At 70.9% G+C, this 57,671-nt stretch carries 39 protein-coding genes (1 of these 39 running past the window's edge); 28 read left to right on the top strand and 11 right to left on the bottom strand.

Annotated features, from left to right (window positions below):
* The 6 genes from G6O54_RS02565 to G6O54_RS02540 form a co-directional block, all read left to right on the top strand.
* A protein-coding gene (locus tag G6O54_RS02565) for a hypothetical protein (RefSeq protein WP_165219869.1) crosses the window boundary here: on the top strand, positions 1 to 3,193 show its 3' portion. The gene continues 92 nt to the left of window position 1, outside the view; 3,193 of the gene's 3,285 nt are visible here — the last part of the coding sequence; the start codon falls outside the window, past its left edge; the stop codon is at positions 3,191 to 3,193.
* Positions 3,194 to 3,227: 34 nt separating this feature from the next.
* Positions 3,228 to 4,259 (top strand): hypothetical protein, encoded by a 1,032-nt coding sequence (locus G6O54_RS02560; RefSeq protein ID WP_165219867.1) that lies wholly within the window; start codon positions 3,228 to 3,230, stop codon positions 4,257 to 4,259.
* 32 nt (positions 4,260 to 4,291) lie between these two features.
* The gene (locus G6O54_RS02555; protein ID WP_165219865.1) at positions 4,292 to 5,296 is read left to right on the top strand and encodes a hypothetical protein; all 1,005 of its coding nucleotides are present in this window, start codon (positions 4,292 to 4,294) and stop codon (positions 5,294 to 5,296) included.
* Between the two features lie 14 nt (positions 5,297 to 5,310).
* Positions 5,311 to 6,381, top strand: a complete 1,071-nt coding sequence (locus G6O54_RS02550) for a prenyltransferase/squalene oxidase repeat-containing protein (RefSeq protein WP_205678654.1) — start codon at positions 5,311 to 5,313, stop codon at positions 6,379 to 6,381.
* A 3-nt stretch (positions 6,382 to 6,384) separates the two neighbouring features.
* Positions 6,385 to 9,222, top strand: coding sequence for a TlpA family protein disulfide reductase (locus G6O54_RS02545; protein ID WP_165219863.1), 2,838 nt, complete (start codon positions 6,385 to 6,387; stop codon positions 9,220 to 9,222).
* 243 nt (positions 9,223 to 9,465) lie between these two features.
* The gene (locus G6O54_RS02540) at positions 9,466 to 9,885 is read left to right on the top strand and encodes a hypothetical protein (RefSeq protein ID WP_165219861.1); all 420 of its coding nucleotides are present in this window, start codon (positions 9,466 to 9,468) and stop codon (positions 9,883 to 9,885) included.
* A gap of 181 nt (positions 9,886 to 10,066) precedes the next feature.
* Here G6O54_RS02540 and G6O54_RS02535 read toward each other — a convergent pair whose 3' ends face one another.
* Positions 10,067 to 11,368: an RNA polymerase sigma factor gene (locus G6O54_RS02535; RefSeq protein WP_250846696.1), complete on the bottom strand. Its 1,302-nt coding sequence runs from the start codon at positions 11,366 to 11,368 to the stop codon at positions 10,067 to 10,069.
* A gap of 21 nt (positions 11,369 to 11,389) precedes the next feature.
* Positions 11,390 to 11,749: a YciI family protein gene (locus tag G6O54_RS02530; protein WP_165219857.1), complete on the bottom strand. Its 360-nt coding sequence runs from the start codon at positions 11,747 to 11,749 to the stop codon at positions 11,390 to 11,392.
* A gap of 243 nt (positions 11,750 to 11,992) precedes the next feature.
* On the opposite strand from G6O54_RS02530, the gene G6O54_RS02525 reads away from it, so the two are divergent.
* From G6O54_RS02525 to G6O54_RS02510, 4 genes are read left to right on the top strand one after another with little or no spacing between them, the layout of a single operon-like run.
* A complete protein-coding gene (locus G6O54_RS02525; RefSeq protein ID WP_165219855.1) occupies positions 11,993 to 12,793 on the top strand; it encodes an AraC family transcriptional regulator in 801 nt (266 codons plus the stop codon).
* Between the two features lie 57 nt (positions 12,794 to 12,850).
* Complete coding sequence (locus G6O54_RS02520) at positions 12,851 to 14,194, top strand: ThuA domain-containing protein (protein ID WP_165219853.1); 1,344 nt, start codon at positions 12,851 to 12,853, stop codon at positions 14,192 to 14,194.
* A 43-nt stretch (positions 14,195 to 14,237) separates the two neighbouring features.
* The gene (locus tag G6O54_RS02515) at positions 14,238 to 15,179 is read left to right on the top strand and encodes a sugar phosphate isomerase/epimerase family protein (RefSeq protein WP_165219851.1); all 942 of its coding nucleotides are present in this window, start codon (positions 14,238 to 14,240) and stop codon (positions 15,177 to 15,179) included.
* 38 nt (positions 15,180 to 15,217) lie between these two features.
* Positions 15,218 to 16,012: a ThuA domain-containing protein gene (locus G6O54_RS02510; protein ID WP_165219849.1), complete on the top strand. Its 795-nt coding sequence runs from the start codon at positions 15,218 to 15,220 to the stop codon at positions 16,010 to 16,012.
* A gap of 69 nt (positions 16,013 to 16,081) precedes the next feature.
* On the opposite strand, the gene G6O54_RS02505 is transcribed toward G6O54_RS02510, so the two are convergent.
* The 3 genes from G6O54_RS02505 to G6O54_RS02495 all read right to left on the bottom strand — a co-directional run bounded on the left by G6O54_RS02505 (position 16,082) and on the right by G6O54_RS02495 (position 20,165).
* Entirely contained in the window at positions 16,082 to 17,089 is a 1,008-nt protein-coding gene (locus G6O54_RS02505; RefSeq protein WP_165219847.1) for an NAD-dependent epimerase/dehydratase family protein, read from the bottom strand.
* On the bottom strand, positions 17,086 to 18,198 hold the full coding sequence (gene sppA / locus G6O54_RS02500) for a signal peptide peptidase SppA (protein ID WP_165219845.1): 1,113 nt from the start codon (positions 18,196 to 18,198) through the stop codon (positions 17,086 to 17,088). Before sppA ends, G6O54_RS02505 begins: the two co-directional genes overlap by 4 nt.
* Before the next feature lie 905 nt (positions 18,199 to 19,103).
* Positions 19,104 to 20,165 carry a hypothetical protein gene (locus G6O54_RS02495; protein WP_165219843.1) on the bottom strand — a complete coding sequence of 354 codons (1,062 nt, stop codon included), beginning with the start codon at positions 20,163 to 20,165 and terminating at the stop codon, positions 19,104 to 19,106.
* Between the two features lie 255 nt (positions 20,166 to 20,420).
* Here G6O54_RS02495 and G6O54_RS02490 point away from each other — a divergent pair, with 255 nt between their 5' ends.
* From G6O54_RS02490 to G6O54_RS02445, 10 genes are all read left to right on the top strand, one after another.
* Positions 20,421 to 27,848, top strand: a complete 7,428-nt coding sequence (locus G6O54_RS02490; RefSeq protein ID WP_165219841.1) for a type I polyketide synthase — start codon at positions 20,421 to 20,423, stop codon at positions 27,846 to 27,848.
* Positions 27,845 to 32,611 carry a type I polyketide synthase gene (locus tag G6O54_RS02485; RefSeq protein WP_165219839.1) on the top strand — a complete coding sequence of 1,589 codons (4,767 nt, stop codon included), beginning with the start codon at positions 27,845 to 27,847 and terminating at the stop codon, positions 32,609 to 32,611. Before G6O54_RS02490 ends, G6O54_RS02485 begins: the two co-directional genes overlap by 4 nt.
* 5 nt (positions 32,612 to 32,616) lie before the next feature.
* The gene (locus tag G6O54_RS02480) at positions 32,617 to 32,895 is read left to right on the top strand and encodes an acyl carrier protein (protein WP_165219837.1); all 279 of its coding nucleotides are present in this window, start codon (positions 32,617 to 32,619) and stop codon (positions 32,893 to 32,895) included.
* Positions 32,896 to 32,943: 48 nt separating this feature from the next.
* Positions 32,944 to 33,816, top strand: a complete 873-nt coding sequence (locus G6O54_RS02475; RefSeq protein WP_165219835.1) for an alpha/beta fold hydrolase — start codon at positions 32,944 to 32,946, stop codon at positions 33,814 to 33,816.
* A complete protein-coding gene (locus tag G6O54_RS02470) occupies positions 33,813 to 34,595 on the top strand; it encodes an SDR family NAD(P)-dependent oxidoreductase (RefSeq protein WP_165219833.1) in 783 nt (260 codons plus the stop codon). Before G6O54_RS02475 ends, G6O54_RS02470 begins: the two co-directional genes overlap by 4 nt.
* A 28-nt stretch (positions 34,596 to 34,623) precedes the next feature.
* Positions 34,624 to 35,436, top strand: a complete 813-nt coding sequence (locus G6O54_RS02465; RefSeq protein WP_165219831.1) for a class I SAM-dependent methyltransferase — start codon at positions 34,624 to 34,626, stop codon at positions 35,434 to 35,436.
* 25 nt (positions 35,437 to 35,461) lie between these two features.
* Entirely contained in the window at positions 35,462 to 36,316 is an 855-nt protein-coding gene (locus G6O54_RS02460) for a methyltransferase domain-containing protein (protein WP_165219829.1), read from the top strand.
* 24 nt (positions 36,317 to 36,340) lie between these two features.
* A complete protein-coding gene (locus G6O54_RS02455) occupies positions 36,341 to 37,465 on the top strand; it encodes an ABC transporter permease (protein ID WP_165219827.1) in 1,125 nt (374 codons plus the stop codon).
* Positions 37,458 to 38,147, top strand: coding sequence for an ABC transporter ATP-binding protein (locus G6O54_RS02450; RefSeq protein ID WP_165219825.1), 690 nt, complete (start codon positions 37,458 to 37,460; stop codon positions 38,145 to 38,147). Before G6O54_RS02455 ends, G6O54_RS02450 begins: the two co-directional genes overlap by 8 nt.
* Before the next feature lie 104 nt (positions 38,148 to 38,251).
* Positions 38,252 to 39,535 carry a citrate/2-methylcitrate synthase gene (locus tag G6O54_RS02445; protein ID WP_165219823.1) on the top strand — a complete coding sequence of 428 codons (1,284 nt, stop codon included), beginning with the start codon at positions 38,252 to 38,254 and terminating at the stop codon, positions 39,533 to 39,535.
* A gap of 63 nt (positions 39,536 to 39,598) precedes the next feature.
* On the opposite strand, the gene G6O54_RS02440 is transcribed toward G6O54_RS02445, so the two are convergent.
* The gene (locus G6O54_RS02440; protein ID WP_165219821.1) at positions 39,599 to 40,465 is read right to left on the bottom strand and encodes a sulfurtransferase; all 867 of its coding nucleotides are present in this window, start codon (positions 40,463 to 40,465) and stop codon (positions 39,599 to 39,601) included.
* A gap of 133 nt (positions 40,466 to 40,598) precedes the next feature.
* On the opposite strand from G6O54_RS02440, the gene G6O54_RS02435 reads away from it, so the two are divergent.
* The gene (locus G6O54_RS02435; RefSeq protein WP_165219819.1) at positions 40,599 to 41,597 is read left to right on the top strand and encodes a zinc-dependent alcohol dehydrogenase family protein; all 999 of its coding nucleotides are present in this window, start codon (positions 40,599 to 40,601) and stop codon (positions 41,595 to 41,597) included.
* A 551-nt stretch (positions 41,598 to 42,148) separates the two neighbouring features.
* Complete coding sequence (locus tag G6O54_RS02430; RefSeq protein ID WP_250846684.1) at positions 42,149 to 42,493, top strand: hypothetical protein; 345 nt, start codon at positions 42,149 to 42,151, stop codon at positions 42,491 to 42,493.
* A 116-nt stretch (positions 42,494 to 42,609) separates the two neighbouring features.
* Here G6O54_RS02430 and G6O54_RS02425 read toward each other — a convergent pair whose 3' ends face one another.
* From G6O54_RS02425 to G6O54_RS02405, 5 genes are all read right to left on the bottom strand, one after another.
* Positions 42,610 to 43,740 (bottom strand): Nif3-like dinuclear metal center hexameric protein, encoded by a 1,131-nt coding sequence (locus G6O54_RS02425; protein ID WP_165219817.1) that lies wholly within the window; start codon positions 43,738 to 43,740, stop codon positions 42,610 to 42,612.
* Between the two features lie 196 nt (positions 43,741 to 43,936).
* Positions 43,937 to 44,881 carry an aminotransferase class IV gene (locus tag G6O54_RS02420; RefSeq protein WP_165219815.1) on the bottom strand — a complete coding sequence of 315 codons (945 nt, stop codon included), beginning with the start codon at positions 44,879 to 44,881 and terminating at the stop codon, positions 43,937 to 43,939.
* Entirely contained in the window at positions 44,878 to 46,305 is a 1,428-nt protein-coding gene (pabB, locus tag G6O54_RS02415) for an aminodeoxychorismate synthase component I (RefSeq protein ID WP_165219813.1), read from the bottom strand. Before pabB ends, G6O54_RS02420 begins: the two co-directional genes overlap by 4 nt.
* Positions 46,306 to 46,403: 98 nt before the next feature.
* Entirely contained in the window at positions 46,404 to 48,716 is a 2,313-nt protein-coding gene (locus tag G6O54_RS02410; RefSeq protein ID WP_165219811.1) for a M56 family metallopeptidase, read from the bottom strand.
* 18 nt (positions 48,717 to 48,734) lie between these two features.
* Positions 48,735 to 49,139, bottom strand: coding sequence for a BlaI/MecI/CopY family transcriptional regulator (locus tag G6O54_RS02405; RefSeq protein WP_165219809.1), 405 nt, complete (start codon positions 49,137 to 49,139; stop codon positions 48,735 to 48,737).
* A gap of 160 nt (positions 49,140 to 49,299) precedes the next feature.
* Between G6O54_RS02405 and G6O54_RS02400 the strand changes: the two genes are divergently transcribed.
* The 6 genes from G6O54_RS02400 to G6O54_RS02375 all read left to right on the top strand — a co-directional run bounded on the left by G6O54_RS02400 (position 49,300) and on the right by G6O54_RS02375 (position 57,328).
* A complete protein-coding gene (locus tag G6O54_RS02400; protein WP_165219807.1) occupies positions 49,300 to 50,085 on the top strand; it encodes a sugar phosphate isomerase/epimerase family protein in 786 nt (261 codons plus the stop codon).
* A gap of 156 nt (positions 50,086 to 50,241) precedes the next feature.
* Entirely contained in the window at positions 50,242 to 51,948 is a 1,707-nt protein-coding gene (locus tag G6O54_RS02395) for a hypothetical protein (RefSeq protein WP_165219805.1), read from the top strand.
* 128 nt (positions 51,949 to 52,076) lie between these two features.
* Positions 52,077 to 52,598 (top strand): carboxymuconolactone decarboxylase family protein, encoded by a 522-nt coding sequence (locus tag G6O54_RS02390; RefSeq protein WP_165219803.1) that lies wholly within the window; start codon positions 52,077 to 52,079, stop codon positions 52,596 to 52,598.
* Positions 52,599 to 52,650: 52 nt separating this feature from the next.
* Entirely contained in the window at positions 52,651 to 53,436 is a 786-nt protein-coding gene (locus G6O54_RS02385) for a DUF480 domain-containing protein (RefSeq protein WP_165219801.1), read from the top strand.
* 4 nt (positions 53,437 to 53,440) lie between these two features.
* Positions 53,441 to 56,467, top strand: coding sequence for a glycoside hydrolase family 38 N-terminal domain-containing protein (locus tag G6O54_RS02380; RefSeq protein WP_165219799.1), 3,027 nt, complete (start codon positions 53,441 to 53,443; stop codon positions 56,465 to 56,467).
* 225 nt (positions 56,468 to 56,692) lie between these two features.
* Positions 56,693 to 57,328 (top strand): hypothetical protein, encoded by a 636-nt coding sequence (locus G6O54_RS02375; RefSeq protein ID WP_165219797.1) that lies wholly within the window; start codon positions 56,693 to 56,695, stop codon positions 57,326 to 57,328.
* Positions 57,329 to 57,671 lie beyond the last annotated feature (343 nt).

Below are 57,671 nucleotides of genomic sequence, written 5' to 3'. Positions count from 1 at the left end.
GATGGTCGAGTCCGTCGCCGCCGCGGCGTTCGGCCTGGTGGCGGCGTGGCTGGTGATGTTCGCCGTCGATCGCCTGGTCGAGACGCCCGCCTGGGCTCGCGGCCTGCTCTTCGTCGCCGCCTGGGTCGGCACGGCGCGACTGCCGCTGGCCGTCTATCGATGGGTCTGGCGGAACCATCGGCTCGACGAGCTGGCCCGGCTCCTCTCCCATAAGTACCCGCTCATCGGCGATCAGCTCCTGGGCATCATCGAGCTGGTCCGCGACGACTCCGAGCAGGCCCGGTCGCGGGCCCTCTGCGAGGCGGCCGTCGCCCAGGTCGCGGAGGATGCCCGCAGGCGCGACTTCCGCGACGGCGTGCCGCATCCTCGCCATCGGCTCTGGCTCGGCATCCTCGCCGTCCCGGCCGCCATCTGCCTCGGGCTGCTGGCGGCCTGCCCGCAGGCCCTGTCGAACTCGCTGGCCCGGCTCATGGCCCCGTGGAAGGCCACCCCGCGGTACACCTTCGCGGCCGTCGAGCCCCTGCCGCCGACCCTGGTCGTCGCCCACGGCGAGCCCTTCCCGGTCGTCGCCCGGCTCCGCGACAACACCGCCTGGAAGCCCGCGCAGGGGGCCGTGCAGCTCGGCGAGCAGCACCCGGTCTCCGCCGCGATCAAGGACGACGCGTATGCGTTCGAGCTCCCCTCGCAGATCGACGCCGGGAGCCTGGACGTCCGGATCGGCGACTACGCCCAGAAGGTCCGGATCGAGCCCACCCTGAGGCCGGAGCTGACCTCCGTCAGCGCCGAGATCACCCTGCCGGACTACCTCGGCCGCTCGGGCAGCCAGACCAAGGACGTCCGCGGCGGCGTGGCGACGATCGTCAAGGGCGCGCGGGCGAGCTTCACCGCGGTCGCCAGCCGGGACCTGTCCGCCGCCCAGGTGGACGGCCAGGGCCGCGACCCGAACGGTGCCAGCGTCTCGAGCCCGCCGGTCCGGGTGGACGGCAACCGCTCGATCGAATTCCGCTGGAAGGATGCCCTGGGCCTGGAGGGCCGGGCGCCGTTCGTCCTCTCGGTCAACGGCCGCGACGACGAGGCCCCCTCGCTCGCGTGCGAGAACCTGCCCCGGCAGAAGGTCGTCCTCGACTCCGAGACCCTGAATTTCCGGGTCAAGGCCCAGGACGACTTCGGCGTCAAGACCGTGGGCATGGAGTGGAACGGCCCGGACGATCCCATGATCAAGAATCCGGCGAAGGGGGAGCGGATCCTGGCCGCCGGCGGCTCCGACAAGGAGACGCTCGACGTCGCCGGCACCTTCACCGCGAAGAACCTGGGGATCGACCCCCAGCCGGTGGCCGTCCGGGTCTTCGTCGAGGACTACCTGCCGGGCCGGCCGCGGGTCTACTCGGCCCCCTATATCCTCTACGTCCTGAACGCGGAGCAGCACGCGATCTGGCTGACCGAGCAGCTCAGCAAATGGCAGCGCCAGTCGATCGAGGTCCGCGATCGCGAGATGCAGCTCCTGGAGACGAACAAGCAGTTGCGGGCGATGTCCGCCGACGAGCTCGACCGGCCGGACACCCGCAAGCGGATCGAGGCCCAGGCCGATGCCGAGCGGGCCAACGGCCGGCGGCTCACCAGCCTGGTCGGCACCGGCGAGGACCTCGTCCAGCAGGCGATGCGCAACCCCGAGTTCGGCGTCGGCCACCTGGAGAAATGGGCCGAGATGCTCCAGGTCCTCAAGGACATCTCCGGCAACCGGATGCCCACCGTCGCCGACCTGCTGAAGCAGGCGTCGAGGGCCCAGACGGCCTCCAACCAGGCCCAGCCGAAGGACGGCAAGACGGCCATGGCCGGCATGGTGCGGGACACCAAGTCCGGCAACCCGGCCGAGACCAAGGGGGAGCCGAAGAAGGGATCGGCCCCGGCGGTCCCCGTGGTGGCAGACCGCGAGTCGTCCCAGCAGCCGTTCGACAACAAGGCCCCGAAGCCCCAGCCCCCCAAGAACCCGAGCTCTCCGCGCCTGACGCTGCCCATGACCACGATCGCCAGCCCCGGCAAGACCCCGGACTCGCCCCCCAGCCCGGCGGCGCCGAAGGTGGACGAGGCGATCAAGCAGCAGGAGGACCTGCTGGCCGAATTCGAAAAGGTGGCCGACGAGCTCAACCGCGTGCTGGCGAACCTCGAAGGCTCCACCCTGATGAAACGGCTCAAGGCCGCCTCCCGGAAGCAGTACTCGATCGCCGGCCGGATGATCGACGTGACGCCGAACTCCTTCGGCCTCTTCGCCCCCCAGGGGAAGGGCAAGGATGACGTCGCCAAGACGATCGACGAGCTGTCCAAGCAGGAAGCCAAGGGGAGCCAGGACGTCTCGACGATCATGGACGACATGAACGCGTTCTTCGAGCGACGCAGGTTCGTGAAGGTCAAGAGCGTGCTCGATGAGATGCGCAAGCTCGACGTGGTCGGCAACCTGCGGCAGCTCGGCGACGACCTCAAGAAGGAGAATGGCCTGTCGATCGCCCAGTGTGAATACTGGTCGGACACGCTCGACCGCTGGTCCGACGACCTCGTCGACCCGGCCTGCTGCGGCTCCTGTCCCGGCGGCAAGACCCCGGCGAGCCTGCCGCCGTCGGTCGTCCTCGAGGTCCTCCAGGTCCTCGAGGGCGAGATCAACCTCCGCGAGGACACCCGGGTGGCCGAGCAGGCCCGGCCGGCCCTCAAGGCCGAGGAGTTCCGGAAGCGCGGGGCCGGGCTCTCCACCAACCAGGGCGGGCTCAGGGAACGGATCGACAAGGTCGTGGTCCGGATCGGCGAGCTCCCCAACGGGCTGCAGGAGTTCAAGAAGGAGATCGGCCTCCTCAATGCCGTCTCCGAGGTGATGCAGGACGCCACGGAGATCCTGGCGCAGCCCGACACCGGCTCGCCGGCCATCGCCGCGGAGACCGAGGCCATCGAGCTGCTGCTCCAGTCCAAGCGGATCAACCCGAAGGGCGGCGGCGGCGGGGGGGCGACCCCCGGCGGCGGCGGCACGGGCAAGACCGTCGACTCGGCGATGGCCCTGCTCGGCTCCGGCGTGAATCAGAAGGAGCTCCGCGAGGATCACGGGATCTCCCAGGCCACCGGAGAATCCGGCCCGGTCCTCCCCGAGGAATACCGCGCCGGGCTCGACGAATACTTCAACAAGCTGGAACGCAACGGCGCGGGCCGCTGAGCCTTCGCGGCCCGGCCGGTCGGAGGGTGGTGACATGGGTCGTCTTCGGGACGCGGTTGTGATGCTGGTCGTCGCCTGCGCCGTGTCCGGGCTCGGCCTGGCCGCGGGAGGGGAAGACCACCCCGGACAGCCCATCAACCGGGTGTTCCACGGCCCCGGCGGGATGTTCGCGATTGCGATCGACCTGGAAGTCCGGGAGCCCGGCGGTCAAGTCCCGCAGAAGGCCACGGTGAAGGAGGCCGACCGGCCCGCCCCGGCGAAGGGCGAACCGGTCCCGAAGAAGGACGTCGCCCAGAAGCGGGCCGCCGACCGCAAGGCCGCCCAGAAGAAGGCCGAGGAGGACGCCCTGGAGGCCCAGGCCGCCCAGTACGTCCCTCAGCTCTGGCCGATGTTCCGCGCGGAGTATTACTTCATTCGCAACGCCTGCGACCTGGATAAGGGCCAGCGCCTCGCCGTGGCCCGGCTCGGCGCGGAGGCGGCGAAGAAGGCGGCCCGGGGCTTCGTGGAGGCGCAGCAGAAGATGATGCGCGGCGGCTGGCGGCCGGGCATGGACCAGCCGAATCCACGCCGGATCATGGAGGCCGAGCTTCGCAAGTCCGTCTCGCCCCTGCTCACGCCCCAGCAGCGGTCTCGCTACGAGCAGGAGGTCGATCGTCGCGCCGCCGGCCTCAAGCAGATGATCATCGACAACCTGGTGGCGAAGCTCGACGGCGACCTCGTCCTGACCGCCGACCAGCGGACCAAGGTCGCGGAGGGGATCGCGGCCAACTGGAAGGACTCGTGGGGGCAGTCGATCGAGATGCTCCAGAACATCGACAACTTCTTCCCCGACGTCCCCGAGAAGGCGGTCATGCCCTACCTGACCGAGAATCAGAAGGTCGCCTGGCGGCGGATCCCGCGCAACTCGGGCGTTTTCTGGGGCATCAGCTTCAACGGGATCGTCCAGGAGAACGACCCGCTGGACGATCCGGAGCTCCTCCAGGCCCAGAAGGAGTCCGCCGAGAAGCAGGGCCAGGGGCAACCCCAGGCCGCGCCGGCGGCCGGCGTCATCTTCCGGGTCCGCTGATCGATCCGCGCTCGCGCGTGCCGAGGTGCACCATGAACCGCCTACGCCGACCCGCCGCCGTCCTTCCCTTCGTCGTCGCGCTGCTGGCGGCGGGCCCGGTGGGCCGTGCCGACGCGCAGCTCGTCCGCCGCGTCGTCCCCGCCCAGCCGGCCGCGGAGCCGGCCTCGGACGACCTGGTTGAGGAGGCCGCCCCGGCGGATGTGGTCATGCAGGGCCGCGTCATGTTCAACGACGAGACCTTCGATCAGTGGGTCTTCGGCGAGTCCGGCGCGGGCCGAAACGGCCACAACAAGCTCGACACCAAGCTGGTCCTCCACGTGGACGACGTGGCCCGCGTCTGCAACCTCTCCGAGGTCCAGAAGAAGAAGCTCATCCTCGCCGGCAAGGGGGACATCAAGCGCTTCTTCGACCGGGTGGACGCCAAGCGGAAGGACTTCGACAAGGTGAAGCACGATCAGAACAAGGTCATGCAAATGTACCAGGAGCTCCAGCCGCTCCAGGTCACCTATCACTCGGGCGTCTTCACCGAGGATTCGCTCTACACGAAGACCCGGCGGAAAATCCTGGGGGACCAGCAGGACGACCGGTACGAGAAGGTCCTCCGGGAGAAGCGGCAATTCCGCCTCCGAGCCAAGGTGGAGATGGTCGTGGCGCAGCTCGATCAGACGATCGGCCTGACCGACGTGCAGCGGAAGTCGCTCGTCGAGGTCATCCTGGAACAGAGCGATCCTCCCGTCCGGTTCGGCCAGTACGACTATTATCTGGTGCTCTACCTCGCCGGCCGGGTCCCCGAGGAGAAGCTCAAGCCGATCCTGGGCGACACGCAGTGGAAGTTCCTGGACCGCCAGCTCGCGCAGGGGCGAGGCATGGAGCAGTTCCTCCGGCAACAAGGCATGCTCCCGCCCCGGGGAGTCGATCAGCGTCGGGCGGCCGGCGCCCGCGGCATCGCCGATGCCTTCGCCCGAGCCCTCCGCGAGCCGGCCTCCGGGACGAACCTCCCGGCCGACGTGTTCGCCCCGCGGCCCCACAACCCATGATGGACGACCTTCCCATGCCGGTAATCCCCACAAGTACGCGATCGGCGATCGGCCTCGGCATCCTCGGGACGCTGCTCGTCCTGGCCTGCCCCCCCGCGTCCGCCCAGGTCGGCCTCCCCGGCGCCCGGTTCGGCGAGGTGATCCCGCGCGACGTCCGCGAGATGTACGATCGGGGCATCCAGTTCCTGGCGTCGAGCCAGAACGACCGGGGCGAATGGCCCGGCGGCAGTTATGAAGAGGGCCCCGCGCCGGTCGGCCTCGGCATGCTGGTCTTCCTCGCCTCCGGCGAGGATCCCAATTTCGGGCTCTACAGCAATCACATCCGCCGCTCTCTCCGCAACCTGATCACCGCCCAGGACGCGACCACGGGGATCATGGGGCAGAGCATGTACCACCACGGCTTCGCCACGCTCGCGCTGGCGGAGGCCTACGGCGCCGTCGACGAGCGTAACCTCTGGCCCGACGGCAAGGCCCCGCGGTCGGTCGGCCAGGCGCTCGAGCTGGCCGTCCGCGCGGCGATCACCTCGCAGAAGAAGAACTCGCTGGGGGGCTGGCGATACTCGCCGGACGCCAACGACGCCGATACGTCCGTCAGCGGTGCCGTGCTGGTGGGCCTGCTCGCCGCCCGCAACGCCGGGATCGAGGTCCCCGACGCCGCCGTCGATCGGGCCGTCGCCTACTACAAGTCGATGACCGCACCGTCGGGCCAGGTCGCGTACTCGGGCGGCATGGGGGGCTTCGACGAGTCGATCGCGCGGATCTCGATCGCGACCCTGATCTATTCGGTCTCCCGCCGCAAGGACATGCCCGAATACAAGTCCACGCTCAACTACCTCCGCGGCCGGCTCGAGCAGCAGGCCGCCCAGCAGTGGGTCGAGTACGCCCGCTACTATCAGGCCCAGGCCCTCTTCCAGGGGGACCTGATGGCCTGGGAGAAATGGAACAACCTCCTGGTCCGCCAGCTCAAGCAGGCCCAGAAGCCCGACGGCAGCTTCCAGGGCCAGTTCGGGCCGGGCCTCACGACCTCGTTCGACCTCCTGGCCCTGGCGCTCAACTTCCGCTTCCTGCCCATTTACGAACGGTAGACCATGACCGGAACGCGAAGCTCGTCGACTCTTCCGTCCCGCCCCGTCCGGCCGCTCGCCCGGGTCGCGATCGCCGCGGTGGCCTCGTTGGTGTTGGGCGGGCCGCTCGGGCAGACGATCGCCGCGGACGGCCCCGCGGCCGGCCCCGGGCCGGCGGTCCTGCACCTGGCCAACGGCGGCTTCGCGGCGGGCGAGCTCCGGCCGTCGAACGATCCGAAGGCGATCCGCTGGCAGGCCGCGGCCCTGGTCGCTCCGCTGGACTTCGGCCTGCCCGCGGTCAACGCGATCCACTTCCCCACCCCCGAGAAGCTCCCGAGGCCCGAGGCGGATTACTGCTTCGAGCTGGCCGGGGGCGACATCCTCTTCGGCGGCCTTGCGTCCCTGGACGGCAAGGAGGCCCGCCTCGAGGCGCCGGGCATCGGGACGCTCCGGGTCAACCGGTCGTCGATCGCCAGGCTCTATCGCTGGAAATCCGGCGGCGACCTCATCTACATGGGGCCCAACGGCCTGGACCGCTGGAAGCAGACGGTGCAGGGCAAGACCTGGAAAGAAGAGCAAGGCCAGCCCTGGACCGACCAGGAAGGCGCCGCGATTCGGGGCGACCTTCAGCTCCCCGCCCGGTCGACGATCGAGTTCGAGCTCTCGTGGCGAACTCGGCCCGATTTCATCCTGGCCCTGGGCGTGGGCGACGACGACAAGACGACCCAGCGAGCGTTCCGTTTCGAGGTCTGGGAGCGCGACCTGATCGTCCAGCGCGAGACCGAGCAAGAGGCCGACGTCGCCTCCGTGGGCGAGATCGCGCCGGGCCAGGGGCGAGTCCACCTGACCGCCTATCTCGACCAGGAGAAGGGGCGGATCCTCGTCTTCTCGGCCGAGGGGAAGCAGCTCGCCGACCTCAAGGTCGCCGGCACGTCATCCCAGACCCTGGGCGGCATCAGCCTGGTCAACAAGCGGGGCGACATCCGGCTCGAGCGGATCCGCGTGGGCCGCTGGAGCGGCGAGCCGCCGAGGCCCGTAGAGGGGGACAGGTCGCGGCTCCACGGGGTGGATGGCTCGATCGTCTACGGCCAGGTCGCCCGGCTCGACGCCGCGTCCCGGAGCTTCATCGTCGGCGAGGGCAAGGACGAGACGAAGATCCCGGAGGCGAGGATCGCGGCCGTCTTCCTGTCCAGGGCCGGCGAGGCGAAGGACCGGACCGTCGCCGCCGTGTACCAGGACGGCACGCGGCTCAGCGGCGAGCTCGTGGCGGTCGAGGCGGCCAGGCTGCGGCTCGCCGTGCCCGGGATCGAGGGGGCCGTCACCCTGCCTCAGCAGGGGCTCCGCTCCCTGGTCTCGCTCCGGCCCCAGGCCGTCCCCGCCTCGGTCGGCGGCGTGCTCGGCACCCTGGAGCTCGACGACCTTCGGCTCCCCGGCCGGCTGGTGGACGGCAAGGAGCAGCCCGACGCCAGTTGCCTCACCTGGCAGCCGCAGGGGAGTGCGGGCTCCAGCGCCCTGCGGCCGGGCCTCGCCGGCCGGATCGTCTATCGCGAGGCCGTCGCGCCCAAGGCCGCGGCGTCTCGCCCCGCCGCCCCGGCCCCTCCTCCCGGCCCCGGCGGCGTGGTCGCCGGCTTCCTTTCCTCGCTGGGCGGCACCCCGCAGGCCAACCAGGCGGGGGGCAAGCGACGGTCCCTCTACCTCACGAGCGGCGACGTGATCCCGTCGGACATCGTCGGGATCGACGAGAAGGGGGTGACGTTCAAGACCAGCCTCTCCGCCAGCACCTTCGTCCCCCACGATCGAGTCAAGGCGGTCGAGCTCGCGCTCACGGGCGACCCGCCGGTCAAGATGACCCGGTCGAAGCGGGACCGGTTGCTGACCCTGCCCAGGATGCAGAAGGAGAACCCCCCGACCCACCTGATCCGCTCGCGGAACGGGGACTTCATCCGCGGCCGGCTCGTCGGCATGGACGACAAGACGCTGCACCTCGAGCTCCGCCTCGAGCCGCGAGACATCCCCCGCGATCGGATCGGCCTGATCGTCTGGCTCCATCCCGAGGACGCGAAGGCGAAGGCGGATCCCCCGGCCGCGGCCCCCGCGGCCCCCGCACCCGCTCCGGCCCCCTCGTCGAGCGGCGGGACCCGGGTCCAGGCCGTCTGCAACGACGGCATCCGCCTCACCTTCGTGGCCCAGTCCTTCGCGGGCTCCGCGCTGGCCGGCAAGAGCGACGTGCTCGGTCCCTGCAACGTGGAGCTGAAGGAGGTGGACGAGCTGCTCATCGGCAAGGGGATCGAGAAGGCGGCGGCCTCGGTCGCGTATCAGCAATACAAGCTCGTGGACGCGGTCGAGCCGAAGGCCGCCCAGGCCTCGGCGTCGGACCCGTCTTCCGGCGGCGCCAGCGGGACCGAGGGCCCCCTCGTGGGCAAGCCGGCGCCGGAGTTCGAGCTCGCGCTCCTCGACGGCACCAAGTTCAGCCCCTCGCAGCACAGGGGCTCGGTCCTGATCCTCGACTTCTGGGCCACCTGGTGCGGCCCCTGCCTCCAGGCCATGCCCCAGGTGGAGAAGGTCGCCGGCGAGTTCAAGGACAAGGGGGTCAAGCTCGTCGCGGTGAACCTCCAGGAGGAGCCCAAGCAGATCCAGGCGCTCCTCGACCGCCAGAAGCTCCACCCGGTCGTCGCGCTCGACCGCGACGGGGCGGTCGCGGAGAAGTACGCCGCCAGTGCCATCCCCCAGACCGTGATCATCGATCGCGAGGGGAAGGTCGCCCGCCTCTTCATCGGCTCCAGTGCCCACCTCGACGACCAGCTCCGCGAGGCACTTCGCGCCGTCCTCGGTGAGGCGCCGGCCGCCCCCGCCGCGAAGTGACCCGGGGGCGTAGAGAGGCCGCGATCACGCCCGGGATCGCGACGACCGCTCGCGGAGCCAGGGTCCTGGCCGGGATCAGTGTAGAATTCCGCGGATCGAGTGCGGACCCTTGCGGAGTGTAGCAGGTGGGCGGGGTGATGTGGAGTTTCTCCACCACCTCCGCTCTTGATTCTCCAGTCGACATCAGTCAATGATGGGGATCTGCCTAGATCTTCCTGCTATGACCCGTTCGGAGAAGTACTGATGCCCCGTACCAAGTCCCGGCCGCGCGACCAGGGAAAGACTGTCTTCGTGAAGGAGCAGCTCAACCTCACCCCCACCGCGAATGTCGCGGAAATCAATGAATCCTGGACCAACGCCGGCATGGAAGGGTCGATCAGCGGCTCCCTCGTCAATCGGATGCGGTCCGAGCTCGGCCTGACGGGCAACATCCGCCGCGGCGCCAAGAAGAGGAAGAATGCCGTGGCCGTCGTGGACCTGGTCGCGGCCCGTCCCGGCCGCAAGCCCGGCCGCCGCGCCGCGAGCGAGGGCGCGCTGCTCCGCGAGATCGAGGTGGACCTCGACAGGCTCCTCTTCAAGGTCATGGAGATCGAGTCGCTCGCGAAGGTCGAGGACGCCATCCGCGACGTCCGTCGCGCCCTCTTCGTGGCCATCGCCCGCTGAGGCCGGCGACGGCTCCCCCGCGCAGCTCGTGAACTCGACCCGCCCCCCGATCGACGAACCAGTCGGTCGTGGGGCGTGTTCGTCGATGGAGCTGCGTCGCGACACTCCGCCCGGGATCGAGAGATGGAAAGTGCAGTGAATGATCCGCCCCGATGGGGGGGCGGATACTGCGCACCAGCGATCAGTCGTCGCATGCAGCCAGGCGAGCCTCCAGCAGCTCTCGTTCCCGCACCGATTGCGTGCGGTCGCGGGCCCTCGCGAGATGCTCCCGGGCGCGCCCGAGATTCCCGGCGCGACGGTGGAGTTCGCCGAGTGCGGCATCGACCATGTAATAGTGCCGTAACGCGGGCTCGGCCGCGATCGCCTCGATTTGCCGGATCCCCGCGAGCGGGCCTTCCAGGTAGGCGATCGCGATGGCGCGGTTGAGGTGATGCACGGGCGAGGAGTGCCTGGCCACGAGCACGTCATAGAGGCGGCGGATCGACGACCAGTCGGTCTCCTCGAACCGCGGGGCCTCGCAGTGGTGCATCGCGATGCCCGCCTCGAGGTGGAAGACCGAGGCGACGCGTCCGGACGCCGACTCGTCGAGGAAGGCCCGCGCGCGGGCGATCAGGGATCGGTCCCACGAGGAACGGTCCTGTTCCTCCATCAGGAGGATTCGCCCGTCGCCGTCGGTCCGGCCATCGAACCGGGCCGCATGGAAGAGCATCAGGGCGAGCAGGGCGAGCGTCTCCGGCGTGCGGCAATGCGGATGCTCGCCGAGGAGGTGGCAGAGCCGCGCGGCCTCCTCGCAGAGATCCAGGCGGAGGACGGAATCCCCGCAGGTCGCCGAGTATCCCTCGTTGAAGAGCAGGTAGAGGCACCGATGGACCGAATCGAGCCGACCCAGCAGCTCCCCGGAAGCGGGGACGGCCAGGGCCACCCCCCGATCGACGAGCTGCTGCCGCGCGCGCTGGATTCGTTTCTTGATCGCCTCCTCCGCGACCAGCAGCCCCCGGGCGATCTCGGCGTTGCTGAACCCCCCGAGCGACTTGAGCGTCAGCGCGATCCGGTCCTCGGCCGCCAGGCTCGGATGGCAGCAGGCGAACATCAGCCGGAGCTGGCTGTCGGCGATCTCTGTATCCAGGAACAGGTCGTCGAAATCGGGGGCGCACGACCTGGGCCGGAACCGCGCCCAGGAAGGGGCCAGCCGGAGCACGGTCTCTCGGTGACGCAACGCGTCGAGGACCTTGTTCCGCGCCACGCGGTGGATCCACGCGGAGGGCTCGACCGGGATCTCCCCCGTCCGCCATGACTGGAGGGCCTCCACCAGCGAGGCCTGGACCATGTCCTCAACCAGGTCCAGATGGCGCAGGCCGAACACCCGCACGAGGACGGCGACCAGCCGCCCGGACTCGTGGCGGAAGAAGTGCTCGACGAGCTGCGCGGCCGACGGGGCCTCCGCCGCCGGCCGCGAGCCTCGTCCTGGCTGGGGGTGATCCATGGCCACTGGAGACGGCCTGCGTCAGCCCATTGACTCGCCGCCGATGCCGGCCATCGGGCGGATCTCGAGGGTCCCGCCCTCGGTGACGTTGGGGCAGATCTTGGCGTATTTCACGGCCGCGTCGAGGCTTTCCGCCTGGATCACGGAGTAGCCCCCGAGGACCTCCTTGGACTCGGCGAAGGGGCCGTCGGTCACGACCGTGGCGCTCGTGACGACGCGTCCTTCCGGCATCAGGGCATCGCCGGGGTCGACCATCCAGCCCTCGGCGAAGCCCTGGGCGATCCAGGCACGCCAGCGGTCCATCGACTGCTGCATCTCCTCGGGAGACATCTTGCTCATGTCGAAGGGCTCGCTGCGATAGACGAAGAGAAAGCGGGGCATGCGTTCCTCCCTCTCGGGACCGAAGATCCGCGGTGCGGCACGCGGACATCCCGCGTCGCCAACGGTCCCTTGACGATCGACCATGCCTCGGGGGGACCGGATTCCGGGAATTCTCCGGGACGAGACCACGCGACCACGCCGGGGCGTCCTTCGGCCCGTCGATCCCGAGTGCGACGTAGACTATCATGTCCGGAGCCGCAGGCCCATCGCCCGTCTCGATCCGCATCCCTCCAGGACCCATTCATGCAGGGCCTCCCCACGCTCCTTCAGCTCGCGCCCCTGTTTGACTGCATCGATGAGGCCCTCGTCTGGGTAAAGGATCGCGACGGCCGATATCGGTGGGTGAATCGGGCCTTCCGGACGAGCTACGCCCTGGAGCATTGCGGCGACGTCGCGATCGACGGCCCCGACGCGATCCTCGGCAAGACCGACTACGACCTCTCCTCGCCGTTCCTGGCGGACCAGTTCCGGCTCGACGACGAGCTCGTCCTCGGCGGGGCGCGGGTGGTGAATCGCATCGAGCTCGTCGGGCCCCCCGGCGGACCGTCGGAGTGGAAGATCACCAACAAGATCCCCATCCGCGACGGCGAGGGTCGGGTCGTCGGCACGGCGGGGCTCTCCCGCGGGCTCGATGCGACGGGGCTGGACTCGCTCCCGGGCCGCTCGTTCGGCGCGGTGCTCGCCCACATCCGGGACCATTTCGGCTCGCCGATCGGCAACTCCGAGCTCGCGCGGGTGGCGCACATGTCGGTGCGGACGTTCGAGCGGCGGTTCCGCGATGCCTTCCATCTCTCCCCGCAGAAATACGTCCGACGGCTCCAGCTCCGGATGGCGAGCCGGGCCCTGGCCATGACCCGACGTCCCCTGGCGGAGGTCTCGCAGGACTGCGGTTTCGCCGACCAGAGCCACTTCACCCGCGAGTTCCGCCGTCATTTCGGCCGCACGCCGCGGCAGTTCCGCGAGCATTACACCCGGGCCGCGGATGACGCTCCTGGCACAATAACTGACGCCTCCGATCAAGCATCCGGCCGGCCGAACGGCTAGATTGAGACGCCACGAGGGCATGCCATTTCGGCTTCGTGGCCCGCGTGGAGGTGGCTGGTGAATCACGCGACGATCCGCCGTCGGTCTCCGGGACTGGTGGCCAGCTTGCTGTTCCTGGCCGGGGTCGCCTCGGCGTTCGCCGCGCCGGCGGGCCCGCCCCGCGTGTTGATCCTCTCCGAGCCCCAGGGCAAGACCGGCGGCGGCACGACGCCCGTCCTGCGGCGGATCCTCGAGGATACCGGCCGCTTCGTCGTCCGCGTTTGCGAGGTCCCCGAAGGCGTGACGGCGGGGATGCTCTCGGGCTTCGACCTGGTGGTCGTCGATGCGACGGACCCTCCCGCCGGCAGCCAGGCGGCCGGTGCCCTGGCGGATTTCGTCCGCGCGGGGAAGGGTTTGATCCGGACCAATGCGGCGCTCGGCGGCTCCGGCGGCTCCGTCGGCTTCCTGGAAGTCGAGAACGCGAGGCCCCGTCATCCGATCACCGTCGGGCTCCCGGGCCACTTCAAGGTCGCCGACGCCCCGGCCCCGCTCACGCCGGCCGACGGAGAGGACGCTCTCCTCGTCGTCGAGCCCGGACGGGCCCCCGTGCTGACGGCCTTGAGCCTCGGCAAGGGGCGGATCGTCCGCATGGCCCTGGGGCACGATCCGGGCGCATTGCAGGAGCCGACGTTCGTCCGGGCCTTCGCCCGGGCCGCGAGCTGGGCGATCGACGGCGATGTCTCCATCCCCGACGAGACCGGCACGACCACCCCGAAGGCCCCCGCGATTCGCGGCCTGGTCATCACCGGCGGCCATTTCCACGAGGCGGCCTTCTTCCAGCTCTTCGCGGACATGCCTGAGCTCAAGTACCTGCCGATCGAGCAGGCCGAAGCCCTCCGCTCCGACCTGAAGGGCAAGTATGACGTCGTCATCTTCTACGACTTCGAGCGCGAGGCCGACGACGCGATGAAGAAGCACGTCCGGGAGTTCGTCGAGGCCGGCAAGGGCGTGGTCGTCCTCCACCATGCGCTCCTGAACTTCCAGCACTGGGACTGGTGGTGCAACGAGGTCGTCGGCGGGTCCTACCGGCTCTCGAACGAGGGGGGCAAGCCGTCCTCGGCCGTGAAGGACGCCCAGGACTTCTACCTCACTCCGAAGGCCGATCACCCGATCACCGCCGGCCTCGCCCCCTTCCACCTCGTGGACGAGGCCTACAGGCGGATGCGGTTCTCCGAGAAGGTCACGCCGCTGCTGACGACCGACGCCCCCGCGAGCGATCCCAGCGTGGCCTGGGTCGGCCCCGGGCCGTCCTATCGGGTCGTGGCCATCCAGCTCGGCCACGGGCAGACCGCCTTCGGGCACCCGTCCTATCGGGCGCTCGTCCACAACGCCATCCTCTGGGCCGCAGGTCGGTTGAAGTGAACACCTGACGATAGTTGAAATCCTTAATCGGAGCGAACCCGCGATGAAACTGGGTCTCTACAGCATCACCTACCTGGGGCTCTGGTATCGCGGCGAGGCCCTGCCGCTGCCCGCGATGCTCTCCCGGGCGAAGCAGTACGGCTATGACGGCATCGAGATCGACGGCAAGCGCCCCCACGGCAACCCGCTCGACTGGCCGACCCCGCGGTGTCGCGAGCTGAAGTCGATCGCCGACGGCGAGGGCATCGAGATCTTCGCGGTCGCCGCGAACAACGACTTCAGCTATCCCGTCCCGGAGGTCCGCGAGGCCCAGATCGCCTTCGTCCGCGACCTGATCCGGATGACGGCCGACCTCGGCGCGCCCACGCTCCGGGTCTTCCTCGCCTGGTGGGGCGTGACGCGGCACCCGAAGATCGCCTCGTACAAGATCGCCAAGCAGCTCTATCCGGTGATCCACGAGCAGTTCCCCGAGGAGGAAGTGTGGGGCTGGTGCCGCGACGCCCTGGCCGAGTGCACGAAGTACGCGGCCGATGCCGGCGTGACCCTGGCACTCCAGAACCACAAGCCGCTCATCAAGGACCACCGGGACGTCCTGCGGATGGTCGAGGAGATCAACTCCCCGAGCCTGAAGGTCTGCCTCGACGCCCCGCTCATGCCCGACCGCAGCACCGGGGCCATCGACGAGGCCGCCCGCGCCGTGGGCAAGCTCCAGGTCCTCTCCCATTACGGCGGCGAGTTCGAGCGCAGGGAGGACGGCTCGATCCGCGGCTTCGACATCTTCGACGGCATCAACCGCGGCGACACCAACGCATACTACGCCGACTTCGTCCGCGCCATGAAGCAGATCGGCTACGACGGCTACATGAGCTACGAGCTCTGCCACAACCTCCCCGAAGTAGACGGCCAGACCGTGGACATCAGCTATGCCCACGAGATGGCCAAGCTCGCCGCCGAGTTCATGCGTGACCTGATCAGGACGGCCTGAGAACCCGAAAGGCGAGGCGACGCGAGAGGAGGCCCGGCATGCGACCCCGCGGGATGCTCATCCTTCCGGCCCTGCTGGTCTTCCTCGCGGCGCCGGCCTGGGCCCAGGGCGCGAAGCGTCTGCTCGTCGTCGGCGAGGCGAAGGGCTACCAGCACGACGCGATCACGGCCGCGATGGTGACGCTCCACGACCTGGGCAGGTCCTCCGGCCGGTGGGAGACCACCTTCCGCACCGACTGCCGCAACATCACCAAGAAGCCGCTCAAATACCAGGTGAAGAACCTGAACGACTTCGACGCCGTCGCCTTCTACACGGATGGCGACCTGTCGATGGATGACTCGCAGAAGGCGGACCTCCTGTCGTTCGTCCGGGACGACGGCAAGGGCTTCGTCGGCATCCACAGCGCGGCCATCACGTTCCCCTCGTGGCCCGAGTACGCGAACCTGCTCGGCGGCGTCTTCGACGGCCACCCCTGGGGCCAGTTCGAGGCCCCGCTCGTCGTCGAGGACGCCGGCTTCCCCGGCATGGCGTCCCTGTCGCCGCGGTTTTCGCTCCGCGATGAGATCTACCAGATCAAGGGCTTCTCTCGCGCTCGCTCCCGCGTGCTCCTGAGCCTGGACGCCTCGAAGCTCGACCTGAAGGCCAAGGGCGTCCGCGCCGGCCGCGCCGAGTTCCCCGTGATCTGGGCCCACACGTATGGCAAGGGCCGCGTGCTCTACAACGGACTGGGCCACCGCGACGAGGTCTGGGACAACCCGGCCATCCGGGCGATGTGGACCCAGCACGTCCTCTGGGCGATGGGCCTGGTCCCCGGCGATGGACCGGCGCGGTGAGGCGAACCGCCGGACCCGGACGGCGAACGTCGACAGGCCGGCGATGAAGCCCATGTCGTCGTCCGGCGATCATCCCATCGCCGCCCGGATCGTCTCGATCGCCGGTGGATGAACGAGCCCGAAGCACGCGTCGGCGCGGCGGCCGGTGACATGGAGTTTGAGGAATCCCCCCGCGACGGTCGTGGCCGAGAGCTCGTCGTTGCGGCCGAGTCGTCCCAGCCATCCCGCGGAGAGCTTCATCGGGACCCGGAGGATATCCGGCAAGCTGACGACCACTCGCGGCCATCCGGCCACCCGGGCGACGAGCCGACCGAGATCCGGATAGCTCAGGTAGGGGCCGGCGATCGCGTACCGCGACCCGGGCTCGCCCGCGACCAGGGCCCGGCGATGGGCGGTCGCGATCACGGCGGAGTCCACGATCGGGATCCCGCCCCGGGGTAGGAACGCGACCGGGCTGCTGGCGATCACCCGGAGGAGTCGCGTCGAGGTCGGCTTCGGGTCGCGGGGGCCCAGGACCATCGCGGGGCAGAGGACGACCGTGCTCATCGAAGGATCGCCCTCGCCGCGGACGAGCTCCTCCGCCTCACGCTTCGTCCGGCAGTACGGCGAGTCGACACACCGGAGATTCCAGGTCGTGCCCTCGTCGGCCGGTGTTTCCTCGGTGCCGGCGGCCAGGGTGTGGAGCGTGGACGTGAGGACGAACCGCTCCGCGCCGGCTCGCCGTGCGGCGTCGAGCAGGCCGGAGGTGGCCTCCACGTTGATCGCCCGGCTGAGCCCCCCTGGATCTTTCCCCAGGCTGACCCACGCGGCGGTATGGATGACGCCGCGGACGCCCTGCACGGCACGCTCGCGGACCGGCTCGTCGCGGAGGTCGCCCAGCAGCCAGTCGATGGGCGGGTCTCCCGCCTCCTCCTGCGGCGGCTTGCGGGTCAGCCCGCGGACGCGGTGCCCTGCCGCGGCCAGGTGCCGCGCGATGTGGCCGCCGACGAATCCCCCGGCGCCCGTGACGAGGACGGGCCAGTCCGCCGGGATCGGCTCGGCGAAGGACGGCGTTTCGGCGGTTCCCGTGTGATTCACCGCGGTGACGTCCGGGGGAGGCTCGGATCCGGCTGCCAGAGGTAGAGGAACGTCGGCAGCTTCGCCCGGTCGAGGCCGGGATAGCTGAGGGGCACCACGTCGTTCAGCCGCGGTGGCCCCGGTGCGATCGCGTACGCGGAGCGTGCCGGGCTGGCGGTCCGGCTGAAGAGGACGACCTCGGCATTCGAGACGCCGGCCAGGCCCTCCGCCTCCGCGATCGCGTCGTCCAGGTAGCCCAGGCGATCCACCAGGTGGAGCTTCTCCGCCTGGGGAGCCGAGAGGATCCGGCCGTCCGCGAGGACCCTGCGGTCGTTCTCGGTCAGCGTGGGCCGATGCCGCGAGACCCGGTCGATGAACCGCTGGGCGAAGTCGTCGGCCATCTCCTGGAGGAGGACCCGCGACTTGTCGTCCAGGGCGCGCGTCACGCTCCCCATGTCCACGAGCGGGCCGGCCTTGACCGGGTCGTCCACGACGTTGAGCTGCGCCATCGCATCGGCGAGGTTGACGTGGTTGAAGACGGCGCCGATGCCTCCGGTGATCGTCGTCGGATGGGCCACGATCCGATCGCCGCCCACGGCGAGGTAATAGGCGCCGGAGGTGGCCACGTCCATCAGGCAGGCAACCACCGGCTTCCGCGTCCGCTCCCGGAAGCGATCGAGCTCCGCCGCCATGATGTCGCACGCGGTGACCCCGCCGCCGGGGCTGTGGACCCGGAGGACGATCGCCGCGATCCGCGGATCCGCGTGCGCGGACTCGAGCTTCTCGCGGAAGGCCGCGACCGGGTTCTCGGCCGAGTCATAGAGCCCTTCCCGGTTCTGGTTCAGGATCAGGCCGTCCACGTCGATCAGGGCCACTCGCGGGGCGCCGCCGGCCGCGGGCCGGATCACGGAGGTCGCCAGGGGGCCCGGGTCGATCGCGGCCGGGAGCTTCACCGCCATCTCGCCCTTGATGTCGGCCTGGGCGGCCACGCTGGCGTTCCCCTGGAAGTTGCCGGCCCCCTGGAAGGTGGCGATCACCGGGATGGGATGCCCGCAACCGCAGACCACGCCCCAGCCGACGGCCACGCCGAGGAGGCCGATGCACCGCAAGTTGTATGTTGTGATCGCCATTCCGGACCCGATATAACGGCGGTTCGAAGCCGACCCACCGAGCGCGCGGTCGTCCGCGAACTCCTCCTGTCCGTCTTATCGACCACCGCGGGACCGAACTTGCCCGCGTTATCCGCAAAAGAGGTGTCATCGCGCCATGCCGCACCTGTTCTCACTCCTCGGCTTTCTCCTCGTCGGCCAGGCCCCTGCCGAATCCGGACCGACCCCCCTCGAGCCGGCCCATCGGGCCAACACGGTCTACGTCGAGGCCTTGCGCTCGGGCCTCGCGTCCGAGGGCCAGGCCGATCCCCTCCCCCCACCCATGCTGAAGGATGACATGGACGCCGCGGCCCAGCGCGCGGTCCTGCTCCGCGTCGCCGGTTCGGAGCGGGCGGTCGACGATCTCCTCCGCGATTCCGTCACGGCGCCCTACGTCCTCAAGGTCCGCGACCAGAAGCAGAAGGACGCGACGATCCGGCTGGTGGACCTCTGGTTCGTCGTCCGGGCCGACCTGAACGCACTCGATCCGGCGGAGGTCGCCGGCCAGTCGTCGGGCAAGCCGGTCGAAGCCGGCAACATGCGGTTCGAGAGCCGCCTGCTCAAGGACGAGGAGATGAAGGCGAAAGGGAAATCCGCCCGTCACGGACGCGAGCTCTCGCGCTGGTATGTGGAGCTGAAGGGCCTGCTCCTGGACCGCATCGAGCTGGAGGCGATCGACGAGGCCGTCGCCACCCGGTCCGCGGAATCACTGGTCATCGCCGCCCGGGCCGATCCGACCCTTGGCCCGGGATCGAATCGCTGGAGGAATGTCGGCAAGGACGCGGGCGACGGCTCGTATCGGCCCTACGAGGGGGGCATCAGCTACGCGAAGATCAGCCGCCTGAAGGAGCCCGAAGGCGCCCTCCTCGTCGAGTTCCACGCGGCCTTCAGCGAGCCCCAGGCGTGGTTCCGCGGGGCGCCGATCCTGCGGTCGAAATTCTCGCTGATCGCCCAGGACCAGATCCGCTCGCTCCGCCGCGAGCTGCTGAAGGGCCGGACGAAGGGGGCCGCGTCAGGGTCCGACGCTCGTTGACGTTGACGTTGACGTTGGCGTTTGCGTTGGCCCTGGCACCGGCTGACGCGGACCGGCGGATCGCCTCTTCCAGGCGGTCGGCGTCGAGCGGCTTCCTTTCCCTGTCCAGCGCCCGGGTCAGCTCCGGAGTCATCGGCCTGGGCTCGCCCGGCGGCAGCGTTTCGATGGCGAACGACCAGGAGACCGGCACGGCGCCCAGCAGCCGCTCCGCCTTGACGTTGAGCCGGCAATCGTAATTCAGCTTCGGCGCCAGCTCGACCATCGGCGTCGTCGCGGCTCCTCCTTGCTTCTTCACATCGAGGTCGTCGCCCCAGGCCAGCACCCGCAGGGCCCCGGTTTTCTCGTCCACCAGGAACCCGTACGAGACGATGACCTTGTGGTGCTCCGCCCCCACCTGAAGGAGCGCCGGGCCGCGATAGAGGGCGAATGTCGAGGTCGCCGCGACCAGCCGGCCGCGATTCACCTCGGCCTCCGCGGTCTTCAGAACGGTCCTTTCGATCATCCCGAGGCTGACACCCACGTCCTCGGCAGTCTGGGCATCGACGACCACATCGCCGCGTGCCCCGTCCGGGACACAGAGCCCAACGCCAATCCTGCGCAAGGCGAACCGCGCGGGATCGCCCGTCGCCGGCCCGACATCGGCTAGGATCACCGTCCGGAACAGTCCGGCCGTGCGGGCCGCCGAGGAGGGGAGCGTGTCCAGGTCGCCGGAAGCGAGTCGCGGCAGGGCCTTGAGGACGATATGGCTCCAGGTCCGCGGCACCCGGTCGTTCACGACCGTCCCGGGTGCGATCGCCACCTTGCGGGCCGGCGGCTCTTCCCGGACCGCGTCATCCCCGCCGGGCGGCCCGAACAGGCTCGCCGAGGATGCCATCGAGCTCAACACGACGATCGTGACGGTGATGCCGCCGCTCATGGAGTGGTCCCTCACTCGTCGGACATGCCTTCCTTCATGCTCCCCATGGAACTTGAAGAGAACTTACCAACATTCTCGAAATTCGTCCCCCCCGTTCGACAAAGTCCCTCTCCTTGCTTCCCCTCGCGGGACGGTCATACCCGAAAAAATCTGAGGCCATTCGTTGTGTCTTTTCCATCTTGTGCAGGTTTCCCATTTTGCTCGCGTGATAGAGTCGAGGGAACATCCTTGCCCCTGTTGCGCGAGTCTCCTGCGATGCACTGGAACGAACACCGCATCTTCGTGATGGCACCTCCGGGGCTGGACGGCGCCGGGATCGTCGCCGCCGCGAGCCGATCCGGTGCTCTCGGCATCCTTGACCTGACGGGAGGGGTCGACCCGGCACGCGGGCTCGCGAGGCTGCGAGCGTTGAAGGTCCCCGCGTTCGCCCTGCGGCTCTCTGCGGCGGCGGCATCACGCGAGACGCTCGGATTCGCCGACGAGGCGCTCACGGCGGTCGTCCTCACGGAGGACGGATCGGCGGATGAGCGGGCGGAAGCCTGTCGGAGGGTGAGGTCGGAAGGTCGGCGAGTCCTGATCGAGGTCGGCTCGGTCGTCGGCGTGGAGGCCGCAATCCCGGCGAATGCCGATGGCCTGATCGCGGTGGGCGAGGAGGTCGGCGGGCCTTCGGGGATGGACTCCGCGTTCATCGTGCTCCAGGCGATCCTGGCTCGGACGGACCGGCCGGTTTGGGTCCGAGGGGGGATCGGGCCCCGCGTGGCGGCCGGTTGCATCGCGGCGGGGGCGGCGGGCGTGGTCCTGGAGGGGGCCGTGCTGCTCGCCCGCGAGTCGTCGATCACGCCCGAAGCGAGGGAGCGGATCGCGACCTGGGACGGCAGCGAGTCCTTGCGGGTCCAGCCCGCCGACGGCCGCGGATGGCGCGTGTTCGCCCCGCCGATGTCCCCCGCGCTGGCGAGGCTCCGGCAGGCGGCCCGCGACGGCGGCGAGGAGTGGTCGAGGGCGCTGATCCGCGAGGTCGGCTGGGGCCCCGCCCAGGCCTGGCCGGTGGGACCGGATGCGGCCTTCGCCGGGGACCTGGCGGGGCGGCACGTCACGGTCGGCGGGATCGTCCAGGAGTTCGAGCGCGCCATCGATCGCGGCATCGCCGAGGCGGACCGGGTCCGGCCGCTCGCCCCGGGCTCAACCCTGGCGAGAGATCACGGCAGCGAGTTCCCCATCCTCCAGGGGCCCATGACCCGCGTCAGCGACGTCGCCGCGTTCGCCGAGGCCGTGGCGGGCGAGGGGGCCGTCCCGTTCATCGCGCTCGCCCTGCTCCGCGGCCCGGCCGCCGGGGTCCTGCTGGCGGAGACCTCGCAGAGGCTGGCCGGCAAGCCGTGGGGCGTGGGACTGCTCGGATTCGCCCCGGCGGAGCTCCGGGAGGAGCAGCTCGCCGCCGTCCGCCGGGCGCGGCCGCCATTCGCCCTGATCGCGGGGGGGAGGCCGGACCAGGCGGCCGAGCTCGAGGGGGACGGAATCCGGACCTACCTCCACGTCCCCTCGCCGGGGCTCCTCGATCAGTACCTCCGGGCCGGGGCACGGCGGTTCATCCTCGAGGGGCGCGAGTGCGGCGGGCACGTCGGCCCGCGATCGAGCTTCCTCCTCTGGGAGCAGGCGTGCGGCGTCCTGGACGAGGCGATCGCGCGGGGGATCGACGCCTCGTCGCTGGCCGTCGTCTTCGCGGGCGGGATCCACGATGCCCGCTCGGCGGCGGCCGTCGCCGCGATCGCCGGTGACCTCGCCGCGAAGGGGATGAGGGTCGGCGTCCTCATGGGCACGGCCTACCTCTTCACCCCCGAGGCGGTCTCCACCGGGGCCATCGTCGAGCGGTTCCAGCGCGAGGCGCTCCGCTGCCGCCGGACGGTCCTCCTCGAGAGCGGGCCCGGGCACCAGGTCCGCGTCTCGCCCTCGCCGTTCGTCGGCACCTTCGAGGCGGAACGCGCCAGGCTGATCGCCGCCGGGGCCTCGAACGAGGAGATCCGCACGGCCCTCGAGCGGCTCAACGCCGGGCGCTTGCGGATCGCGGCCAAGGGCGTCGATCGCGAGCCGGGCGGCGAGGCGCCGCTGGCTGCCGTCCCGGAGGAACGCCAGGCGGCGGACGGGCTGTACATGATCGGCCAGGTCGCGGCGCTCCGCGACGCGTCGATCTCGATGCGGGACCTGCATCGCGACGTCAGCTCGGGGTCGACCGCCTGGATCGAGCGGACGGCGACCCGCCGGGTGGCCGCGCCCGATCCCGAGCCCGAGCCGAGCCCCGCCGCCGTCGCGATCGTCGGCATGGCCGCGCTCCTGCCCGGCGCGAAGGATGTGTCGGCCTTCTGGGCCAATTCCCTCAAGGGCGTGGACGCCATCACCGAGATCCCCGGCGACCGCTGGGACTGGCGGCCGTACTACGATCCGGACCCGAAGGCCCCGGACAAGATCTACTCGAAGTGGGGCGGCTTCGTCCCCGACCTCCCCTTCGACCCGATCCGCTACGGCATGCCGCCGGCGAGCCTGCCGTCGATGGAGCCCGCGCAGCTCCTGGCGCTCGAGGTCTCTCGGGCGGCCCTGGCCGACGCCGGCTATTCGACCCGGCCGTTCCCGAAGGACCGCACGGCCGTCGTGCTGGGCATGGGGGGCGGCGCGGCCCAGGTCTCCATGGGCTACGCGTTCCGCTCCTACCTCCCGATGCTCGACGCGGTGATCCCCGGCGGCGGCGCCTCGGCGATGGAGCGTTGCGACGGGCTGCTCCCCGAGTGGACCGAGGACTCCTTCCCGGGCTTTTTGCTCAACGTCACCGCCGGGCGGATCGCCAATCGGCTGGACCTGGGGGGCGCGAATTACACGGTGGATGCGGCGTGCGGCTCGTCGCTGGCCGCGCTCAACCTCGCGGTCCGCGAGCTCCGCCACGGCGCGGCGGACATGGTCCTGCTCGGGGGTGTGGACACGGTCCAGAATCCGTTCACCTACCTGGCCTTCAGCAAGACCCAGGCGTTCTCCCCGCGGGGCCGCTGCCGGCCGTTCGACGCGAGTGCCGACGGCATCGTGATCAGCGAGGGCGTGGCGGCCGTCGTCCTCAAGCGGCTGGAGGACGCGGAGCGCGACGGCGACCGGATCTACGCCGTGATCCGCGGCGTGGGCTCCTCCAGCGACGGCCGGGCCAAGGGCCTGACCGCGCCCAATGACGACGGCCAGGTGCGGGCGCTCGAGCGGGCCTATCGCGAGGCCGGGATCGACCCCTCGACCGTCGGCTACGTGGAGGCCCACGGCACCGGGACGGCCGTCGGCGACGTCGTCGAGGTCGGCGCCCTCGGCCGCCTGCTCGCCTCCCGGGGCGGGAAGCCCGGCGGCTGCGTCGTCGGCTCCGTCAAGTCTCAGATCGGCCACACGAAGTGCGCCGCGGGTCTCGCCGGCCTGATCCACGCGTCGCTCGCGCTCTGGCATCGCGTGCTCCCCCCGACGATCGGCATCGAGACACCGACGCCCCGGCTGAAGGAGAACGGCGAGACGCTCCGGATCAACGTGGAGCCCCAGCCCTGGCTGCATGCCGCCCCCGACCGACCCCGGCGGGCGGGCGTCAGCGCCTTCGGGTTCGGCGGGACGAACTTCCACGCCGTGCTGGAGGCCTACGACGCCGACCCCGTGGCGAGCCCCGCGCCCCCGACCCGCGACTGGCCGGCGGAGCTGCTCGCCTGGTCGGCCGCCGATCGCGGCGCTCTGCTCCGCGACCTGGACGGCCTGGCGGGGCGACTGGCGGCTGGCGCGAAGCCCTCGCTCCGCGACCTGGCGCACACGCTCGGCACGCGATTCGACGGGGGGGCCGCCGGGCCGATCCTGGCCATCGTCGCGGAATCGCATGAAGACCTGATCACCAAGCTGGACACCGCCCGCCGTGCCATCCGGTCGGGCACGAAGGAGATCGCCGATCCGAGGGGCATCCACTACCGCCAGGTCGCCGGCGTCCCCGGCGGCAAGGTCGCCTTCGTCTTCCCGGGCCAGGGCTCGCAGGCCGTGAACATGCTCCGCGAGCTGGCCGTGCACTTCGACGAGGTCCGCGGCGGCTTCGAGGAATTCGACGCGGCCCTGATCTCGAGCGGGCGGGACCCGATCGGCCCGCTCGTCTTCCCGGCCCCGGCGTTCGATGAGGCGACGAAGGGCGGTCAGGCCGACGCCCTCCGCGCAACCGAGGTCGCGCAGCCGGCGATCGGCGCGGCGAGTGTCGGATTGCTGAGGCTCCTCGACCGGCTCGGCCTGAAGGCCGACATGGTCGCCGGCCACAGCTTCGGCGAGCTCGCCGCGCTCCACGCCGCCGGCTCGTTGCGTGCGGATGACCTGGCCGCGCTGGCCGAGGCCCGCGGCCGCCTGATGCGCGAGGCGGGCGGGGATGCTCCCGGCACGATGGCCGCCCTGATGGCCGGTGCGGACGCGGTCCGGCCGCTGATCGCGGGGCTGGCGGAGACCCGGCTCGTGAACCTCAACGGGCCCAAGCAGACCGTCGTCGCCGGGCCTCGCGAGGAGATCGAGCGGGTCATCGAGCGGGCCGAGGCCAGGCGGATCCGGGCTCGTCGCCTGCCGGTCGCCGCCGCCTTCCACACGCCCCGGATGGAACCGGCGCGGGGGCCGCTGGCGGACGAGGCGGCCCGGCGACTGGGCGGTCCGCCCTCGATGCCCGTCTACTCGAATCTCGACGCGACCGTCCACCCGGACGACCCCCGCGCCATCGCGGCCCGGCTGGGCGAGCACGCCGTCCGCCCCGTCCGCTTCGCCGAGATGATCGAGGCGATGGCCGAGGGTGGGGCGGGCGTCTTCGTGGAGGTCGGCCCGGGCTGCGTGCTCTCCTCGCTCATCGGCTCGATCCTCGGCGACCGACCCCACCTGAGCGTGGCCTTCGAGATGCCCGGTCGGCAGGGCGTGGTGGGCCTGCTCCATGCCCTGGCCAGGCTGACGGCAGCCGGCGTGAGGCCCAGGCTCGCGGAGCTGACGAGGGGGCGTTCCGACCGCGTCCTCGACCTGGAGAACCTCCCCGCGGGCGACGGTTCGACGCCGCTTTCCCCGTCCACCTGGCTGGTCAACGGCAGCCGCGCACGCCCGATGCACGCGCCGGAGCCGCGTCGGCTCGGCCAGTCGGGATTGACGCCGAGCAGCCCGACTCCGCCCGCACCGGCCCCCCCGCAGGCACCAACGTCAAACGGAACCGCGTCCAACGGCACGAGGCACGAGGGATCCCGCACGATGCACGCGACCAACGGCAAGCCGCAGACCGCTCCTTCGCCGCGTCTCGAGACCCCGGAACCGACCAGGGCCGCGGCGGTGCCGCCGTCCCCGCCCCCGTCGTCGTCGCCGGTGCCGATGGCGGCCCCGGCGGCCTCCGAGCGCGTGATGCTCGCATTCCAGGAGACGATGCGGACCTTCCTGGAAGTCCAGCGGACCACCATGCTCGCGTACCTGTCCGGCCACCCCGCGCCCGGCGTGAGCACTGCGGCGCCGTCCCCGCCGCCGATGGCGATGCCGACGCCGACGCCGGCTCCGACGGTTGCGCCCGTGCCTGTGCCCGTGAGCGCGCCCCGGCCCGCGCCGCCCCCGCCCGCACCGAAGCCCGCTCAGCAACCGGTCGCGCCGGTCGTCGCGATGCCGGCCCCCGCACCGCCGGCCGTCGCGGCCGTCGTCCGCGACGATGTCGCCGCCAGGCTCCTGGACATCGTCCGCGACCGGACCGGCTATCCGCTCGAGGTCCTCAAGCTGGACCTCGACCTGGAGGCCGATCTCGGCATCGATTCGATCAAGCGCGTGGAGATCCTGGGCAAGCTCCGCGACGCGTACCCGGGGATCGGCGGGGCGTCCGATCCGGAGGCCATGGACAGGCTCGCGGGCGCCAGGACCCTGGGCGCGATCGTCGATCGCGTCGAGAAGTCGCTGGGCAAGGCGGCCGCCGAGCCGACACCGACACCGACACCGGCCCCGGCCCCGGCCCCGGCCCCGGCCCCCGCGGCGGTGACGCCCGTCCCGGCCGCCAGGGACAGGGCTCCGGAGGCCGCCGGGGTCGAGCCGCGGCGGCTGGTCCTGGAGGCGGTCCCCGCGCCCCTGCAAGGGGGCGAGGCCGGCCTGGTGGACGGGGGCGTCGTCGTGATCACCCCGGATGACCGCGGGGTCTCCGACGCGCTGGAGGCGTCGCTCCGGACCCGAGGCTGGAAGACCGCGGTGGTCGGCGGTCCGTCCTCGCGGCTCGACTGGACGTCGGAGGCCGCGGTCGAGGACTCGCTGGCCCGGGCTCGCCTCGGCGGGCCGCTGACGGGCCTGGTCCACCTCTCGCCGCTCCGGTCGTCGCGGGCCTGTGACCTGGATCCGGCGGCCTGGGCGCGGCGGATGACGCCGGATGCGCGGGGCCTGTTCCTGCTGGCCAAGGGCATGGCCGGCGACCTCGGCGAGGCCGCATCCCGCGGCGGTGCCTCCCTGATCGCCGCGACCGCCATGGGCGGGGATCTCGCCAGCCTCCACGGCGTCGGCGAGGCCGGCACCGTCGACATCTTCCCGGGCCACGGCGCCGTCTTCGGCCTGATCAAGACCATCGCCCGCGAGTGGAGTGCCGTCCGCACACGCGTCGTCGACCTGGACGTCCGCGAGGCGACGAAGAAGCTGGCGTCCCGCCTGCTGGGCGAGCTCCTCAACGACGACCCGTGGTCGGAGGTCGGCTACCGAGGAAGCCGCCGGATCCGCCTCCGGGCCGTCCCCTCGTCCCTCCCGTCGTCGTCGGCCAAGGCCGCCCCGCCGGTGGCGCCGGGCGAGCCCGTGGTGATCGTGGGCGGGGCCCGCGGGATCACGTCGCTGGTCGCCGCCGAGATGGCCCGGCGGTGGCGGCCGACGTTGCTCCTGATGGGCACCACGCCCGCGCCCATCGGCCCGGCCGACGCCGAGCTCGACCGCGTGGACGATCCCGCGGCGCTCAAGTCCGCCCTCTATGATCGCCTCCGCCGCGGGGGAAAACCGGTCGCGCCCGCGGACCTCGAGCTCGCCTACCAGTCGTTCCGCCGCGGTCGCGAGGTCCGTCGCAGCCTGGAGACGTTGAAGGCCCTGGGCGCCCGGGTCGAGTACGCCCAGGCCGATGTCCGCGATCCTGACCGGGTCGCGAGCGTCCTCGACGGCTGGCGGCGGCTCGTCGGCGAGCCCGTCGGGCTCGTCTACGGCGCGGGGCTGATCCGAGACAAGCTGATCACGGAGAAGTCGATCGAGTCCTTCGACCGCGTCCTCGGTACGAAGCTCGACGGAGCCCTCAACCTCGCCCGGATCCTGCACCCGGAACGGCTCCGGTTCAGCGTCTTCTTCTCCTCGATCGCCGGCCGATTCGGCAACGAGGGCCAGTCCGACTACGCCGCGGCCAACGACGCCCTCAACAAGCTGGCGATCTGGCTCGACCGCCGCTGGCCCGGCCGCGTGCTGGCGCCGATCTGGGGCCCCTGGGCCGGCATCGGCATGGTCTCGGACCTGGCCGATCATCTCGGCTCGCGCGGGCTCGGCATGATCGCGCCGGAGGCCGGCGTCGCCGCCCTCATGGACGAGCTCAGCCGCGGCCGCAAGGGGGACGTGGAGGTGATCTACGCCGGCGACCTCGGGACGCTCGAGGCCCCGATCCTTCGACCGGCGGCCCGCCGGCTGGAGGCCGTTCGATGAGCCGGCGCCGGCCTTATGACGTCGCGATCGTCGGCATGGGGTGCCGGTTCCCCGGCGCGGCGGACCTGTTCGCCTACTGGGCGAACATCCTGGCCAATCGCGACGCCACCCGCGAGGTCCCCCCCGATCGCTGGCCGCTCGAGACCTTCCTCGACGAGGACTCGGAGGCGAACGATCGCGTGGCCTGCCGCCGCGGCGGCTATCTCGACGGGCCCATCCCGTTCGACGCCACGGCCCACGGCATCATGCCGCTGGCCGTGGCCGGCGGCGAGCCCGAGCAGTTCCTGATCCTCGACGCCGCCCGTGCCGCGCTCGACGACGCCGGGATCGTCCCGGACGCGATCGACCGCCGCCGCGTGGACGTGGTCATCGGCCGCGGCAATTACTTCAACCGCGGCAACCTGACCAGGCTCCAGCACGGCCGGATCGTGGCCCAGACCGTCGGCCTGCTGGCCTCGCTCCACCCCGAATGGACCGACCGGGACCTCGACGACATCCGCCACGGGCTGAAGGCGAGCCTCCCCCCCTTCGAGGCCGCGACGATCCCCGGCCAGCTCACCAACGCCACGGCCGGCCGGATCGCCGATCGACTGGACCTTTCCGGCGCCAGCTTCGTGGTCGACGCCGCGAGCGCCTCTTCCCTGCTGGCGGTCGAGCTCGGGAGCCGGGCCCTGATCGAGCGGCGGGCCGACGTGGCGATCGTCGGGGGCGTCTACGTCGAGGCCGACGTCGATTTCCCGCTGGTCTTCAGCCGGTTGAACGTCCTCTCGCGCTCCGGCAAGGCGCGGCCATTCGGCGCGGACGCCGATGGCATGATCCCGGGCGAGGGGGCGGGCGTGGTCATCCTCAAGAGGCTGGCCGATGCCGAACGCGCGGGCGATCGGATCTACGCCGTCGTGAAGGCCGTGGGACTGGCCAGCGATGGCCGCGGCCGCGGCCTGGCCGCGCCGAGCGCGAAGGGGCACGCCCGGGCGATGCGGCGGGCCTACCGGGCGGCCGGCATCGATCCCGGGAGCATCGGCCTGATCGAGGGTCACGGCCTGGGCGTGCCGGCCGCCGACCGCGCGGAGCTCCGCGCCATGGCTCGCGTCTTCCCCAGGGCTTCCGCCGCCTCCGGGGCTCGCGTCCTGGGCGCCGTCGCCTCGCAGATCGGCCACGCGATGCCCGCGGCCGGGATGGCCGGATTGATCAAGGCGGCGCTCTCGCTCCATCACCGCGTCCTGCCGCCGACCCTGGGGGCCGACCGCCCGCAGCCGCGCGTGGCCGCCGCCGGGCTGGAGATGCTGGCCGAATCCCGCCCCTGGACGCACGGCGACGCCGCGAGCCCTCGTCGCGCCGCCGTCAGCGCCTTCGGGTTCGCCGGGATCAACGCCCATGCCGTCCTCGAGGAGCACCCCGGATCGGCCGACGGCATGACGCCGGGTGCCATGCTGGGCTGGGACACCGAGGCATTCCTGCTCGCCGCCGACGATCGCCCGGGGCTCGCCGACCGGGTCCGGTGGGTCCGCGATCGGCTGGGTCGCGGCGAGCGACACGCCCTCAAGGACCTGGCCTGGACTCTCAACGGCGAGGCGATCGCCCGGCCCGGGGCCGTCCGCCTCGGCCTCGTCGCCGGCTCGATCGAGGAGCTGATCGCGCATCTCGAGGCCGCCGAGACCCGCCTCCGCGACCCGAAGTGCCGGCTGGTGAAGGACGCCCGGGGCATCTATTTCTGGGAACGACCCGCCGGCCGCGAGGGCTCGCTCGCGTTCCTCTTCCCGGGCGAGGGCTCGCAATATCCCGGCATGCTTGCGGATCTCTGCCCGCATTTCCCGGAGCTTCGCTCGGTCATCGACGTCGCCGATCGGATCGCCCGCGATTCCGGCGAGGAGACGCCCCCGAGCCGACACCTCTTCGGCGGCCCCGAGTCGGCCGAGGGCCGGCTCTTCTCGGCCGAGACCGCGGTGACCGCCGTCTTCGCCTGCCAGTGGGCCATCTTCCAGGTCCTCCATCGCCTGGGCCTGCGACCCGCGGCCGTCGCCGGCCACAGCAGCGGCGAGCTCCCCGCGCTCGCGGCGGCGGGGGTGCTTTCGACCGATCGCTCCCTCCACGGCCCGCTCAGCCGGCTGAGCGCGGCCTTCCGGGAGCTCGAGTCGCAGGGCGCCATCCCGTCGGCGCGGCTCGTCGCCGCGGGGACCGACCGCGATCGGGCGCTCGCCGCGTGCCGCGCGGCCGGGCCGTCGGTCATGGTCGCCATCGACAATTGCCCCCACCAGGTGGTCCTCGCCGGGCCGGCCGACGAGACCGACCGCGTCGTCGCCGATCTCCGGGGCACCGGCGTCGTCTGCGAGGTCCTCCCGTTCGCCCGGGCGTATCACACGCCGCGCTTCTCGACCGCGCTCGATCCGCTCCGCGCGTTCTACGGCGGACTGGACCTGAAGCCCCCGACCGTCCCCGTGTACTCGTGCGCGACGGCCGCACCGATGGGCGATGATCCGGAGGTCATCCGCGGCCTGGCCGTCGATCAATGGACCCGGCCGGTCCGCTTCCGCGAGACGGTCGAGGCGATGTACCGCGACGGCCACAGCGTCTTCGTCGACGCCGGCGCACGGGGCAACCTCTGCGGGTACGCCGAGGACATCCTCCGCGGTCGTCCCGCGTTCGCCGTCGCCGCCAATCTCCCCCGGCGATCCGGGACGGCGCAGCTCAATCACCTGGCCGCCTCGCTCTTCGCCCAGGGGATCGCGATCGACCTGACCTACTTCTACGCCCGCCGACGGCCCACGACGATCGACCTGGAGGCGGCGCCGCCGCCCCCCCGCCCGACCCAGGATCTCGCGCTCGGCTTCCCGGAGATGACGCTGGACCGGGGCCTCGCCGCCAGGCTGAGGGCCCCATCGCGGCGATCGGAGGATGCCGGCAGCCTCTTTGCTCGCGAGCTGGCCCTCGCGGACCTCACGCCGTCGAACGGAGATGGGCGGGCGATCGCCAACGGGCACCACGTTCCGGTCGATCCGAGCCCGGTCGAATTCGAGCTGCTCGCCCCCTTCGCCGCCGCCGCCGCCGACGGTGCGATGCTCGGCTACCTGAGTTCGATGAATGAGTTTCTGACCACTCAACAGCAGGTCATGCGAGCGTACCTGGCGTCCGCGGCCGCGGATCCGCCCCCGCGTCCGGCGATGGCGGCGCCGGCCGCCCCAGGCCCCTGGATCGGGGCCATCGTCGACTGGGAGCCCGGCCGGAGGCTCGTCAGCCGGCTCGCGCTCGACGGCATCGGCGACCCGGCCGCCACGAATCACACGCTGGGGGGGCGGCGGATCTCGGCCCTGGAGCCGGGCCGCCTGGGGCTGCCCGTGGTCCCCTTCGCGGTGATGGCGGAGATCGTCGCGGAGGCCGGGGCGCTCGTCGTCCCGCCCGGGATGGCGCTCGAGGGCCTCGAGGGCGTGAAGGCACACCGGTGGGTCGCCTACGCGCCCGGCTCCGAATTCGAGATCCGCGCCGAGGGACTCGCGGGCGACCCCCTGGCCGCCCGCGTGACGCTCCACCACGTCCTGGAGCCCGGCGCCGCGGGCCGGCTCGTCTACGAGGGGATCTCCCGGTTCGCGGGATCCGCCGCGGAGCCCGTCCGGGCGACGCCCTTCGGCCCCGCGGAAGCTCGGCCCAGCAGGTTCACGGCGGAGCAGCTTTACGACGAGCAGTGGCTCTTCCACGGCCCCGCGATGCAGGCCGTGACCGAGGTCGGCCCGACCGGGTCGGAGGGCGCCTCCGGCGTGCTCACGGTCCGTCCGCTGGGCACGATCCTCCGCCAGGGCGAGCCCGGCGCGATGCTCATCGACCCGATCATCCTCGACAACTTCACGCACCTCCTGGGCTGCTGGGGGCTCGACTGCCTCGAGCAGGGGGACGTGATCTTCCCGTTGGGCATGGGCCGGCTCTCGATTTTCGGCGATTCCCCCCGAGAAGGGACGCCGGTCGCCTGCCGGATCTTCATCCGAGAGGTCGAGCGCCATCGCGTCCGGGTTGACGCCGAGATCGTCCGGCCGGATGAGACGGCCTGGATGCGGATCGAGGGCTGGGAGGACTGGCGGTTCTACTGGCCGTCGCGATACCGCGACGTCTTCCGGGCCCCCGACGCGATCCTCGTCGGCGAGCCGCTCGAGCTCCGCGGAGTCGATCCGGCGGAGGCGGCCGCCGTCTGGCTCGCCCCGCCCGCCGACATGTCGCGGCCGGTCTGGCGTGACGTCCTCGAGGCCGTGCAGCTCTCGCCCGAGGAGCTGGAAGAAGCCCGCGGCGAGCACGGCGGATCCGAGTCCCGCCGGGCGGAGTCGCTCCGGGGCAAGGTCGCGGCCAAGGAGGCCGTCCGCCGGCTCTGGCTGGCCGCCGGCGAGGCACCGCGATTCCCGGCGGACCTGGCCGTCCGGATCGCCGAAGGCACCGGTGAAGCCCTGCTCATGGACCTCGCGGCTCCCGACCGTCCGGATCCGCCGGCGATCTCGACCGCCTTCGCCGACGGCCTGGCCGTGGCGATCGCCGTCCGCGATCCCTCGGCCCGCGTCGGCATCGACGTCCGGGCCTTCCACGGCGAGGATGAGCGAGCCGGCCGCGAGGCCGTGGCCATCCGTGCCGCCGCCAGGGCCTGCGGGACGGTTGGGGCCGAGGTCGTCGCGTTCGACGAGGGAACCGGCGAGGCGCACGTCGCCCCGGGCGACGGCACGACGATCCGCGTGCAGACCGCGAGGCGAGACGAACATCTCTGGGCATGGACCGTTGGAGAGGAAGGGTGAGAGTCATGAGTACCGTCCAGACCGAGGCCGAATTGCTCGAGGACCTTCGCGCGATCTTTCGCGAGGCCCTGAACGTCGACCCGATCTCCCCAATCGTCCCCGAGACGCGGTTCTTCGCCGACCTCGGCCTGGCGTCGATCGACGCCGTCGTCCTCGGCGAGGCGATCCAGGCGCACCTCGGCCGGCCGGTGCCGTTCGACGCCTTCCTCGCCGACCTCGGGCGCCGCGAGCAGCGCGACCTGGAGATCGGCGAGCTCATCGCCTTCCTCCGCGACCATTCGTGACCCGACCCGTTCCCGGGGCAGCTTCTTGACCACGCGGCGAGGACGACCATGCCACGAATCGCGGCCAACGGCCTGACCCTCCACGTCCAGCAATCGGGCTCCGGTCCGGACGCGGTGCTGATCCACGGGCTGACGGGGGACCTCTCGGTCTGGTTCCTCTCGCGGACGTTCGCCGCGCTGGCGGAGACCCACCGCGTCACGGCCTATGACCTCCGCGGCCACGGCTACAGCGACGCCCCCGCCGAGGGCTACACGTCGCTCGACCACGCCAGGGACCTGCTCGCGCTCATGGACGCGCGGGGGATCGACCGGGCCCGCCTCGTCGGCCACAGCTTCGGGGCCGTGATCGCCGTCCACGCGGCCGCGATCGACCCCGGACGGGTCGAGGCGATCATCCTGTCCGATCCCTATTTCCCGACGCTCCGGCACCTGGAGGACGTCAGCCGGTGGGGGCACTGGCAGAACTTCCGCCGCGAGGCGGAGGAGGCCGGCGTGACGCTCTCGTCGGACACCTGGTACGACCTGACGACCTTCTTCGACCAGGTCAAGGGCCTCGATGAGCAGCGGCTGCTGAGGTTCCGCCAGGCGGTGGGCCTGCCCGGGCTCAAGCGCGTGATGCGGCTGGCGATGACGACGTGCGGACGCGACTCCAAGCTCGACGCCGGCCTCACGGAGGCGCAGATCGCGTCGGTCGCGCAGCCGTGCCTGGCCCTCTACGGCGAGCACTCGCCGTTCCTCTCGACGGCCGACTACCTGACCGAACGCCTGCCGGACTGCCGGGGCCGGCTGATCCCGAACGCCCAGCATCGGGCCCCGGAGGAGAACCCGGAGGGCTTCGTCCTGGCCGTCCGCGAATTCCTGGAATCGTTGCCGAACAACCGCCCCCTGTCGCCCGTCGCCGATTGCGAGGTGTGCTCATGAGCGAGCGTCCCATGGTCCTGATCACCGGCGCGGCGAATGGGATCGGTCGCGCCACCGCGCTGGAGCTGGCCCGCCGCGGGGCGAGCCTCGGCCTGGTCGACGTCGACGCGGCCGGGCTCGAGGCCGTCTCGGCGGAGCTGAAGGAGCTGGGGACGCCCGCCGCCTCCCGGGCCGCGGACGTGACCGACCGCGATGCGCTCCGCACGGCGATCGCGGAGATCGAGGCCGAGGTCGCACCCGTGGACGTCCTGGTCGCCTGCGCCGGCTTCGGCACGCTGACGCTCGTCCCGGAGCTCCAGATCGAGACCCTCAAGCGGACCTTCGAGGTCAACCTGTTCGGCGTCGCGGAGTCGATCGAGGCCGTGCTGCCGGGCATGCTCTCCCGCGGCCGGGGCCACCTCGTCGGGATCGCCAGCCTGGCCGGCTATCGCGGCTTCCCCTGGATGATCTCCTATTCGTCGTCCAAGGCCGCGCTGATCGCCTACCTCGAGGCGCTTCGGCCGGGCCTGGCGAAGCGGGGCGTCAGCGTGACCACGGTCTGCCCGGGGTTCGTCCGGACGGCGATGTGCACGAGCGTCCCCTACAAGCACAAGATCAAGATGATCGAGCCCGAGGAGGCCGCGAAGCACGTCGCGAGGGCCGTCCTGCGGCGCCCCCGGAACTGCGTCTTCCCGTTCTCCATGCGGGTGGGGCTGGCGTTCCTCCGAATCATGCCCGACCGCATCTTCGACTGGATGATGCGACGCGCCGGGCCCCGGGCCCTGCACGTGGAATTCTGACGGGTTCGAGACGCGAAGGAGTCTGACCATGCCAGCGGGCATCGCCGAGATCACCGAGCCGACGACCGCCGAACTCGCCGCTGGCTGCGACCGAGGTCGCGGCGGCTCGTCGCGCGACGGCATCCTCGATGCGATCGGCGTGCTCTCGGGCCGCAACCGGATCGCGGCCGATTTCTACGACGGCCCGGGATGGATCCGCTTTCGCAAGTGGGAGCGGCTCTTCCTCGCGTTCCAGGGCGGGGCCCGGCGATCGCGGATGCAGATCCTCCGGCATCTGGTCGAATCCCTGCAGGATGCCCCGGCGCGGGTGCTCGAGGTCGGCATCGGCGACGGCGAGAACCTCCGCTTCCTGCCCGAATCCTGGACGATCCACGGCGTGGACATCGCGCGGACGCAGCTCGTCGCCTGCCGAGGGCGATACCCGAGGATGGACGGCCGCCTCGCCTGGGCCGAGGCGGAGCACCTGCCGTACCCGGACGGCAGCTTCGACGCCTGCTACTCGGTCGGCGGCTTCAACTACTACGGGAACCACGCCGCCTCGATCCGCGAGATGCGGCGGGTCACGCGCGAGGGGGGCCCGGTCGTCGTCGCGGACGAGGTCCCCGGCCTCCAGCGCGCGGGGATCGGCCACCTGATCGGCCGGCCGTCGATCGACAAGGCGTGGCTCCGTGCCCTCGGCCTGGACGCCGCCTTCGTGGACATGGTGGTGGACCTGGGCCTGGATCCGCCGGCCCTGGCGGCGGCCGAGCTGCCGGGCCTCGTCCGCGTCCCGATCTGGAACCGGCTGGGCTACTGCCTGATCCATCCCGCACCCGGTCGCCCCGCGGGGGCATCGCGTTGACCACGTTAGAGATGAGGAGATTCGCATGAGTACGATCCCCGAGGAGCTGACGGCGACTTCCCCCTGGGACCGCGACCTGGACATCCTCCGCTGCCCGCGGTGCGCGGCGGGGCTGGCCCCGGACTCCGCGGCCTCGCTCGGCTGCGGGGGTTGCGGGGCCTCGTACCCGATCCGGGACGGCATCCTGATCGTCAAGGGGCAGTCCGACGAGAACAACCGCGTCGCCCAGGAGTTCTACGACAGCCCGCTCTGGCCGAAGTTCCGGTTCTGGGAGAAGTTCACCTGGTGGTGCAACGGCGGCGAGCGGCGGGCGCGGAACCAGGTGCTGAAGCACCTGCCGCAGCGATCCGGGCTCAGCCTCCTGGACGTGGCCGTGGGGGACGGCGTCTACCTGCCCTGGATGCCCGCGGACTGGGACGTGACCGGGATCGACGTCACGTGGTCCCAGCTCGCGGACTGCCGCCGGCGAGCGGTCGCGCCGCGGGTCCGGCTGATCCAGGGCGAGGCCGAGGCGCTGCCGTTCCCCGACGCCAGCTTCGACGCCGTGCTCAGCATCGGCGCCTTCAACTACTTCAACGACCCCGAGGGCTCGCTCCGCGAGATGGTCCGCGTCTCCCGCCCCGGCGCGACGATCGTCGTCTCGGACGAGATGCCGAACCTGACCGACCGGATGCTCGGCCACAAGATCGGCCTCCCCGGGCTGGACAACTGGATCATCTCCCGCCTGATGCACCTGGGCGACGCCTTCACGGAGATGGTCGAGCGCTACCGCAAGCTCGACATCCGCGGGATCGCCGCGAGCGTCCTCCCGGGGATGGAATACCACGAGGTCTGGCGCGGCGTCGGCTATGTCCTCGTCGGCCGCGTGCCCGAAGCGTGACCCGAACCCCAGAGCCCCACTCCCATGCGATTCGTCTCGCTCATGGCCCGCAACCTGTTCCGGCGACGGGCCCGCACGCTGCTGACCGCGTTCGGCCTGGCGCTGGCGATCGCCACCGTGCTGGACCTGGTCGGCATCGCCTGGAACTTCGAGAAGTCGTTCCTGACCCTCTTCGAGGGCAAGGGGATCGACCTCGTCGTGGTCCGGGCCGGGACCAGCAACCAGCTCTCGAGCGCGCTGGATCAGAAGCTCGCCGGCCGCCTCCGCGCGATCGACGGCGTCAAGGAGGTCGCCCCGTCGCTCGTGGACACGGTCGGCTTCGAGCAGGCCCAGATCGCCAGCGCGATCGTCAACGGCTGGGAGGCGGGGAGCCTGCTCTTCCGGGGTGCCCGCCTCAAGGAAGGCCGCTGGTTCGAGCCGGGCGAGGGGAACGTGACGCTCCTCGGCCGGGTGCTGGCCCTCAACCTGGGCAAGAAGGCGGGCGACCCGCTCGACGTGGCCGGCGAGCCCTTCAAGGTGGTCGGCGTCTTCGAGAGCGACAGCGCCTTCGAGGGCGGGGCCCTGATCATGCCGCTCTCGACCCTGCAGAAGCTGATGGGCCGCGAGGGGCAGGTTACGGGCATCGTGGTCGCGGCCGAGGACCCGAGCCGGCCCGCGATCGAGGCCCTCCAGAAGCGGATCGAGGCCGCCATCCCGGGCGTCGCCGCCACCCCGGCTCGCGACTACGTCGAGCGCGACGTGCAGATCCGCCTGGTCAAGGTGATGGCCTGGGCGACGACGGTACTCGCCCTGATCCTGGGCGCGGTGGGGATGCTCAACACCATGATCATGGCCGTGTTCGAACGGACCCGCGAGATCGGCGTCCTGCGGGCGCTCGGCTGGCGACGGACGCGGGTGCTCCGGCTGATCCTGGGCGAGTCCGTGATCCTGGGGGTGATCGGGGCGGCCGCCGGCATGGTCCTGGCGATCCTCGGCCTGAAGGCCCTGACGCTCACGCCCACGGCGCAGGGCTTCATCGACCCGAATCTCCCGACCCCGGTCCTGGGATTCGGGCTGCTGATGGGCCTGGCCCTGAGCCTGCTGGGCGGCCTCTATCCGGCCGTCCGCGCCGCGTCGCTGGACCCGAGCGAGGCCCTCCGCCATGAATGATCCCAGCGGACGCGAGCTCGATTCCCCCCTCCTCCGCGGCGAGGCCCTCACCCGGGTCTATCCCGACGGCGACGTCCACGCCCTCCGCGGCGTCTCGGTGGAGATCCGCCGCAACGAGTCGATCGCGATCGTCGGCCCGAGCGGCTGCGGCAAGACCACGCTGCTGCACCTGCTGGGCGGGCTCGACCGCCCGACCTCCGGCGAGGTCTACTACAAGGGCACGCCGCTGGCGGAGCTGGACCTCGACCGATACCGGGCACGCGAGATCGGCTTCGTCTTCCAGTCATTCCACATCCTGAACACGCTGAGCGCCGTCGAGAACGTCCAGATCCCGATGTTCGAAACGACGCTCTCGCCCCGCCAGCGGGCCGAGCGGGCGGAGTCGCTCATCGAGCAGGTCGGCCTGGCCCACCGCCGCAAGGCCCGGCCGATGCACCTCTCCGTCGGCGAGCGGCAGCGGGTGGCGATCGCGCGGGCGCTCGCCAACGAGCCCTCGGTCCTGCTGGCCGACGAGCCGACCGGGAACCTCGACAGCCGCAGCCAGTCCGAGGTCCTCCAGCTCCTGGAAGACCTCCGCGGTCGCCGGGGCCTGACCCTGGTGCTGATCACCCACAGCGCCGAGGTCGCCGCCGCCGCCGGCCGCGTCATCCGGATGCGCGACGGGAGGGTGGCCGAGGGATGAGCGGCGAAGGGCCGCGATGATGGCCCCCAGGCCCGCGGCGTCGGTATAATGGCGCACGAGGCGGGCACGAGACCCGCCGCAGGCCGGAGCTGGAGCCCTCGACCATGGCGCGGACCGCGAAGCTGACGATCGACGACCGGAGCGTGGACCTGCCGCTGGTCCGGGGTGCCGACGGGGAAGAGGCGATCGACCTCTCCGGGCTCCGTCGGCGGTCCGGCCTGGTGGCGATCGACGACGGGCTCCGCGACACGGCCCTGGCCCGCAGCGCCATCACCTACGTCGACGGCGACCGCGGGCTCCTCCGCTATCGCGGCATCCCGATCGAGGAACTCGCTGCGCGGTCGAGCTTCGTCGAGACGAGCTTCCTGCTGATCTACGGCCATCTCCCGGGACGCGGCGAGCTCGACGCCTTCCAGGCGCGGCTGACGGCGAACGCCGCCCTCCACGAGTCGTTCAAGTACCACTTCGAGGGGTTCCCGGTGGACGCCCCGCCGATGGCGATGCTCTCCTCCATGGTCAGCACCCTGGCGTGCTTCTACCATCGGCCCAAGGAGGGCAAGGCCGACGACTTCGACGAGGAGGCCGCCTGGCTGCTGAGCAAGGTCCGGACGATCGCGGCCTACTCCTACCGGCGCTCGATGGGGCTGCCGTTCCTCTACACCGACCCGCGGCTCTCCTACGCGGGCGACTTCCTCCACATGATGTTCTCCGAGCCGTTCAAGGAGTACGTCGCCCCCGAGGAGATGGTGCACGCCCTGGACCAGCTCCTGATCCTCCACGCCGACCACGAGATGGGCGGCAGCACCACCACGGTCCGCGTCGTCGGCTCGAGCCGGGCCAACCTCTTCGCCTCGTGCGCGGCGGGGATCTCCTCGCTCTGGGGCCCCGTCCACGGCGGCGCCACGATCGCCGCCGTCGAGATGCTCGAGGCCATCCGCCGCGGCGAGTTCACGATCGACCAGGCGATCGCCCGCGTCCGGGAACGGAAGGACGGCTTCCGGCTCGTCGGCTTCGGCCACACGATGTATCGGAGCCTCGACCCGAGGGCGAGGATCCTCCGGCAGATCGCCGAGCGACTCGCGGGGAAGAACCCGGTCGCCGACCCCCTGCTCCCCATCGCGCTCGAGCTCGAGGCCAGGGCCGCCGCGGATTCCTACTTCGTCGACCACCGCCTGTTCCCCAATGCCGACCTCTACAACGGCATCGTGATGCGAGCGATCGGCATCCCCCGCGAGATGTACTCGGTCTTCTTCGCGATCGGCCGGATGCCCGGCTGGATCGCCCACTGGAAGGAGCAGGCCGCCGACCCCGGCCTGCGGATCATCCGCCCCCGGCAGCTCTACGTCGGCCCCGGCGAGACGCCCTACACGCCGATCGAGGAACGCTGAGGGAGGGGACGAGCCGCGGAGGCGCGGGGCCGCGAATCGCGAATCGCGATCGGGCTCCGTCCGTCACTCCACCGGCAGGTCCATGCGCCCGCTCCACTCGTTCCACGAGCCGTCGTAGTTGGCCAGGTCGGTGAATCCCAGCCGGGCCAGGTTGAAGAGGATCACGGTGGCCGCGACGCCGCCGTTGCAATAGGCGACGACGGGACGATCGGCGGAGATCCCGGCGGCCTCCACGGCCGCGCGGAGCTCGTCGACCGGCAGGAACCCCCCTCCCCTGGCGAAGAAGGTCTCGCGGGGCAGGTTCCTCGCGCCCGGGATGTGTCCGCCGCGAGGCCCGCGCCGACGCTCGCCGCTATACTGGCCGGCGTCGCGGGCGTCCAGGAGCTGGAGGCCGGGCTCGCCGAGGCGGGCGGAGAGCCGCTCGGCCGTCAACCGGAGCTCCGGCCGGACCCTCGGCGTGAACACGGCCGGCGCCACGACCGGCTCGGTCGATTCCACGCTCCGGTCCTCGTCCACCCAGCGGTTCCAGCCCCCTTGCAGGACGCTGACGGCCGGATGCCCGTAGTAGTGGAGCGCCCACCAGAGCCGGGTGGCGAACTGGCCGCCGCTGTGATCCACCGCGACGACGTGCGTGTCGTCGCCGATGCCCCGCTCCGACATCGCCCGGGCAAACTCATCCGGCGGCGCGATCTGGGCCGGGACCGAATCATTGAGGTCGACGATGTCGCGGGTCCAGTCGATATACACGGCGCCCGGGATGTGAGCGTGCTCGTACTCGCTGCGGGCGCCCCGATAATCGGCCTCCTCGACGCCCGGCTCGACGAGGCGAGATACCACGTAGCCGCGCATGTCCACCACGCGAAGGTCCTTGCGGTGGAGGTTCTCATCCAGCCATTGAGTCGTGACGATCGGGTCGGTTGCGGCGGGCATCGGGGTGTACTCGGTAGGTTTGGGGGGATCCATCCCTGTAAGATAGCGGAGCCCGCGATCTCGCCCAAGTGGACCGGCGACCGCGGGTCGTCCCGTCCCGGGGATCACGGGGTAGGGAGTCCTGGAGCGCGCGATGAAAGCGGTCGTTTTCGAGAGGTTCGGCGAGCCGTCCGAGGTCGTCGAGATTCGCGATGTCCCCCTGCCGGAGCCGGGGCCGGGCGAGGTCCGGGTGCGGATGATCGCGACCCCGGTGAACCCGTCCGACATCCTGGTCGTTCGGGGGCGATACGGAGTCCTGCCCAAACTCCCGGCTACGCCTGGGTTCGAGGGGGTGGGGATCGTCGACAAGGCCGGCCCCGGGCTCCTCGGCCGGTGGGTGGAGGGGAAGCGGGTCGCGGTCATCAACTCGGCCGGGGGGAACTGGGCGGAATACGCGGTGATACCGGCCCGGCAGGCCCGGCCCGTGCCGGCGGACATCCCCGACGACCAGGTCGCGACCTTCTTCGTGAACCCGGCCACGGTGATCGCCCTGGCCCGACACGTCCTGGCCGTGCCGAAGGGGGAATGGCTCCTGATCTCGGCCGCCGGCTCGACCCTGGGCAGGATGCTCATCCGGCTCGGCCGCCACGACGGGTTCCGGACGCTCGGCGTCGTCCGCCGGCCGGAAGCCATGGAAGAGCTTCGCCGGCTCGGGGCCGACGCGGTGGTCAGCTCGTCCGAGGGCCCCGTCGAGGACCAGGTGCGCGCGATCACCGGCGGCAAGGGCCCGCGGTTCGCCCTCGACCCGGTCGGGGGCGAGGCCGGCGCGGCGATCTTCCGGGCGATGGGCGACGGCGGCAAGCTCGTCCTCTACGGGTCGCTCACCGGCGAGCCGATCCCGGTCGACCCGCGGCAGGTGATCTCGGCGCGGAAGTCCATCCAGGGATTCTGGTTGGGGCACTGGATGCGGGAACGGTCGATCCCCGGGGCCCTGCTCGTGTTCCGGCAAATCGCCAACCTGATCCGCGCGGGCGTGCTGGAATCGGAGATCGGCGGCCGCTACCCCCTGGAGCAGATCCGCGAGGCCGTCACCCAGGCCGAGGCCGTCGGACGGAGCGGCAAGGTCCTCCTCGAGTTCAACCCGAAGAGCTGAAGCATCCGCCGTCGCCGAAGGAACTTGCGATGTTCGCCGCGGCGGCGGCGGTCGGCCGTATGGACGCCCCGCCATGGAGGTACGGGGTTCCCCTCGTGGCGTGATTTCCGCGACAATTCGAGGGATTATTTCTCGATTTCATTCGCCGCTCGTAGGTTCAACCGCTACAATTCCAGATGTCGAGGCTGAGGAGCGGCCGGGCCGACGAATCCGCCGCTCGTCCCTGGGTCGAGTCGACGTCGTCTTACCCGGGCCTTCGATCCAAGCCCGCGAGCCCGCCTGCAGAGGTCCACTCCAAGGTTTCTGACGCGGCGATCACGAACACACCCCTGTCTCCCCGGATGAACACCGGGGCCGGGTGTTGCTCGCTCGTCGGAAACCGGGGCTCGGGTTCGCTCGATCACGAGGATCGCGCGGTGCGGCCGGGTCGATGAAGCGTCGATAGGTCGTCCCTAATTGTCTGATTCGAGTTTGGTGTCCCGGCGGAGCGTGTACGAACCATCCCGAGGATGCAGGTCTGTAAGTCGATCGCCGGGCGGAGGTGATATATCATGAGTAGTGGCTCTAGTGGCGCACAAGACTGGCGGGCCGTGGCGAGCCTGAACCCCAACGGCGAACGCCTGCTCTGCGTGGGGGAAAGCTCCTCGCAGGTCCGGGCCGCCTACACCGGCGCGTGGGGCGAGGTGATCCGCGACGAGGATCGGCCCAACGTCCGCACGATCTCGCTCCAGCGCTGGACCGGCCAGTTCTGGTCCGGTCAGTGGGAGCACCAGATGTACCTGGCCGTCCCCACCACGCGGACGGGCAAGGGCGTCGGCGGCGAGGCGACCGAGGTCGAGGAGGAGGAGGACGAGGAGGCCCTGGAAGGCGCCAACGGGAAGGCCAAGAAGAAGTAACCTCGCCACACAGCCGACCGCCGACACCGAGATCGAATCTCGACTCGGCCTTTTCCCCCCGGGTTTCCCCGGGGGTTTTCGTGCGCGGGTCGTGACCGTCCGGGGCTCGTCCCGGTTCAGTCCCCCCGCACCAGGCGGAGCGGGTCGCGCTCGCGGCGGCTCGGCCAGACCTCGATCTCGGGGAAGGCCCGCGCGATCTCCTCCGCCAGGTCCTCCACCCCGGGACGCTCGGTCCCGTAATGGCCCGCCAGGATCAGGCCCACGCCCAGGGCCTCGGCCTCGAGCACGCGGTGGAAGCGAGCCTCGCCGGTGATCAGGACGTCCGCCCCGGCACGGGCCGCATCGCCCAGGAAATCGTCCCCCGCGCCGCAGGCGATGGCGACCTTCGTGACCCGCCTCTCGGGATCGCCGGCCACCTGGAGGTGGATCCGGCCGAGGGCCGCGGAGACCGCACCGGCGAGCTCCTCGAGCGAACGGGACTCTCCGAGTCGCCCGATCCGCCCGGATCCGGATCCGCCGTGGGCCCCTGACGGGACGGCCGGGTCATGGAGCGGATAGACGTCGATGGCGGGCTCCTCGTACGAATGCCGCGACCGGATCGACGACAGGACCGCCGGCAGCCGGGACCCCGTGCAGATCACCTCGATCCGAAGCTCCGGCACCGTCTCGCGCCGGCCCTTCACTCCAACGGCCGGGTCGGTCCCCTCGGTGCCGAAGAACGTCCCGTGCCCGGGGATCGCGAACGAGCATTCCTCGTAGTCGCCAATCCTTCCCGCGCCGGCGGAGAAGGCGCCGGCGAGCACGGCGTCGCGGTCCGAGTCGGGCGTGAAGACGACGACCTTGAACTCGGCCGGCCCCGCCACCGGGCGGATCGGCATCACATCGGCCAGCCCGAGCCGCCGGCAGAGACCCTCATTGATCCCCCGCGCGGTGCTGTCGAAGGCCGTGTGCGGGCTCGCCACCGCGATCCCCGCGTGCGCGAGCGCCCAGACGGAGGCCGTCCCGGGCAGGTCCGCGCGGATCCGCTTCTCGCCCCGGAAGAGAATCGGATGATGACTCACCACCAGGCCGGCCCGTTCATCGACCGCCTCGGCCGCCGATTCCCTCGTCACGGTCAGGCAGGTCATCGCCCGCTCCACCGGGGCCGCCGGGTCACCGAGCAACAACCCCACGTTGTCCCACGACTCCGCCAGCCTCCTGGGCGCGAAGGCCTCCAACCACGCGACGACCTCGGATACGGTCCTCACGGACACACCTCACGAACACGGATGGGGATCGATGGGGGATGAGAGCACGGATGACCCGAAGATTCTACGACCACGGATGACAGGGATGAGAGCACGGATGACCCGAAGAATTTACGACCACGGATGACACGGATAACACGGATGAGATTTTCAGCGAAGATAAAAATCTAAATTGATGTAAATTCAATAGAGTGATCTATGGTTTCTTTGTACTTCCTGTTTTTTCCTGCCTTTCGTGTCTTCCATCCGTGCTATCCGCGTCATCCGTGGTAGTAAGTCCTCGAATTCCATCATGCTTCTCCCATCCGTGTTTGTCACCCCCTGCTTCGAGCCGTTTCAGGACCGCCTGGCGGAGTCGATCCGTGGTCGGTCCCGGCGTCGGATAGCGGGCCTCACCCCACGCGCCGACGGGGACGAGGCCGCGGACCGAGTTGGTCAGGAAGACCTCGTCCGGCCGGAAGGTCGGGTCGAAGAGGCCGAGCGGCGCTTCCCTCGCGTCCAGCCCCATGGCTTCGGCCGTCTCGAGGACGAGGGCCCGCATGATCCCGGGCAGCGCCCGGCCGGCGGAGGGCGGGGTCAGGATCTGGTCGTCCATCACGATGAAGAGATTGGTCCGGCTCCCTTCCCAGAGGAAGCCGTCGGGGGAAATCGCCAGCGATTCGTCGCAGTGCTCGGCCCGCGCGCGTTCGAAGGCGAGGCGATAGGGCCAGTAATTCAGCGTCTTGTGCTCGACGAGCGGGTCCGTCCTGGCCGGGTGCACCGGGCCGAGCACCCAGCCGGTCCCGGCCGGCGGAGGCTCCGGCAGGGGCATCGCGCGCATCCAGAGCATCCCGCCCGACTCCGGGGTCAGGCCGCCGCTGAGGGTGACGCGAATCATCGCGTCGGCGCCGGCGGGGAACGTGTTCGTGGCATGGACCAGCGCGCGAACGGCCGCGTCGTCGGGGAGGTCCGCCGGGTCCAGCGGCAGGCCGAGGGCGCGGGCCGAACCCGCGAGGCGTTCCATGTGGCGGGGCAGCAGCGCCGGCCGGCCGTTCCAGGTGCGAAACGTCTCGAAGAGGCCCAGCCCGTGCTCGAAGGCGCGGTCCAGGACGCTGATCCGGAGCGCGTCATCGGGGAGGATCTGCCCCCGGAGCCAGATCATGGGAGCGGCTCCTTCCCCTCGAGCACGGCCCGAAGGCCCAGCCCCTTGTGCAGGGTCTCCTCGTATTCGCCCGCCGGGTCCGAGTCGGCCACGATCCCGCCGCCGACCTGGTAGCGGACCTCGTCCTTCTCCACGGTCATCGTCCGGATGGCGATGTTCAGGCCCGTGGCACCCCGGCTGAAATAGCCGATCGCCCCCGTGTACACCCCCCGCCGGTTCGGCTCGAGCTCGTCGATGATCTGCATCGCCCGGATCTTGGGGGCGCCCGTGATCGATCCGCCGGGGAACGTGGCGCGGATGATGTCCACCGGCCCGGCATCCTCGCGGAGCGCCCCCTCGACCGTCGCGACCAGGTGGTGGACCTGCGCGAACGACTCGATCGCATGCGGATCGACCACGTTCACCGACCCATACCGGCAGACCCGACCCAGGTCATTCCGCTCCAGGTCCACGATCATCGTCAGCTCGGCGCGATCCTTGGGGGCCTGCCGCAATTCGTCGGCAAGCCGGGCGTCTGCTTCCGGATCGGCGCCGCGCGGGCGCGTCCCCTTGATGGGCCGGGTCTCGATCCGGCCCCCGCGGACCTGGTAGAACGACTCCGGGCTCGCCGAGACCACGGCGAGGTCCCGCCAGCGGAGGAACGCGGAGTAAGGGGCGGGGCTGGCCTCGCCGAGGCGGAGGAACAGGTCGAGCGGCTCGACGTGCCCCCGGGCCGCGAACCGCTGCGACAGGTTCACCTGGAAGATGTCCCCGGCGGCGATGTACTCGAGGGCCCGATTGACGGAATTCATGTACGAATTCTGATCCAATTCCCCCTCGATCGGTCCGAGCGCCGACCGGCGGATGGACCGATCCGAGGGCCCTGCGCCGCGGATGGCCCGCCGCCAGGTCCGGCAGCGACGCTCGGCTGCGGCCAGCCCCTCGCCGGTGAGGTCCCAGGCGTGGAGCGTCGTCCTGCCGGTCCGATGGTCGACGACGACCGCCGTGTCGTACAGCCCCATTCTCAGGTCGGGCAGGCGCGAGTCGCGAGCGGCCCGGCGCGGGAGGTCCTCGATGAGCGGGGCGAGGTCGTAGCCCAGGTAGCCGATCATGCCCCCCTGGAACGGGCAGGCATCCGGCGGAGGCGCCGCGTCCGAGGTCTCGGCCAGGCCGAATCGGCGGAGGAGGCGTGCGAGCTCGTCGAGCGGGTCGCCCTCGCCGCTCGCGAACGAGCCGTTGTCCTGGCGGATGCTCCAGCGTGTCCCGGTCGCCTCGAAGGCGAGCCGGGGATAGGCCGCCAGGATGGACCAGCGGCCGGCCTCGCCGCGCTCGCCGCGGCTGGCGAGGATCGCCGGCTCCGGCCAGCCGCCGAGGAGCGCGGCCAGGCGATCCGCCGGCACGTCCAGCACCTGTTGCACCATGGCGGGCAAGACGGGCGTGGACATGCGGTTCCTGGCGTCTCTCTGCGGCGGGATGCGACGGACGGAATCTCGACGATCCCATGATGGCGAATCCCGCCGAGGGCGGCAACCCGACCGGGGGATCAGGGCTCGATGGGCTCGGGCTCGGGGGCCTTGACCCGCTCGACCTCGATCGTCATGCCGGGGCGCGTATGGGGCAGTCGGCGGTTATCCGGATCGGGGTTCATCCAGTCGACCGGAACGACCCAGTCATCTTCCTTGAGCCCCGAGACGATCTCCACGAGTCCGCCCTCGCGGAAGCTGCCCAATTGGGCGTCCCGCGACTCGATCTTTCCGGCCTCGTCAACCACAAGGACGCCGCCGGTCCGACCCCCGGTTATCAGGCGGGCCGCGGAGCCGAAATTGGCCAGCATCGCCTGCCTTGGCTCGCCGATGGAGAGAACCACCGTGGCCGATTGGCCGGGCAAGAGGGTGCCATCGGGGTTGGGGACCGTGGCCCGGCACCTGAGGTTCCCCGTCGAAGGGTCGAACTGCGCGTCCATCGAGTCGAGCTTCCCTCGAAGCCGTCGCGTCTGTCTTCCGTCCTGGATCTCGAAGGAGATCGGCGCTCCCGTTTCAAGGCCAGTCATGCCGAAGACATTCTGGCCGAGGTTGAAGGACACGAGCGCGGGATCGGGCGCCGTGATCGTGGCCAGGCTGGTCGACTCGGCGGACACGACGCTGCCGACCGCCAGGATCGGACGCCCGACTCGTCCCCGGAACGGGGCGGTGACCTTCGTCGCCTCCAGGTCCAGGCGGGCGAGGTCGCGGCTCGCGGTCGCCGCCCGCAACGACGCCATGGCCTCATCCCGTCCGTCCCTGGCCAGGTCGGCCTCCTGCGAGCTGATCGTCCGGTTGGCGACCAGCTTCTCGGTGTATTTCAGGGTGGTGGACTGGTGCCTGAGCTGAACCTCGGCACGCGCAACGTCCGCGTCGGCCCGGTCCAGCTTGAGCTGGTAGGTCCTGGGATCGATGACGAAGAGGACGTCTCCCTTCTCGACCGTCTGCCCCGGCTTGACGCGGACCTCGGTGAGCGTCCCTCCGACCCGGGGACGCAGATCGACGGACTGGGCCGCCTCGACGACTCCCCGGACGTACATGCGGTCCCGGACCTCGCGCACGATGGGCTGGCTCACCTTGATTCGAGCGGGCTTCTCGGGTTGCGTGGGCTTTGCCTCGGCAGGTCGGAGCGGCTCCGCGGCGGGCGGCCGGGGCTTCGGCGCTTCGCTGGGCTTGGCGGCAGGAGCCGCCGGGTCCTGACCCGTCGCCCAGCCGGGGAGGGCCAGGAGCGAGAGCCCGGCAAGGAGCATGGCCGCGGCCGGGACGGGCCGGGACGTCGCGGGCGAGGCGTCGCGCAGGATCATGTTCAGCCTCCTTCTCAAGGGGGGGACGCGGCCCACGCCCGAGGCGCCGAAGGGGCGCGGGGCGCGGATCCCGGAGAGGAAAACGGCGGTGGCCACCAGGGCCTCGGCATAGGACTCGACGGCCTCCGGAAGCGTGCTCGCCACCAGGGCGTCGCAGCTCTGCTCCTCCGCGTCCTCGACGCGGCGGCGGGCCCACCAGGCGACGGGATTCCACCAGTAAAGCCCCAGCGCGACCGCCTCGAGCCGCCGGACCCAGTGATCCCGCCGCTTCAGGTGGGCGAGCTCGTGGACGACGATCGTGTCCCGCTGGGCCTCGTCGAGCCGCCCCCAGAGCCCCTCGGGGAGCAGCAACCTCGGCGGGCCGACGAGCGCCCAGAGCATCGGCGGGATCGGCGCGGAGATGAGATGGGCGGACGGGGCCGTGGGCAGGCCCATGCGGGCGGCCAGCCGATCGACCTGATGTTTCAGGACCTCGGGCGCGGGGCTCGCGGTTCGGAGCAATCGCCGGACCCGCGTCGTCTGAAGGCAGACCGCGACCGTCCAGGCGCCGAGGCCGGCCAGCCATACGGTGGCCAGGATCGTCCGCCAGGGCCAGGCGAAGGAAGCCTTGGGAACCGGACGAAATTCACTTCCCCCCTTACCAAGGGGGGATACAGGGGGGTGCTTTCGATCGCCGACGCTTGTGTCATTCACCCCCTCCAACTCCCCCTTGGTCAAGGGGAGAGCCGAAGAATCCCTTCCCTGCTTACCAAGGGGGGATACAGGGGGGTGCTTTCGATCGCCGACGCTTGTGTCATTCACCCCCTCCAACTCCCCCTTGGCAAGGGGGAGAGCCGGATCGGCATTCGCAACGGTCGGGGTGACCCTGTGATGAATCACCGCGGGCGTCACGAGCTTGAGCAGCACCAGCACCCAGCACAGATGGACGACCGCCGGCCGGGGCCGAATCAGCCGCACGGCGATCATCACCCCGATGGCCATCGCCGCGGCCCAGGCGGAATTCGTCAGCGCCCCGATCAGCAAACCGTCCAAGGGCCGCCTCCCCCCGTCCTACTTCGATCCGCCGCTCCGCCCCTTCCGCCGCTCCCGCAGGACCGCGTTCAGCTCGTCGATCTCCGCCGCGGAGAGCGGCTGCGACCGCACCAGGTTCATCGCCAGCGAGGCCGCGGAACCGCCGCAGAGGGCCTCCGCCAGCCCCTGCAGGCGGCGGGCGATGAATGCCTCGCGATCCACGCTCGCCGCGAAGATGAGCAGGCCGTCGCGCCGGTCCTTGCGGACGAAGCCCTTGTTCTCGAGCCGCTCCAGCAGCTTCTGCACCGTCGCGTAGTGGGCCTCGCCGCCCCCGGGATAGAGCACGTCCGCCACCTGCCGGCGCGTGGCCTCGCCCCGATCCCAGAGGACCTGGAGCATCGCCAGCTCCGTTTCGGTCACATCCTCGCCGGCTCGCCGCGCCATTGGACCCTCCAAGTCAATCTGCCTAGGGAGATGCTAAGGCAAATTGCCTTGGGTGTCAAGCGGGGGCGGCCCTTTACGTCCGATCGGGCGATGGGCCACAATCGGCGGGGTGAAGATCCCTCTTCGCGGATCTCGCCGAGGCAGGAGGAGCTCGTCCGTCATGATCCGCCATCCGCTGGCCCTGAGGCTGAACCCGGACCGATCGATCCGCGACCAGATCCACGATGCGGCGAAGCTCGGGGCGAAGGGGATCGTCCTGGACGCGATCGGGGACCTCGCGCCGCAGCGGCTGGGGGAGACGGGCCGGCGCGAGCTGCGCCACCTGATGCGGACGCTCGAGCTGTCGCTGGTGGCCGTCTCGCTGCCGACCCGGCGGGCGTTCGATTCGATCGACCAGCTCGAGGACCGGATCCGGCGGGCGGACTCGGCGTTCGCGATGGCCTACGAGCTCGGGACGAACCTGGTGCTGGCCCGGGTGGGCGTGGTGCCGCCCGAGGAGGAACCGCAGCGGCGCGAGGTCTTCTCCATGGCCGTCGGCTCGCTCGGCAAGGCGGCCGATCACCGCGGCGTGAGGCTGGCGATCGAGACCGAGGCCGAGCCGCCGAGGCGGCTGAAGGACTTCCTGGAGGCCCTCGACCTCGTGGGCCTGGCCGCCAGCGTGGATCCGGCCGGTTTGCTCCGGGGTGGCCTCGACCCGGCGGAGGCCGTGGCGACGCTCGGATCGTGGGTCGCCCACGCCTATGCGGGGGGTTCGTCCTCGGCCGTCTCGGCGATTGCCAGCCCTCGCGGCTTCGGCTCGTCGGCCGCGTCGATCGACTGGGAATCGTATCTCGGTGCCCTCGAGGAGGTCGGCTACCGCGGATCTCTCACGGTCTGGCCCGATCCGGCCGGAGATCCTCGGGCCGCCGTCACTGCCATTGCAGGGCGGCTCAAGACCCTCTCCTGAAAAAATCCCAGTTCGGTGAAACTCGCCCCCCCGATTTCGGGATTGTATTGAGAAAGGGCCGCGAGGACGACGAGGACGCCGCGCGATGTCGCGACGGCGATGGACCCGCGCGCACCACCCTCACAGCCCCGCACCGCTCCACCCGAGGGCCGCACCATGATCAGCGACGCCCGAATCCAGGCTAATCGCCGCAACGCTGGGAAGAGCACCGGGCCGAGGACCGAGGCCGGCAAGATGGTCTCGCGGCTCAACGGACTGGTCCACGGCCGGCGATCGAAGATCCTCTCCATGCCGGTCCTGCCCCAGGAGAACCCGAAGGACCTGGAACGTCTGGTCGCCGACTTCGTCCGCGACGGGCGGCCCGCCAGCGCGATGGAGAAGTCCCTCCTCGTCCGCGCCGCCAGGCTCACCTGGATGCTCGACCGTTCCGATCGCGCCGAGTCCGCCCACCTGGCCGAAGCCGTCCGCGCGCGGGCCAATCCGCGGCCCGATCGCTCGGAGGCCAGCGAGGCCCGCAGCCGACGCGTCCGCGATCTCGGCGCCCAGCTCTTCTACCCGCTCTCACCCCGCGAGGATCGCGACCCCGACTGGCAGGACGACCCCGCCTCGTGCATCGCCGGCCTGGAGGAGACTCGCGAGGGCTGCCGCTGGCTCCTCGAGCAGTGGCGGTCGATCCGCGCCTACCTCGTCGCCGGCAAGGAGCTCCTGATCGGCGACTTCTACCGATTCGTCCGGCTTCACGGCCGCAAGGTCGCCGACCACTTCTGGGACCTCGACCTGAACGCCGCGCTGGCCGCCGCCGACGTCGCCTGGGACGGCGCCGGCCGCGCCATCTACGAGCGCTTCCTTCGAGGCCTCCGCGCCGAGGACTTCCTCACCTTCGAGCAGGGTCGCCAGTGGCGGACCTTCGCCGCACCGCCGGCCACCAAGGAGGAGGCCCTGGCGTGGCTCCTGGCCGATGCCGAGGCCCACATGGACCGCCTCGCCGCGTTGCTCGGCGACGACGCCGACGATGACGAGAATGCCGATCCCGCCGACCGCGACGACGCCGCGGCCTTCGCCGCCGAGCGTGAGCTCGACCGCCACCGCCGCACGGTCGCCGCGCGGACCCGCGAGCTGATGCAGACCCTGGAGATGCTACGTAAGCTCCAGAAGGCGCGCGGCGTCTCCGGCATGGCCTGGCGCGATCCGGCCGAGCCCGAGCCCTTGCCCGAGCCGGGGGCCACCATTGAGGCCGAGCTGCCCAGCCTCTCATGCGGGGCGAGCCCTCTGATGCCCTCCCCCCCACGTGGGGGAGGGTTAGGGAGAGGGGGCGGATGGAGCGAGCCTTCGATCGAGGGAACGGCTGAAAATCCAGATGATCCTGACCTTATTGGGGCTCGTTCATGTGTCATCAGCGATCACCCCCTCTCCCTAACCCTCCCCCACGTGGGGGGGAGGGGACCAGACGGGGGGAGTCCGGAGTTGTTTTCCCCTTTGCCTGGTGGGGATTCAGGAGGGGACTGTGAGATCAGCGACGAGCCCGCGACAGGCTCCGCGGCTTCCCCCGTCGAGGCCGACCGCTGGGAGCCGGCCCCGATCGTGATCGCGGAGGACGCCCACGAGCCGCTGCCGGAGGACGTGCGGAATCCGATGCGGCCCGAGCCGGCGACCGAGCCCGAGGAGGCCCCCAGCCCCCAGACGGTGGAGGAGATGCGGGGGTGGGGCAGGGCCAACCAGGAGGCGCACGAGCGAAGCGAGCGAACCCAAGGGCTGACGGCCGGTCGGGAGGAAATCGCGAAGTTCATTGACCTGCTGACCATCAACCTGGATGCCCCGATCGGCCGCGGCCCGGATCATCGCAGGCTGCCGCGGCGGGAATAGGGCTCCCTCCCCTGCCCCCCGCCCCTCGCGCCGGGCACGCCGTGTGCGGAGGCTCCTTGAATGGCCGTCGCGGCGACGGCTACCATGACAAACACCCGCACCCAGGGTCTCGCAGGGAGAAACGCGCCATGGCCGTGATCCAGTATGTCTCGACGTCGGACGCCCCGGACTCCGTCCGGCCGCTCTTCGAGAAAATTGAAGGCCGGAGGGAGGAGGTCCTGAATTTCCTCCGGACGCTCGCCCACAGCCCGGCGGTCATGGATGCCTTCCTGGCGATGAACAGGGCCGTGGGCGGCATGCAGCTCGATCCCAAGCTCCGCGAGCTCGCCTACATCCGGGCCTCGGAGATCAACGCCTGCGGGTACTGCCTGGAGCATCACCGCAAGGGGGGGCTCCAGGCCGGGCTCTCCGAGCGGCAGGTGAACGAGACGGAGGGCCCGCACGACGACGATGACCTCTACGACGACCTCCAGTTGCTCGCGCTCGAGTATGCGGAGGAGGCCACCCGCAACGTGGTCCTCTCCGACGAGCTGGTCGAGCGGCTCAAGGCCAACCTGAGCGATCGCCAGATCGTCGAGCTGGCGTCGGCCGTCGCCCTGGCCAACTTCACCAATCGGATCAGCGAGACGCTCCGGCTCGAGCTCCCCTGAGCGCGGCCCTCGCGGCCTGGTCCGGACTTCCGTATCAGAGGACGTGTGCGCGATGAGTGCGACCGAATCGACGTCCGCCGGGCCTTCCTGGGTGCCGCTGAGCCCCAGGGAGCGCCGGGTGGTGGGTGTGCTCGCCGAGAAGGGGATGACCACGCCGGACCAGTATCCGCTGTCGGTCCTGGCCGCGGTGGCCGGCTGCAACCAGAAGTCGAACCGCGACCCGATCACGGATTACGATCAGGACGACGTCGAGGAGACGCTGCACGACCTCCGCAGGAAGGGCGCCGCGATCCTCGTGGAGACGAGCGGCGGCCGCGTGACGCGGTGGAAGCACACCCTGTATACCTGGCTGCCGGCCAAGAAGAACGAGCTGGCCGTGGTGGTGGAGCTGCTGCTCCGCGGGCCCCAGACGACCGGCGAGCTCCGGGGCCGGGCCAGCCGGATGGATCCGATCCACGACCTGCCTGCGCTCGAGATGATCCTGGCCGCCCTGGAGGACCGGGGCCTCGTGGTCCAGCTCTCGCCGAGGGAGCAGAAGCGCGGCGTGGTCGTCACCCACGGCCTCTACCCGCCGGAGGAGCTGGAGAAGGTCCGCAAGGCCTTCGTCGCCTCCGGCGGGGCCGTCGTCGGCGACGTCGACGAGGCGCCCGCGCGGCACGCGTCGCATCCCTCGTCCTCCGCGTCCGCCCTCGCGGCCGATCTCGCCACGGTCCAGGCGGAGCTCGCGGCCGTCCGGGCGGAGCTCGCCGTCGCCCGGGCGGAAACCGGCGAGCTTCGCGGCCGGCTCGATTCCCTCGCGGCCGATCTCCGCGACCTGAAATCCGCGCTCGGAGTCTGATCGAATGAGCACGCCCCCATCGGAGACAGCCGAGCCCGAGGCCGCGGAGTTGTCGCCGGCCCCGGAACCCGCGGCGGATCCATCGCCGGCCCCGGAACCCGCGGCGGATCCATCGCCGGCCCCGCTGCCGCCGCGGTCGGGCTGGAGGATCGTGAGCATCATCCCGCACGACTGCAAGGAGCCGCCGGCCTCGTTGACCGACGACCTGGCGCAGGCGACGTGGGCGGCCGTGTCGGCGCCCTGGCATCCGTCGTTGCTCTCGCGATCGGCCGCGATCCCCCAGATCGAGTCGCTCGACAACCCGATCAATCCGGGCCCCCGGGAGATCCGGATCGTGCCGGCGGGCCTGCTGGGCCGGCTGCCCTCGGGCTATGTCACCCAGGTCGAGGACGCCGGCTCGGTGCTCCTGGAGTCGGGCCCCGACCGCGCCTCGCTCGTCGCCCGGATGCAGGAACGCCTCGGGGCCGTGGGGACGCCGGAGACCTCCGACGACCCGGGCATGATCGCCGCCGCGGACGACTTCCTGGCGCTGGGGACGACGCGATGGCTCGTCCGCGACCTGGCCTCCGCCATGGGCCACGAGGCGGCCATCCAGGAAGACGCCCTCGCCCGCGAGGTTCTCGCCGGGGCCGACGCCTGGCAGACCTGCGACCGGCCGACGGCCGTCAATCGCCTGCGCGCGGCCTTCGAGGTCCTGACCCAGGCCCGCGAGAAGTTCTATCCGGTGGACGCCTACATCGTGGACCTCTGCCTCCTGGACGCCGACCTCGCCGCCGGCGCCCTTGGCGGACCGCTCGAGGCGCACGTCGCGATCTCCTTCATCGCGTCGGCGCGGGCGATCGAGGCCCAGGCCGGCCGCGACCCGGAGGGCCTGGCGAGGCTGCGGGCCGCCATCGACGAGGGCTGGGTGGACGTCGCCGGGGGGACCTACGCGGAGGCCGAGGACATCCTCCTGCCGCTGGAATCCGTCCTCTGGCAGTTCCGCCGCGGGGCCGAGGTCTACCGCGCCCATCTCGACGACCGGAGCGTGGAAACCTACGCCCGGAGGCGGTTCGGCCTGTATTCCCAGGTGCCGCAATTCGCCAAGCGATTCGGCCTGCGTTATGCCATCCACCTGGGGCTCGACGCCGGTAAGTTCCCCGTATACGCCGAGCCCAAGCGGCTCTGGGAGGGTCCGGACGGCTCGCAACTGGAGAGCCTGCTCCGGCCGCCGTTGGCCGCCGATCGACCTGTGCAGGGGGTGCTGCTCCCCTGGCGGCTGGCGGCGACCATGCGGAACGACCATGTCGCCACGCTCCCCCTGGCGCACTGGCCCGCGCCGGTGGCCTCGTGGTATGCGGATCTCCGCCGGTCGGCCGGATACTCGCCCGTGCTCGGCCGCTGGGTCACGCTCAACGACTACTTCCACCTGACCGACCGCCCTTATGAGTCGCTGCGGCCGGACCCGGACTCGTACGTGGCCCCGTATCTGGTCCAGGCGATCGCCCGACGCGACCGCTCGCCCCTTTCCCGGCTGGCCCGGCATCACCGCCTCCGGGCGGGGCTGGACGCGGCCGAATGGCTCCGCGCGATGGCCCTGGCGATCGCCGGCGGGCACGGGTCGACGGTTGCGGCAGGCGATCCCTCGGCCGGCCCGGAGCCCTCGAACGCGGCCGTCGAATCGGCGCTCGAGACCGGCGACCACGCCACGGCCGCCGCGGGCATCGAGACGCTTCAGGATGCCTGGGCCGGACGGCTCGCCCGGGCGATCGGCGGCACGAAGGCCGAGGACGCGGCCGCGGACGCGGCTCGGCCCGGCTTCCTGGTCCTGAACCCGGCCGGGGTCCCGCGGCGGGTCGCCGTCCTCCTGCCGGGCGCCTCGGCCGATCTCCAGCCCGGCGGCCCGCTCCGCGGCGTGCAGGCGATCGATGAGGGCGTCGCCGCGGTCGTGGACCTGCCGGCCTTCGGCTTCTCCTGGATCGCGGCGACGAACCCGGACGAGCCCGCACCGCCGCCCTCAGACCTCTCGGCCGGCGGCCGGATCCTGAAGAACGAGTCGATGGAGGTGGAGATCGACGAGGCCACCGGGGGCATCCGCGGGGTGATGGCCGTCGGCGAGTCCACCGCGAGGCTCGGCCAGCAGCTCGTCCTCAACGGCCTGGGGATGGTCGATGGCAAGCCGGTCTTGAGCCAGATGAAGGGGGAGAGCTTCCAGGTCGACCACGGCGGCCCTGCCCTGGTGCAGGCGACGGCCAAGGGCTCGATCGTGGACCCGCGCACCGGCCTGAGGCTGGCGGGCTTCACCCAGCGTTTCCGCCTCTGGACCGGTCGGCCGATGCTCGAGCTGGACGTGACGATCCACGACATCCACCGCACCGCGATCGACCGGATGCAGGGCGAGGCCGCCCGTCGCGAGCCCTGGAAATACGCGCTCTGCTGCCGATGGGCGTGGCCCGACCCCGGCTCGATGCTCCGCCGGACCCTCTTCGGCGCGCCGGAGATCACCGAGGTGGAGCAGGTCGACACGCCCGGGGCCTTCGACGTCTCGACCCGCCACCAGCGGACGGCGCTGGTCTTCGGCGGGCTGCCCCATCACCGCCGCCAGGGGGGCCGGATGCTCGACACCTTGCTCGTCGCGGGGATGGAGGAAGAGCGGACCTTCCGACTGGGCATCGCCCTCGACCTGGAATACCCCTTCCAGGCCGCGATGGACATGCTCACGTGTGCGCGCGTTGTTCCTGCGGTGTCGGGGCCGCCGCCTCAGGGCCCGCGCGGGTGGCTGATCGCGGTCGACCAGAAGTCGGTCGCGGTGACCCACGTCTCGTTCGCGGAGTCGACCGGCGAGGATCGGCCGTGGGGGCTGGTCGTCCACCTGATGGAGACCGCCGGCAACTCGTCGCGGTGCCGGGTCCGCTTCTTCCGCAACCCGACCTGGGCCCGCCAGGTGGACTTCCAGGGCGACCTCGTGATCGACCTGTCCGTCGACGGGGACGGGATCCTGGTGGACCTGTCCCCCAACGAGCTGGCCCGGGTGGAGGTGACGCTCGGCTGAGTCCCAATCCCTACGCAGGCGGACTGGTCTTTCTGCACTCTCAGTGTTGAGCATAGGTTGATATTCCCGTTTTGTGGCCTCGATCTCTCGAAACGCTTGCCCAAATCGTCGAGAAGGACCCATTCCACCTGCCCAGGCGGGAGAGAAGGCTATGCGCGTCATTGAGGGCATGGCGGGCCGTGATGCCGATCGGAAGTCGCGGCGGGACGAAGCGAGTTCGTCCTCATGACCGGAAGTCGCCTGTCCTCGGCCACTTCGAAGCCGACTCGCCGTCGTTTCCGCCTCCTGGATGCGATGGTGCTGACGGCCGCCGTGGCCGCGGCGATGGCGCTCCAGCATTGGACCTGGGGAGACTTCGAGGAGCGAGGAGGTTGGAAATCCATGCCCTTTTCCATCGGCCCCGCCCCCGAGCCGCACGTCTGGATAAGGGTGAAAGACTCGCTCGTTCTTGTCACGCTCGTCGCCTGGGCCTATGTCGCCGTCCTGGCGCCAACGCTTCTCATACTGCGCCTCATCCCGCCGAAGCCTTCGCGGTCCAGAATGATGCGTCAGTCCGGCACCTTGGCATGTGTATCAATCGCCGTTCTGATCGGCTATCAATTTCTGGATTTGATCGCTCGCAATATTCTCCCGGCGCTCCTGCTAGACGGGGGTCGGCTAGATTCGGAGACCTGTCGGAATTTCGTCTTCGAAGTGGTCTATAACCCGTGGCTTTCGGGATTGGTGGTCGCAGTCGCTTGGGCGGCCCCGGCGCTCAGCGGCCGGCTCCGCACCGAACCCACCTGGATCGATCGGGCCGGCCGGCTCCTTGGTTTCTACGCGCTGGCCTGCGTGCCGCTCTCGTGGCTATTGCGCTGGTAAGCGCCTTCTCGACGCTTCGGGCAAGAGCCTTTCAGGGTTCGATTCCAGAGACGCAATTATTAGTTGATGCGTAAGCCTGAACATGTAGAAAGATATGGTCCATCTGGTTGGAGTCTATACCGAAAAGGCGAGCGGGGGGCGTCAGCCCCCTGTCCGGAACTGAGAAGACAGGGGGCTGACGCCCCCCCGCTCGCCTCGGAACCCGACCTCCGCGACAGGCTCTTTAGAGGTTCATCCGGCGGAAGCGCGCGCCGGGAGATTCGCGACGCCACTCCTTGACATGGGGAATTGTTGAGCTGGAGGCCCCCGATCTTGTAGGGTGTGTCAAGCGAAGCGCGGACGC

It is taken from the genome of Aquisphaera insulae (assembly GCF_011064615.1).
GTDB classification, from domain to species: Bacteria; Planctomycetota; Planctomycetia; order Isosphaerales; family Isosphaeraceae; genus Aquisphaera; species Aquisphaera insulae.
This window is presented reverse-complemented; position numbering and strand designations above follow the sequence as displayed.

What these genes read in the sequence shown, in the direction of transcription:
- G6O54_RS02560 (WP_165219867.1), top strand. Translation starts at nt 3,228, where the DNA reads ATGGGTCGTCTTCGGGACGCGGTTGTGATGCTGGTCGTCGCCTGCGCC.
- G6O54_RS02555 (WP_165219865.1), top strand. Translation starts at nt 4,292, where the DNA reads ATGAACCGCCTACGCCGACCCGCCGCCGTCCTTCCCTTCGTCGTCGCG.
- G6O54_RS02550 (WP_205678654.1), top strand. Translation starts at nt 5,311, where the DNA reads ATGCCGGTAATCCCCACAAGTACGCGATCGGCGATCGGCCTCGGCATC.
- G6O54_RS02545 (WP_165219863.1), top strand. Translation starts at nt 6,385, where the DNA reads ATGACCGGAACGCGAAGCTCGTCGACTCTTCCGTCCCGCCCCGTCCGG.
- G6O54_RS02540 (WP_165219861.1), top strand. Translation starts at nt 9,466, where the DNA reads ATGCCCCGTACCAAGTCCCGGCCGCGCGACCAGGGAAAGACTGTCTTC.
- G6O54_RS02535 (WP_250846696.1), bottom strand. Translation starts at nt 11,368, where the DNA reads ATGGATCACCCCCAGCCAGGACGAGGCTCGCGGCCGGCGGCGGAGGCC.
- G6O54_RS02530 (WP_165219857.1), bottom strand. Translation starts at nt 11,749, where the DNA reads ATGCCCCGCTTTCTCTTCGTCTATCGCAGCGAGCCCTTCGACATGAGC.
- G6O54_RS02525 (WP_165219855.1), top strand. Translation starts at nt 11,993, where the DNA reads ATGCAGGGCCTCCCCACGCTCCTTCAGCTCGCGCCCCTGTTTGACTGC.
- G6O54_RS02515 (WP_165219851.1), top strand. Translation starts at nt 14,238, where the DNA reads ATGAAACTGGGTCTCTACAGCATCACCTACCTGGGGCTCTGGTATCGC.
- G6O54_RS02510 (WP_165219849.1), top strand. Translation starts at nt 15,218, where the DNA reads ATGCGACCCCGCGGGATGCTCATCCTTCCGGCCCTGCTGGTCTTCCTC.
- sppA (WP_165219845.1), bottom strand. Translation starts at nt 18,198, where the DNA reads ATGGCGATCACAACATACAACTTGCGGTGCATCGGCCTCCTCGGCGTG.
- G6O54_RS02495 (WP_165219843.1), bottom strand. Translation starts at nt 20,165, where the DNA reads ATGAGCGGCGGCATCACCGTCACGATCGTCGTGTTGAGCTCGATGGCA.
- G6O54_RS02490 (WP_165219841.1), top strand. Translation starts at nt 20,421, where the DNA reads ATGCACTGGAACGAACACCGCATCTTCGTGATGGCACCTCCGGGGCTG.
- G6O54_RS02485 (WP_165219839.1), top strand. Translation starts at nt 27,845, where the DNA reads ATGAGCCGGCGCCGGCCTTATGACGTCGCGATCGTCGGCATGGGGTGC.
- G6O54_RS02480 (WP_165219837.1), top strand. Translation starts at nt 32,617, where the DNA reads ATGAGTACCGTCCAGACCGAGGCCGAATTGCTCGAGGACCTTCGCGCG.
- G6O54_RS02475 (WP_165219835.1), top strand. Translation starts at nt 32,944, where the DNA reads ATGCCACGAATCGCGGCCAACGGCCTGACCCTCCACGTCCAGCAATCG.
- G6O54_RS02470 (WP_165219833.1), top strand. Translation starts at nt 33,813, where the DNA reads ATGAGCGAGCGTCCCATGGTCCTGATCACCGGCGCGGCGAATGGGATC.
- G6O54_RS02465 (WP_165219831.1), top strand. Translation starts at nt 34,624, where the DNA reads ATGCCAGCGGGCATCGCCGAGATCACCGAGCCGACGACCGCCGAACTC.
- G6O54_RS02460 (WP_165219829.1), top strand. Translation starts at nt 35,462, where the DNA reads ATGAGTACGATCCCCGAGGAGCTGACGGCGACTTCCCCCTGGGACCGC.
- G6O54_RS02455 (WP_165219827.1), top strand. Translation starts at nt 36,341, where the DNA reads ATGCGATTCGTCTCGCTCATGGCCCGCAACCTGTTCCGGCGACGGGCC.
- G6O54_RS02450 (WP_165219825.1), top strand. Translation starts at nt 37,458, where the DNA reads ATGAATGATCCCAGCGGACGCGAGCTCGATTCCCCCCTCCTCCGCGGC.
- G6O54_RS02445 (WP_165219823.1), top strand. Translation starts at nt 38,252, where the DNA reads ATGGCGCGGACCGCGAAGCTGACGATCGACGACCGGAGCGTGGACCTG.
- G6O54_RS02440 (WP_165219821.1), bottom strand. Translation starts at nt 40,465, where the DNA reads ATGCCCGCCGCAACCGACCCGATCGTCACGACTCAATGGCTGGATGAG.
- G6O54_RS02435 (WP_165219819.1), top strand. Translation starts at nt 40,599, where the DNA reads ATGAAAGCGGTCGTTTTCGAGAGGTTCGGCGAGCCGTCCGAGGTCGTC.
- G6O54_RS02430 (WP_250846684.1), top strand. Translation starts at nt 42,149, where the DNA reads ATGAGTAGTGGCTCTAGTGGCGCACAAGACTGGCGGGCCGTGGCGAGC.
- G6O54_RS02420 (WP_165219815.1), bottom strand. Translation starts at nt 44,881, where the DNA reads ATGATCTGGCTCCGGGGGCAGATCCTCCCCGATGACGCGCTCCGGATC.
- pabB (WP_165219813.1), bottom strand. Translation starts at nt 46,305, where the DNA reads ATGTCCACGCCCGTCTTGCCCGCCATGGTGCAACAGGTGCTGGACGTG.
- G6O54_RS02405 (WP_165219809.1), bottom strand. Translation starts at nt 49,139, where the DNA reads ATGGCGCGGCGAGCCGGCGAGGATGTGACCGAAACGGAGCTGGCGATG.
- G6O54_RS02400 (WP_165219807.1), top strand. Translation starts at nt 49,300, where the DNA reads ATGATCCGCCATCCGCTGGCCCTGAGGCTGAACCCGGACCGATCGATC.
- G6O54_RS02395 (WP_165219805.1), top strand. Translation starts at nt 50,242, where the DNA reads ATGATCAGCGACGCCCGAATCCAGGCTAATCGCCGCAACGCTGGGAAG.
- G6O54_RS02390 (WP_165219803.1), top strand. Translation starts at nt 52,077, where the DNA reads ATGGCCGTGATCCAGTATGTCTCGACGTCGGACGCCCCGGACTCCGTC.
- G6O54_RS02385 (WP_165219801.1), top strand. Translation starts at nt 52,651, where the DNA reads ATGAGTGCGACCGAATCGACGTCCGCCGGGCCTTCCTGGGTGCCGCTG.
- G6O54_RS02380 (WP_165219799.1), top strand. Translation starts at nt 53,441, where the DNA reads ATGAGCACGCCCCCATCGGAGACAGCCGAGCCCGAGGCCGCGGAGTTG.
- G6O54_RS02375 (WP_165219797.1), top strand. Translation starts at nt 56,693, where the DNA reads ATGACCGGAAGTCGCCTGTCCTCGGCCACTTCGAAGCCGACTCGCCGT.